Consider the following 57,671-nt stretch of genomic DNA (forward strand, 5'->3'; position numbering starts at 1 on the left):
GCTCATGGGGGAAACCCCCAAGACCGCGCTGGCTCCCCTTATAAAGGGGGGAACCAGAAAAACATATCAAAGTCCCCCAATTTATCGGGGGATTTAGGGGGATCTAGATATGTGTAACTTCACATTAAATTGGTATAAGAAGAACTTCTATCGGAAGGTTAAAAATCAAGATCAATAGTTATTTCTAAAGAATTAAAAGTATTTTTGGTAAGTAACTCTTGAGAAAGATGTTTTCAAGACTATGGTTTGGTGTCCTAGTTAATATGTGCAATTTTATTTGTTCAGTTTTCAAATATCAAATTTATTTTTATATTTAGCTCGATGAAACAATAATAGTAAATTAGCCGAAATAATGAGTAATTAGAAAATAGCCTATTGTTGATAAAACTTTTGAAAATAATCTAGTGGGATTTTGTTCTATGAATTACCTCATTGCAGTTTTACCAGACAAGTCAAAAGCAGAAGCAGCTTATTCTGCCTTAACAAATGATGGTTTATCTCCAAACCAAGTAGATATCTTGGGCAATGGTTATAAAAGTGCTGATGATTACAAGCTGATTGACCCGAATCAACAAGCTCGAAAAGGAGCAAAGCGATTATTATACTGGTTAGTACCTTTTGGGTTTATCGCTGGTTATGCCTTTAATTATCTAACTGGTATTGAAATCTTTGCGCTAGGTGATATTGGCAGCCATATTATTGGCGGAATTTTAGGAGCAGCTTCTGGTGTTTTAGGGGCTTATCTAGTAGGTGGTGGAGTTGGTCTTACCGTAGGTAGTGGTGATGCTTTGCCATATCGCAATCGTTTAAATGCAGGCAAGTATTTAATAGTGGTTAAAGGAACAGAGGAGCTAACCCGACGTGCTACGGGTATCTTACGCTCTTTTGAGCCGGAAAATATTCAAGGTTATGCAGAGCCAACTAGTGCTTAAAATGAATTGCTTTTGGCAATATACGCCGAAAATTAATTGTTAACTCAAAGTCTAGAGGAGTTAACAAATTGTTTGGCGGCGATCGCTTTAATTATTCAATGGACATAAGTTCTGGAAACACTACTCAGAAAACTGCATAAAAACACTCAACTGGATCTATTAAGTCAGTGAAGGGTTTTAAACCCATAATCTGGAATACTGTTGCTTGCCTTTGTAGTTAAGTATCTACAGAAGTACAGGCTCCCTAGTAGTTCAGCTGAAAGTATATATTAAAAGGAAAAAGGCTTGATATGCAAAAGCAAATTTTGGGTTTAGCGATCGCATTACCAACGATATTATTCACTGCATTACCTACTTTGGCAAATCCTGTACAACTTATTACACCTAAAGTTGGTAATTTACAACCAGTTCTGGTAAAAGGGGAGTTTCAAACTCCTGTAATTGAGAATCAACTCAGGAACCCAGGAGATGGCCAATCACCGGGGCCAACCGGTGGGAACTCGCCAGTAAAAGGCCCTGGGCCCAGACCTCCTCGCAGAGATACATTGTTGCAACTGGGTACAGGTTTACAAAATACGATCAATTCTAGCTCCGTAAATCTGAACATAGCCAACCCCGTTCTTGGTCGCTAATATTCGGGTTAGTTTTGAGGTAATCCTTTAGCAAATAACAACTGCGAATCAGTAGATTGTCTAAATCTTGGGTTTGCAGTTCTGTGCTTTGAAGACGCCAAAGTTTAGCAGTACCATCAAAACTGGCAGAAGCCAAAAATTTTCCATCAGGGCTAAAACTGAGGCTCAATACTGCATCAGTATGTCCTGGAAGAGTTTTGAGTTCTCTGCCTTCACGGTTCCAAAGTTTAATGCTTCCATCACCGCTCGCTGAGGCGAGTATTTTACCATCAGGACTAAAGCTGACGCTGTAGATGGCATCAGTATGTCCTGTAAGAGTTTGTAGTAAAGTTCCATTGCTGACTTGCCAGAGTTTGATAGTTTTATCAGCACTAGCCGAGGCGAGTACTTGACCGTCAGGACTAAAACTGATGGCGTTGACAGCATTAGTATGTCCTGGCAAACTATACAGTAACTTGCCATCCTTAACTCTCCAAAGCAAAACTTTGTTATCTCTACCAGCTGAGGCCAGTACTTGACCATCAGGGCTGAAACGAACGCTCAAAACTTCAGCCGTGTGTCCTTGGAGAGTTTTAATTAAAGCTTTTTTTTGAATATTCCAAAGTTTAATGGTCATATCAGCACTGGCGCTCGCCAGAATTTGACTATTCGGGCTAAAGCTGAGACTATTGACTTCGCGTTGATGACCTTGGAGGGTTTTAATCATATAGCCGTCACGAGTCCGCCAAAGTTTAATGTAATGGTCAAGACTTGCTGAGGCTAATGTCTTGCCGTCAGGGCTGAAGGCTAAACTGTAGACTTCATCGCTGTGTCCATAAATTGAAGTACTATGACCTTCCAGAGTTTGGCGCAAAGTTCCGTCACGAGTCTGCCAAAGCTCGATCGTAGTGTCTTGACCTGCGGTGGCTAGAGTTTGTCCATCGGGGCTAAAACTCACACTATAGAGTTGACCTTGAGATCCTGTCAGAGTTTTGAATAGAGGATTATCTCGCTGCCAAAGTCTAACAGTTTTATCAGCGCCAGCCGAAACTAAGGTCTGGTCATCTGGGCTAAAACTGGCGCTGTAGACTGCAATGCTATGTCCTAGTAAAGTTTGGCGTAAAGAGCCGTCTTGAGAACTCCAAAGTTTGATTGTGCTATCAGCGCTGGTGGAAGCTAGGGTTTGACCATCATGGCTGAAGTTGACGCTGAGAACTGCTGCATTGTGCGCTGGAATAATTTTTAGCAGTGTGCCATCTCTGCGCCAGAGTCTCACGGTTTTATCAACACTAGCTGAAGCTATTTGACCATCGGGGCTAAAAGCGACACTGGAAACTCCGGCGCTATGCCCAAGTAGGGTTTTTTGCAACAATCCATCGCTAACCCTCCAAAGTTTAACAGTCTTATCTGCACTAGCGATCGCCAAAATTTCCCCATCAGGGCTAAAACTGACACTATTAACAAAATCCCTATATCCGCTAAAAGTTCTGAGCAAATGACCATTGCTAACTTGCCAAATTTTAGCAGTGCGATCGGCGCTACCAGTGGCGATCGTCTTACCGTTGCCAGACCAAGATAAACTCAGAACTTCCGCAGTATGACCTTTTAGTGTTCTAATTAAACCACCGTCACTAGTTCTCCAAAGCTTGACGGTGCGATCGAAACTAGCAGTTGCGAGCGTTTGACCATCTGGGCTGAAACTGACACTCCGCACTATATCAGTATGCCCTGTTAATGTTCGTAGCTTTGTGCCATCCCGTCCCCAAATTATGGCCGTTTTGTCGTTGCTAGCCGATACAATTGTTTCGCCGTCAGGACTGAAACTCACGCTCGATACTTCAGCGCTATGCCCTTCCAAGCGGTTGCGCTCTTGGGTTCCAGAAATTACTTGTTGTAAAACATTGAGAGTCTGAGTTTGCAAATTGGCTGGTGCTACAAGAGTGTTTTTTAGCTGTTTACCTGCTTTGACGCTGGCGATTAATGCTTCTAACTGCTGATGTGATAAAAGATTAGCTTGAGATGAGGCATTTAAGGCTTCAATTTCTCGCAATTGGGCTGCTTGGGATTTCCAATAGGCTAAAGAGCCAAAACAGACAGCCGCTAATCCCAAAACACTGAGTGCAACTACAGCCCTTTGGGCTTGCTTGAGTCTTCTTTTCTCTTGTTGTTGCTGTTGTTTTCTTTGTACTAAACAAGCTTCAATAAACCGTTGCACATCAGCAGAAAGCTCGTCGGTATATTTAATATATATATCTTCTGCCTCGGCTAGCCGCACTCCTTGTAATAAGAAATCAGCTTGCTGACTGCGTTGCAGCCACAATTGCGAAGCTTGCTCAATTTGCCTTTGTTTTCGCAAGCGATCGCGATTTTCTTCTAACCACCAGCGTAAAGTTGACCAATGACGGATGAGGATTTCATGGGCGACTTCTACTGTGATGGGAGAAGGGGAGTAGGGGAGTAAGGGAGCAGGGGAGGCAAGGGGAGCAGGGGGAGTAGGGGGAGAAATTTTTTCTTGTTCTCCTTGTCTACCTTGTCCACCTTGTCCACCTTGTCCTTTTGTTAGTTCTTCTTCTTCTAAATTCATCACCACTAACTTAGCAGCAGTTAAGGCGTTGAGGGTTTTTTCTACCAATGCGGCTGGATATTTTTTGACTATTAACTCTGATTTATGTACCCGCCTACGAGTATCTTCTGTACCCTCACCTAGTTGTGTCAAAGATAAAAAAATCCATTTAGCACACTCTCGCATTTGGGAATCTAAACTTTCGTAAACAGCCTGAGACGATCGCTCTAATGCTCCTTGAATTCCGCCTAGTTGCTCTTGATAAGTTTGTAAAGTCAACTCACCAGCAACTCGATGTTCCCATAATTGCTCTAAAACAAATTCCAGTAACGGTAAATCTCCTGGCGAGTGATTTAGCTCCCGCAACAATACTTCAACCAGTTCTGCTTCTACTTTTAACCCGACTTGTTGAGCCGGGTTGAGAATCACCCGTCGATAATCATCCAAACTTAGCTTCGGTGGAACTAACACGCTCAAATCCTGCAAAGCTTTAGCTAGTGCTGGTACTTCCAAACAGGAGGCAATAAAGTCTGCGCGTAAAGTAATAATTAATTTGAAGCGATCGCCAGCATATTGCACCGCTCCCAGCAATAATTCTAAAAATAGCTCTCTGTCTGGAGTTGGAGCTAGAGTAAAGATTTCCTCAAACTGATCTACCACTAGCACCACAACTCGATGGGGTTGATTGCGTATCCAGTAAACAAATCCCTCTACCCCTTGGTGAAATATTCCTTCTAACAAAAGATGAGGGGATTGGGGACTGGGGACTGGGGACTGGGGACTGGGGATTGGGGACTGGGGACTGGGGATTGGGTAAGAATAATTCTTTTGCTCTTTTACTCCCCCTGCCCCCCCTGCTCCCCCTGCTCCCCCTGCCCCTCTGCTCCCCTGCCCCCTACCCCCTCCCCCAAGCCGCCGCGCTAAAGCTTCAAGCGGATTTGCCCCTGGACGAATGCTTCCAATCCACCATTGTTCGCTGCTGGGTATTTGTTTACCCAATCGCAGTTGGGGGATTACACCAGCTTGCACAATTGAAGATTTGCCACTTCCAGAAGCACCGATGACGGCTAGAAAAGAGCGATCGCGTAGTTGATGAATTAACTGCTGAGTTAAAGCTTCTCTACCGTAAAAATATTGACTATCTTCTTCCAAAAAAGCATTTAGCCCCATGTATGGGCATACCCCCAAATCCAATCCTGTGGTTGTTTCTGGTGTGTTCGTGTAAGTTTTTGCTTGGAGAATTTCTATAATGCCTTGTGTGCCTGATAGCCAGATGGAAAGAGTCACACCGCTACCTGCCAAAGATAATTGTAATTGAGCGATCGCTCCGGCGGCTGAGAGTCCATCTGTATGCGTTGCCGCCATCAAAGTATCAAGAAATTTTTGGGCAAAGCGTTCTGGTTCTTCAGTAGGTGAGGCGTAAGCGATTAAACATTGTCCTTGGTGGGAGTCAATTTGCAAATCTTCTACCCAATCTTGCAAGGATGTATTAGCTACAGGACAATCGAGGATAATAATTTGTTGAGCTGTACAAAGGCGTAGCTGTTGTTTTAACCAGGAACGCTTGATGCAGATATTTTCTCCCAGCAATAACCATTCACCTGCGTCGGTTTCTTCAATTCGTCCCCGCAGATAAAGCAGAATCACTTCTGATGCTGGTTGTTGTAAATGACGAGCGATCGCTTCTTTAATGCGATCGGCAGATACTTTTGTTGCTGGCAAATACTCTAGTGCAAAATCTCCAGCACTTCCGAGAAATTTGCTAATATCTAATGTTGTTTTGCTGACTGATAATCCCTCTACTACTATTCCTATCCGGCGATGCACTCCAAGAGTTGCCTGAGTTAATCTTTTCCCTACAATTAGTTCCCCAACTCCCTCAACAATTCGTTTAGGAGTTTGCAATGGATATTCTCGAAAAAGCTGAGTTTCTCCTTTAGTTTTTTTCTGCTGATTAATCAGCCGCAATTGTTGATTACTTTTATCTATATATTGGAGAGTTTGATGATACACGTATCGATACAAATTATCCACATAAATTAAGCCTTGACTATCTGCTGCCTCACCTTGCAATCCTTTCATTAAATAATAAGTAAATACCCCATGTCCCAATTCGGGAAACTCCCAAGATTGCTGGTTAGCATCACAGGAAAGCAAAGCATAAAAACCTTTACTTTTAGCAGCACGCTGCTGTAATACTTCAACCATTTTTGGTGTAGCATTCAGCAATGATTCTATTGTTGTACCTCTGAGTGTCATCCGGCCACTATGACAAGCATCTAGCCAAACAAGCTGATTTTGCGCTCCGCTATTACCCAACAATAGCAAAAGTTCTTGCAAAGCTAAAGCTGTGTTTTGGAGATTGGATTTTTGAGTATCTGCTAAACACAAAAATGCTTGCTGCGTGTTTGGTTCTACAATTCCATGTCCAGAAAAATAAAATAGAATAGTATCAATAGGTTGAGCCGCAGTGGTAATTTGCCAAAGACTAGCACGGATGTTTTCTAAAGACGGTGGTTGCGGTGCAAAATCATGGTGTATTGTTACCTCTGTTTTAGTAAATTGTGCAGAAGCATCTACTAATGCTTCTGCTAAACCCTGACAATCTACTGTTGAATAACTAAGGCTGGGTAGTCCGTCATCTTGATATTGATTGACTCCCACCAACATTAGCCATAGCTTAGGAGTTGCAGTTTGTTTGACTGAAGTTGAGCGACTAGCGATCCCAATTGGTGGCATTATAGTAGTCCTAAATGCGTTGTCAACAAGGTAGATACTGTTGTAACTTAGGAAAATCAAATTGTTGATGATTATTCAATAAGTTAAATAACCGCTTAAAAACAGTAAAACATTTGCAAATATGCTAAATTTTTCTCAAAACTCCTTCATCTCTAATGGTCTGTAACTTGTACTTTAGAGTAAAATTAGCATAGACTTACAACTCAGATAAGATTAATATACAGAACTAATAATAACTGAATCGCAGTCCCAAGCCGATAAATTTTCTATACAAACACTTGTCATAGTTGGGGGATTGTATTACCAGTAAAGTAACCATTGACCATCGCAAAACAATCCATGACCTTGCAGAGTTATTCTTTCATCGTCAGGATAAATAAAAGTAGTTGGTGCAATCTGATGAAGTGTGTGTCCACTGTGCAAGACAATTTCACCAACTTTGTAATCATGAAAAGTTTTGGTTCTAAATCGTTTAAGAATTTCTACATCGCTTGCGATCGCTTGACTATAATCATTTATATAGTTGAAATCCCAAACATTCAACCCACCCCCACTTTTAGGCAGTTTAATTGGTAAAGTAAAGGATATTGTGTTTATAGTATCGAGTTTACCTTCATCCCATTTGAGGTTTCGGTATTGCAAATCGAAGTGTGTGGTAGCATTTGGTCTAGTGATAAGATTAGCATCTTGCCAAATATGAAAACCGGGCAGTGCTGCACCTGGTTTATACACTACAGGGTTTATAAGCGTCTGCTCTAAATATTCTTTGATTAACTTATAAAGCCAACCTAAGTGTTCTTCTAGAAGTAGATTATATTCACGAGCTATAGTATAATAATCTCTAAAAACATTAGGTTGCTTTAAAAAATCTAAGTAACTAGCTGTACCTAAAGTATAGAAAAACTTTGGAGAGTTCCCTCGTTTTATCCAAAATTCTCTTAAACTATGAATTACAGAACAAATATCATTACATTGTTCGACTGTCACAATTTGTTCTGAGAAAATTTCATTCCTCGAATCTGTATACGAATAAATACTATTTTCTGTAATATCTTCTGTCAGCAAAGCTAATAGCGAATCTGTTATTTTACCATCTGCCCGAATATCATATCCATCGTATCCTGGCATTGGATTAACTTCTAAACACCAGTACTCTAGAGAGTTAGTAACTTTAAAATCCCAACCTGCAAACTTTAACCCCAACGCAGCAGTTGCATTAATAATTTTTTGGTGTAAAGCTTCTGGTAACTCCCACTCGATATATTCAGCTTCTTCATGAAAATGGCGATAGTCTACCTGCGGACATTTTATCAATTCTGCGTGAACTCTATTACCCACTACATGGGCGCGAACATCAGCACCGTGTATATATCTTTGTAAATGAACTGGACCTGCGTCTGGGTGGAAATCGAGAAACTCCTCTGATTTTACCAGTCTACTATCAGCACGAACACCCGATGTTGTCTTAACAATTGTTAATCCGGCGTTAGCAAACTCAGCTAAAATTTCTGGATTGGAACTGGTAATGCTATCAGCAACTTGAAAACCTAAAGATTGCAGATGAAATTCATGAAGCGGCTTTGAGAAATTATTTGCGCCAGCACCAGGACGATTAATTACGTTACCGGGAATATATTCTAGCCAACAGCAAAGTGCAGCAAGAAGGCTTTTCCATCGCATCGCATCTTGTACATCTGATTGTACGGTTGAAAGGTCAATCAAGCGACAATAATAAGAACCATGAGGATTTAATAAATACTTTTCGTTAGCACAACTTATCCAGCTTTGATTATCATCTGGTAATGCTAGCCTCCAATCTCCATTTTGAATTACTTCGCGTAAATTAATTACTTGGACTTCAACACCACGAGATTCAGCATAGTTAACAAAATGACAAAAAGTACGATCTGAATCGAGACCAATTGCATAAATCATGAGAAAATAGTCTCCAAAAGTGCGGGAGCAAAATCTGACCAAACAAACTGTATTTCTTCCAGCGATGGATAAGGGTTAATACGAGCAATATTGGCACTCTTTAGGTTGCTATCAATACTCCAAGTTACAGTGCCAAATACTAAATCTAAATTTCTCAATAGCGAAATACTTTTTTCTTTTAGCTGCAAATGTTCTAGAGATGTATTCGTGCAACGCCATGCTTTATCTTCTAAAACAACAACAATTTCATATTCAAGGTTAGCCGAAACCCAACTTGCGCGAAATGGCCCCACCCCTTCAGGGATTTCTGGATATGCAGCAGTATTATAAGTAGTTAAATCTTGGAGATACCATTGTTTATCAACTAATGCTTGTGGTGATGCTGGAACTTGCGAAGAGAATACTTCTAGATTGCTAGTATAACCAGCCCTTAATTTAGTCAAGTTAGAAGAATATGATAAATTACCCCAAAGACTATTTGCAGTTGGACGATTAATTACTGGTGATTTAGATAATGTCATCGCTGCCCATAAAGTAGCAAGACACTCATCATAAATAAAAGAATCATCAAAACTAGCGCGAATCGGCATCTGTGGCGGAATTCGTAAAATAACTGGGATTTCTGGTGTAATAGATAATTTTTCAGAAGTAACACTGATAGAAAACATTCTTGCAGCATTGCAAACATCTAAAACTTCACTCGTATAACCTTTTTTTCTAACCAATTCGTTAACTGCTTGACAAAAAATGTCATCACTCGAACCAATAATTAATAAATCCATAATATTTAGTCCATAATTTTTCTGATCGAAGGCTTAGATTCCCGGCTTTTTGAAGAAGTCGGGAATCTTTTTTTCAAAATCTCTATTCTTTAGAAGATTGGCTTGTTAACTTTAATTAAAGTTTGAGGACGTACATTTTGGAGTACAGGAATTTTCAGTTGATCTGCTGGTAAAATAACTGGATTAATTCTATCTATAAGAGCACCACCACAGTTACCACTTTCGCAAGTCTCTTTACTATCCTTACCTTTATCGCTAGAATCTTTGCCTTTATCGCTCGATTCTTTTGTTTTACCACCGTCAGTTTCTAAGATAATATTCAACGGTCGTTGGTTCAAATTATGAAGAGTATCACGACGGGCAGCATTGGTAATAAAAGGCTTATTAGATACGTTACCATGAGAATTTACTTGTGGGATAGATTCAGCTTTAGCTACAGTACTAAGAATTGAACTAGCAATTGCTAAACCCATTACTAAGGCTAAACGTGTAGAAGTTGAACTTGTAATTTTCATTTTGATTATCCTTTAAGTTTGTTTCTTGGTTTTGTTGTTTTGAATGGTTTGAAAAAATCAGATTAAGGTTTTCAGTGTTTACCTTTCACTTATTCAATAGGTTTGCTTGGATATTTTTATGCAGTCTTGGCAAAATTGTTGAGAATTATTTTTTGAGAATAATTCAATTTGGAATACAAATAGAAAAACCCCGCAGAGGCGAGGTTTAATGCTGGGATAAATTTTACAGTAGTTTTTTTGTATGAAGTACAAAGCTATGGGTTTTGAGGCAAGAAATAAAAACTCTTTCTATCTGATTTTCAGTCCTGCTTTGTGTACCTTACCCTACGGGTTCAGCAGTCGCTCATGGGGAGAACCCTCTTCTCTACGAGACGCTCCGCGAAGGCGCTAGCCTTTCCCTTTGGGAAAAGACCGCGCTGCTTCACTTACTTGCTAACTTCTCTTTTGTTGTTATAGTAATAATTGATACTGATTTTTAGTGATTATTTATCTCACTCTTGTTTGCTTTTGAAAGTATTCACGAGAATAGTAATTCTGCCTGCCGCTATTATCTAAAAACTGCGTGTAGCCTTGTAACAGTAATTCTTGACGAGCAGATCCCAAGGTTAGGAAGGAATTTGCGAACCCTTTATTATAGTTGGCTGTTGCATATTTATGATTAGTATCTTGGACATTAATACCATAGGTAACTAATGGTGCAGTTCCCCAATCACAATCACTAGGATGACATTTGCCAAACACCTGAATATTTAATTTATTGCTACCACCGGAGGTAATTACTAAACGAGTAATATTAGAAGTATTGCCATCTTTATTTACCCAAGTACCAATAAAGTCAGCAGGTACAGCTAAAGCAGGATTGATTAAAGCAGTAGTTAAGATGCTACTAGCGGCAATAATACTCAAAGAACGTTTCAACATTTTAGACTCCATTATTCGTAATTGTTTTTGTAACTTATTGATAAGTAGACACGATTACTAATTGGCTAAGTATAAAATATTTCATTAAAGTCGAAATATAATCCTCACACCTTGTAGTAAAGTTTGTGTAGGCGTCCTTTAACGCTTTCAGTCTTTCTATAGGTTGGGTGACAATTTTTTATGCATCCTCGACAAAGCATCATTGAAATTTTTTCAACTTTTGTGCAATTTGACGCCGATCGCTTCAGGCGTTGGGCGACGGAATCAAAACTACGTCGCAGTATGCAAAGTTGTCTCAACCGCACGCTTCAAGAAACTTCGGAACATTTTTGGGTTTTATATTGGTATAAAATTTGGCTAATATCGGAAACGAAGCTACTGGCTAAAGAGCATCTGGTAGCTTACTTGCAAGAATCCTGTTATTGGGCATCTCAAAAAACAGTTAACAGTTCTGCGAGTACTCAGTACAAGCTATCAGACTGTTTTCAGATTGCGATCGCTCAAGTTGATAAAGTCCTCAAAGGATTTAATCCAGATCGAGGCTTTATTTTAAAAAACTACGCTAGCGCCCTCTTCAGCACTGCTATTCGGGAAAATTTACGCCAAAATCGTGAAATTGATATTTGTACTGATTGGGGATTATTACGAAAAATCACTAAAAAATTTTTGGTGGAGTCTTTACAAAATGCAGGTTTATTGCTGAAAGATATTAACGATTACGTCCTCGCTTGGAACTGTTTCAAAAGTATATATATTCCAATCCAAAAAGGTACTTCTCGCCAAATTCCTCAACCAGACAACGAGATTTGGGAGGCGATCGCTAAAGCTTATAATTCACAAAGTAGTCAGCAAGTCAATTTCCAAACCTTAGAAAAGTGGCTTTTAACTGCTGCTAAAGCCGCACGCCGCTATCGTTATTTTCCCATTGACTCTCTCAATATCCCTAAAGGGGGCGATGATTCGTGGGAGTGGCTTGATAATATTCCCGGAACACAACAAGAATCTCTAATTAATGAAATTCTGGCTCAAGAAGAAGAACAAACAAGAAACTTTCAACAAACTGAGATTAACAAAGTTTTAGTGGCTGCGATCGCTCAACTCGAACCGAAAGTACAAGAAATTTTGCAACTTTATTATGCTAAAGAACTAACTCAAGACAAAATTGCCAAACAATTACAAATACAGCAATATACTGTCTCACGGCGACTAAAAAAAGCCCAAGAAACTTTGTTACGCTTTTTAGCTAATTGGAGTAAAGATAGTTTGCATATTTCCCTTACTTCAGACCTACTCAAGAATATAAACATACTAATGGAGGAATGGTTGAAAAATTACTATGGTGGATAACTGGGGAGTGGGGGAGAAATCAATTCAAAATTCAAAATTCAAAATTCAAAAATCAAAAACTTCTGCCTCCTGCCCAATACTTCCTGCCCAATGCCCAACCTCAACCCCAATCCCCAACCCCTATGACTACTGACACCACTGTATTTACTTTCGCTAACCCAACAGATATGGTTTTGGAAATCCCTACAACTACCCAAAACCAAGCGGATTTACACAGCCCAGCTTTTTCTAATGCTAATTCTCGCTATCAAGCTTATATTAATCAACTTTGCTTGGGTGCTATCTTACTATGGTTGCAAGAAGACTGGACACCACAGACAAAGGTTTGGCCAAGTACTACTGCTTTACCGAGTTTTTGGGAACTAGTTAATGGAATTGCACTCACGCTTGATACAACAAGATTAGTCTTAGTTCCTAGTGAAGCAATTGATTTGAGTGAATTGCGAGTCCCCCAAGAATGGGTGGATATTCCTAATTGGGTAGGTGATTATTATTTAGCTGTGCAAGTCGAACCAGATGAAGGCTATGTCAGGGTTTGGGGTTATTGTAGCCATGAAAAACTGAAAACTCAAGGCAGTTATGATGCCAGCGATCGCACTTATTCCCTCGATGCTACTGATATAATCAACGACATCAGCGTTTTAGCTCTGGCGCGTCAATTGTGCCCAGAAGAACCCACCCGTAGCGCTATTGAAGAGATTCCCAGCTTATCGCCACAACAAGCACAAAATTTAATTGCCCGTCTGGGAAACCCAGAAATACTTACACCCCGCCAAGAAATCCCTTTTCAACTGTGGGGTGGATTAATTCAACATGGCGGTTGGCGACAAAATTTATATCAACGACGCTTAGGATTACCGGAACAATGGTCAGTTCTCCAATGGTTGCAAAGCGGTGTTTCTCAAGTTGCTGAGGCTGTCGGTTGGGGAAGCTTTGATTTACAACTCAGTGCTGCTGGGGCGCGGGGTGTGGAAGACCCGCAACTAAGTACTATTCTCTCTCGTCGGTTGACGATCGCAGGTCAAATTTACGAACTTGTGATTATACCACAAGGTGAGCCAGATGCAACTATTTGGCGTTTTGAATTACGTAACGCCGCGATCGGTGCAGCTATTCCCGGTGGTTTTAAACTCCGATTACTTACCGAAGATTTACAGTCTTTTCCCAATAATGAAGATGTAGCTGCAACGGCTGTAGAACAACTCTACGTAGAAGTTGCCTTAGAAGCAGGAGAAAGCATAGTCTGGGAAATAGAACCTTTTCCAGACAATTATAATTGGGAAATACTCAAGTTTTAAAGATCGGAGCGATTCGAGCGCAACCGATCGCTCTATTAGACGGGGCGAACTTAATCCCATTCTCTCAGAATTTGTATAAAAACTGGTACAGATGGGCCCATATATACAATTACTTTCAAACCAACCATCAAACTGGACGACAGCCAGATAAAATACTGTGCATATTTACTACTTGTCCAATAACTGCGATCGCAGGCGCACCAAATCCAGTTTTCTCTACCTGTGTGACTATTGTTTCCAATGTCCCAATTAATTCTTCTTGTTCTGGGCGCGTACCCCAGCGTACCAAAGCAATCGGCGTTTCTAAATTCAACCCAGCTGCAATTAATTCTTCCACAATATAAGGCAGATTGTGAATTCCCATATAAATTACAATGGTTTCGGAACCGCGAGCGATCGCACTCCAATTTACTTGCGGTCTATACTTACCCGCCGCTTCATGACCAGTTACAAATGTGACTGACGAACTATAAAGCCGATGCGTCAAAGGAATACCTGAGTATGCTGCTGCTGCAATTCCCGAAGTGATACCTGGCACAACTTCCGTTGATATTCCAGCTTTGACTAATTCTTCCATCTCTTCGCCACCGCGACCAAAAATAAACGGATCGCCACCCTTTAGCCGCACTACAATTGCATTATCCTGCGCTTTATCAATCAGCAATTGAGTTGTTTCTGACTGGAACAACGAATGTCTCCCCGCACGTTTACCAGCATTAATTTGCTCGGCTTGGGGATTAATCATTGCTAAAATTGCCGGACTCACTAAGGCATCATAGATGACTACATCTGCACATTCCAATAAACCTTTCGCCTTCAGGGTAATTAATCCTGGATCTCCTGGGCCTGCACCTACTAAATAAACCTTTCCCAAATACTTGTTCTCCTGTTTTTCTGTGCGGTTCATCTCTGTGTTAAATCCCAAATTAGCTCGGCTAATTCTGCACTTGCTCCCAATGGTTTGGCCAGTTGGAAATTCACCGCAGAAAATTGTAATTTTAGTTCCTCTATTGAGGTGGCGATCGCATCGGTTATTCCACCAGGGAATAAAAAGTATGGCAGAATTGCAATTTCCCGATAACCAGCATCCACCAATTCTTTCACCCGTGATTCTATACTAGGAGGCCCAGCCCAATAAGCAGTCACGGCTCCCAAACTCGCCGCCATTGCTTCCACAGTTTCTTGCGAACCTGGGCGACGACTACTATGAGCTAAGAGAATCCATGCTTCTGCTTTTATAGCAGCTATTTGTTTTGCCAGCAATTTCTCTAAATTGGGGTGAGAGCCTAAATATGGTTGCAACTCAACGATCGTATCTTGACCAGCAGCCTGTTGTGCGAGTGCTACTTCGGCAGGAATGTCTGTCATCACATGTACTCCCGGCAGCAGAAATAGCGGTATAATTTTGAGGCGATTTTCATTTTGAGACTGTGGGCAATCGCCAAAAGCGCTTTTAGCAAATTGTTGAATCTGCTCGTGTAAAGGCTGAGGATTCATTTCTAAAGCAGCGATACCAACCAAATGTTCGCTTGACAATTTCTGACATATCAGCCTAGCTAGTTGCTGCATAGCAATTTCTGGGCGTGGGTCGCGGCTTCCGTGAGATAGTAGTAGATAGGCAGATGACATCGGTAAATTGAATTCTTAGTTACTATTCTTATTTAAGATTAAGCTGGGGATAATTTAAGTACTCTGGTAATTATTGAAACTATTATTAATTACTAAATAGAAATATTCTTAATCACTTTTATATTCTCCCCTACTCCTTATCTTATTGTTCTTCGGCAGTGTAAGTATAAAATTGATCGAAAGCTCCTACCGTTTCAAATTTGTACGAAGGTATCCAAGAGTTTATTTTTAAATCTGTACGGTAAATGCTAAAAATCACGAAATCTTGCCTTTCTGTAGTCTTGGCAATAATTTTTTGGATTTGTGGGTTAGCCGAGTCAACTAACTCATCGCAATTAAAACGGATTAAATTTTCAAGAATATTCGTAGTTTTTTTACATACATCGGTTTTTAAGTATTTTGTCAGCCGTTGAACTGCATATTCTTCATATTCAACTTGACTGGGATTGGTTTTCGCCATTGTCACACCCAAGGCGGCGAGTCCTACTGCTGCTCCAGTATACGCAATGATGGTCAATGGTTTCATGTTTGCCAAGTAAAATTCGTTGTAATCGTCAGACTCCAGAGACTCTAAATCAACTAAGTCCGTTCCTTGAAGAAAAACTCTTGATCGCTTGCCAAATTATTGCTATAATTCAAATTGTTGAATGGCGAGCGTAGCCAAGTGGTTAAGGCAGTGGTTTGTGGTACCACCATTCGTGGGTTCGAGTCCCATCGTTCGCCCTAGATAATTTCATATTCATAGCTATACTCCTTTTAAAGGTGTGTTGTATGGTGCGAACAATCACAAGCATCACTTTACCAACAATCTGTCATCTCATAAGTTTATAGACTTGCAAGGATTGCAAGCCTACCATAATTCATGAGATTATCTTATTGAATAAGTTTATGTATATAAGCAAAATTACTTGCTAAATTAAAATTAGGTATGCAATGCCTTATATCCTTTTGGGCTGATGCGATCGAGGCAAGTAATATCACTTTTAATTATCTTATTCATTTACCATATAGTAAGTGCCTCGATTTCATCGTAATTCTGCTTCTGCAAGCCTCTGTCCTCTTAAACCCAAGCTCTGGACTGTTGAAGCTATAAATTTAGGCTTTGCAGCATCCTTTAATTGGACTGCTGTTTGTTTTAATAGCTTTTTAAGCCAAGAAGTTAATACCGCTCAAAAGAAGGGATGCTGAATTTTCAAACCTTGTTTGAATCAATACCAGGATTGTATATTGTCTACTCACTTGACTTAGTGATTGTCGCCGGAAGTGATGCTTATTTTCGGGCAACCAAAACCAAACGAGAAGAGGTCGTAGGTCGCCATTTATTTGAGGTTTTTCCAGACAATCCTGACGATCCAAATGCTACTGGAGTTCGGAATTTACGTGCCTCGTTAGAAAACGTACTCAAGCATCGCCAGCCTCAGACAATGGCAGTGCAGAAGTATGACATTCGCCGCCCGGAATCAGAAGGCGGTGGCTTTGAGGAGCGGTACTGGATACCAACCAACTCGCCAGTCTTTGATGAAAACGGTGAAATGACGCACATTATTCATCGAGCCGAAGATGTCACCGAATTTGTGCGGGTGCAGCAGCAGCGAAACGAACAGCGTCAGTTGAATAAATCACTCCAGACTCGCACCGACCAAATGGAGATGGAAATTTATGCTAGATCGCAGGAGTTACGAGAGGTCAACGAACAACTGCAAGCGGCGAATGAGGCATTGTCAGAACTCGATCGCGCCAAAACCGTTTTTTTTAGCAATATCTCCCATGAATTTCGCACGCCTTTAACACTGATGTTGAGTCCGCTCGAAGACTTGTTACTCGACACTCAAACCCCATTAGTGCCCCAACAGCGCGATCGCCTTGAACTCGTGCAGCGCAACGGACTCCGGTTGCTAAAATTAGTCAACACGCTGCTTGATTTTTCGCGGCTGGAAGCAGGGCGAATGCAAGCAGCATATCAACCGATTGACTTAGCCGCATTCACAACAGAGCTAGCTAGTATGTTTGGCTCGCTCATGGAACAGGCTGGTCTGGAGTTCGCGATCGACTGTCCGACCTTGCCAGAGGCAATCTATATCGATCGCCAAATGTGGGAGAAAATTGTATTTAATTTATTATCGAATGCCTTTAAGTTTACGTTGACGGGAACGATCGCCGTTCGATTGCAGCCAAATCATAATACTGTTAATTTAATCGTTGAAGATACTGGAAGTGGCATTCCAGAAGCTGAAATTTCGCGTCTGTTTGAACGGTTTTATCAAGTCAAAGGGTTACAGGGACGAAGTTTTGAAGGCTCTGGAATTGGCTTATCGCTCGTGCAAGAACTGGTGAAGTTGCATGGCGGTACTATCAGCGTTACCAGCGTCTTAGGAGAGGGTAGCCGATTTACAGTTTCGATTCTAACTGGGTGCGCGCATTTACCACAAGAACAGTTAAATGCTCCTGGGACTGTGGCATCAAACACACTCAGCGCCACGCCATACCTTGAAGAAGCTTCGCGCTGGCTTTTAGAAGAAGCAGGGGGGCAGAGGAGCAGGGGGGCAGGGGGGCAGGGGGGCAGAGGAGATACAGAGAAAGAAGGTAGTTTTGATCGAGTGTTTTTCCCCTCTGCTTGTGCCCGTATCCTCTTAGCAGATGACAACGCCGACATGCGCGATTATGTACGGCGATTGTTGAGTCAACGGTATGAGGTTGAGACAGTCGCTGATGGAATGGCGGCTCTGGCTGCAATCCAGGCACAGCAACCGGATTTGATTCTCAGTGATGTGATGATGCCGGGGCTGGATGGGTATGAGTTGCTGCATCAACTGCGGGCTAACCCCCAAACCAGAGAATTGCCCGTGATTTTGCTGTCAGCGCGGGCGGGTGAAGAGGCTCGTGTAGAAGGGCTGGCAGCGGGAGCCGATGATTATTTAATCAAACCGTTTTCGGCTCGCGAACTACTGGCTCGTGTTGAGTCAACTTTAAAACTGATCGATATCCGCAAACAAGCGGCTCAGACACTGCAAGCCAGCGAACAGCAGCTTAAACTTGCTCTGGAGACGAGCAAACTCGGCTCTTGGCAACTTGATATTAAGACCAATGTTCTGTCTACTTCTGACCAGTGCAAAGTCAACTATGGTTTGCCGATTAATGCTGATTTCTCCCACAAAGTTTTAATGGAGCGGATTCATCCAGAGGATCGGACTTGGGTGCAAGCGGCAATTCTAGACTCGATTACCAACAGCAGCAATTATGAGGTGGAATATCGCACTGTTTGGGATGATGGCAGCACGCACTGGGCGCTGGTTCGGGGGCATATAATTGACGACGAGGCGGGAAATCCGGAACGCATGATCGGGATTTCCATCGATATTAGCGATCGCAAACAAGCCGAAGCTGACTTACGGGAAACCCACGTGCAATTGGAGTCCGCTTTAGCAGCAGGAGCCATTTACACATGGCGGTGGCAGATTCCTGAGAATCTGGTCATTGTGAATGCAGCCTTTGCTCGCTTGTTTGGCGTTGACCCTGTGGAAGCAACAACAGGTTTGCCGATTGAACTGTTTGTACAAGCAATGCACGAAGAAGACCGCCCACAAACGGTCACTGCAATTAATCAGGCGATCGCAACCGGGGAAGAATATGTTAGTGAGTACCGCGTTTATACGGCAAGAGGCGAGGAGCGCTGGCTTGCCGCACGCGGCCGAGTTGAATATGCTGCTGATGGCAGACCGATTGCTTTTCCTGGAGCATTAGCAGACATCACCGAACGCAAACAAGCCGAAGACGCTTGGCGACAGATTTCTGCCGAACTCGAACGACAACTGCGAAAATTCGACGCGATCGCCTCTTCCGTAACTGATTTTATTTACACATTCGATTTGTCTGGACGGTTCACTTACGTCAATCAGCCGTTGCTTGACCTCTTACAGAAAACTTCGGCCCAAGCCCTCGGCAAAAACTTTTTTGACCTGGATTATCCAACCGATTTAGCAACCAGACTCCAAAGACAGATTCAACAAGTCATCGAGACGCGCCAACCGCTCAAAGATGAAACACCGTATACAAGTGCATTCGGCACGCGTGCCTATGAATACATTTTTGTCCCACTTTTAGACGTAAATGGGATGGTAGAAGCGGTGGCAGGTGTGACGCGAGATATTACCGATCGCAAGCAAATCGAAGCGACTGTGAAAGCAAGCAACGAACGGCTGAAGCTGCTTTCAGAAGTTGCCAACGATCTGTTGCTCAACGAAGATCCCAAGGTATTTTTAGCGAGTTTGTTTGAAAAGGTTTCGACTTATTTGGGACTGGAAGTTTATTTTAATTACTTGTTTCAAGAAGACCAGCAACGCCTTGAACTTAATACCTATGGCGGGATCTCAGAAGACATTGCTTTATCCGCTAAATTTTTGGAGTTAGGGCAGGGTGTATGTGGTTATGCGGTGCAACATCGCCAGCCAGCTATCGTTGAAAATGCCCTCTCAACCACCGATCGACTTCCTATTCCAGTTAAGTCAAACGGCATTAGAGCTTATGCTAGTCATCCGTTAATCGTGGGCGAACGCGTCTTAGGCACCCTGGGACTAGGAACTCGTCAACGCGATCGCTTTACGCCAGACGAACTCGACCTCATGCAAACAGTAGCCAATCAACTAGCTGTTGCCTTAGAGCGATCGCGTCTAATTACAGAGCTACAGGCACGAGCCGAAGCGTTAGATCGAAGTAATCGGATTAAAGATGAGTTCTTGGCAGTTCTTTCCCATGAACTGAGAACGCCGATGAATCCAATTCTGGGATGGTCAAAACTGTTGCAGCAAGGAAAGCTAGATGCCCAAAAAACGAATGCTGCGATCGCCACGATTGAGCGCAACGCCCAGCTTCAGGTGCAACTCATTGATGACTTGCTGGACATTTCCCGGATTTTGCGCGGCAAAATGAGCTTATCAACCTCACCCATTGACCTCAATGCAGTTATTTGGGCCGCGCTGGAAACAGTTCGGCTAGCCGCTGAAGCCAAGTCAATCCAAATTCAGACCATCGTCTCGCCCGTTCTGGGCGTGGTAGTCGGGGATGCAGGGCGATTGCAGCAAGTCGTGTGGAATCTGCTGTCGAATGCCGTTAAGTTTACACATAATGGCGGACGAGTCACGATTGCCCTATCTCAAGCTGAAGATCGCGCCCAAATTCAAATCACCGATGCTGGAAAAGGAATTAGTGACGACTTTTTGCCCTACGTGTTTGAGCATTTCCGGCAAGAAGATAGTGCAACCACCCGCAAATTCGGCGGACTAGGGTTGGGATTGGCAATTGTGCGCCAAATTGTGGAAATGCACGGTGGAACCGTAACAGCAGACAGTCTAGGTGTTGGGCTAGGAGCGACATTTACGGTTAAAATTCCACTTGCACCTCAGTTAACTCAAGCACCAACTTTAGAGCGATCGCCCGTTCAGGAGGGTGATTTGAACGGCATTCAGATTTTAGTCGTCGATGATGAAACGGACTCGCGAGACTTCATCGCTTTTGTTTTAGAACAAGATGGGGCGATCGTCACTGCTGTTGGATCTGGGACTGAGGCGCTGCAAGCGATCGCTCAATCCATTCCCAACATCATCATCAGTGACATTGGGATGCCAGAGATGGATGGCTATATGCTGATGCGACAAATTCGTACCCTTGGGCTTGAGCAAGGAAAACAAATTCCCGCTATTGCTTTAACAGCTTATGTCGGAGAACTCGATCGGCAGCAAGCGATCGCCGCCGGATTTCAACGTCATATCGCCAAACCCATCGATCCAGAAACTTTGGTGGCGATCGTCGTCGAAATGCAGACTTACAATAGAATTCAGAGTTCAGAATTCAAAATTTAAAATAGTTCAAGAATCACAAGAACATTTGATGAATAAATATACTAATTATTCTAAATTATTCTAGATTTTTTTGACAAAGAGATAATAGCAGCACAATTACTTATAGCACAAGCCTTCGTGGTTAGGACATTAACAGATGATAAAACTTAGACATAACAAGACTTTTCACCCAATCCCCAGTCACCAGTCCCCAGTCCCTTGCTATATTCTCAAAATTAGCACAATATCGCCAATACTCAAAGTTGCAGAATAAATTATTTATACGCACTATAAAAATGAATATTAGCACTCTGAAATAATTAAAAAATATTGATTTAAAAGTCTTATAAAGTTTGATAATTAGGTCGGCGTAAATAATTATCGTTGGGATAAAGCAGAGGGCAGGGAGCAAGGAGCAAGAAAAAAAAGGGTTTGAGCCTTATTTATTTTTCTTCACACAGTTTGGTTTTCTTGTGCCAACTTACTTAGTTAAATCTTTTCCTTCTAGATGTACCGTTCGTCAAAATATACGCAAATAAATGATATAGTAAAGATTACATTAAGCAATTGAGGACGCGATCGTTTGTGCCCCAAGTATTATTATGGAGTTATTTAGTAACCTCTATCAAAAGAAATAAAAATTGTATTCCTTTAGTGAGATCCAAAAATACTGAGTCATAGATACTTTAGGTAAAGAAGAACACGCTTTAAGTGTCTGCTAAAAAGTTGATACTTGTATGTACACAGGTAAATATAGTTTATCTGTGTTGTTTCGTGTTTATATATGTCTGACAAAAGGTAGAGGCTTATTTGTCTTGCCTAGAAAGTTAACAATGCAAACATCGTCATTTAGTGGAGTTGCTATGTCTGAATTGCTTCAAGCAGTCTTAGATAGTGAAGAAAAAAGTGATTTACGTTCCTTTATTAGTGAATTACGCCAACAAGAAAAGAAGTACTTGCTACGGAACGACATACTGAATGTATATAGTGAGTATTGCTCCAATTCTCAGAAACCTGAGACTTTTTACACTTCTTCTGAGTTAGGAAAACTCATTTACTATACTCAGGAAATAATTCAAGAGGACTCAAACTTCTGTTTCATCATCCGTTCTAAGATTGCCAGCCAAGAAGTTTATTGGTTGACATCAGACTTAAGCATTCAGCCGATGACGGTGCAGGATTTGTTGGATCTGCGCGATCGCTTAGTAAACAAATATCATCCCAACGAAGGCGACCTGCTAGAATTGGACTTCGGCCCGTTTTATGACTACACCCCAGTCATCCGCGACCCCAAAAATATTGGTAAAGGAGTACAATTTCTCAACCGCTATCTATCCAGCAAAATATTTCAAGACTCCAAACAATTGCTCGACAGCTTATTGAATTTCTTGCGCCTGCACCACTACAACGGTGTGCAACTGCTACTCAACGATCGCATTCAATCACAGCAGCAACTTTCCGAGCAAGTTAAGAAAGCGATCGGTTTTGTTAATAATCGCCCCGAAGATGAACCCTACGAACAATTCCGCTTCCAATTGCAGTCAATGGGTTTTGAGCCGGGTTGGGGTAACACCGCAGCGCGAGTGCGGGAAACTTTAAGTATTCTCGATGAATTGATTGATTCTGCCGATCCTCAGACCCTAGAAGCATTCATTTCTCGTGTCCCGATGATTTTTAGAATCGTCTTGGTATCAGCTCACGGTTGGTTTGGGCAAGAGGGAGTTTTAGGGCGCCCCGATACCGGCGGTCAGGTAGTTTACGTCCTTGACCAGGCAAAGAGCCTAGAGAAGCAGCTACAAGAAGATGTCCTGCTTGCAGGTTTAGAGAAATTGAATGTCGAGCCAAAGGTAATTATTCTCACCCGCTTGATTCCCAATAGTGATGGCACCCTTTGTAATCAACGGCTAGAAAAAGTTCACGGTAGCGAAAATGCCTGGATTTTGCGAGTGCCCTTACGGGAATTTAATCCTAACATGACTCAAAACTGGATTTCCCGGTTTGAGTTTTGGCCTTATCTAGAAACTTTTGCCATTGATTCAGAAAAAGAACTACGGGCAGAATTTCACGGCACGCCTGACTTAATAGTTGGGAACTATACTGATGGGAATTTAATAGCATTCTTACTGGCGCGACGGTTGAAAGTTACCCAATGCAATGTTGCCCATGCTTTGGAGAAATCTAAATACTTGTTCAGTAACCTATACTGGCAAGAATTAGAGGATAAATATCATTTTTCATTGCAATTCACAGCAGACTTGATTGCCATGAATGCTGCCAATTTTGTGATCAGTAGCACCTACCAAGAAATTGTGGGGACACCGGATAGTGTGGGACAGTACGAGTCTTATAAGTGCTTCACCATGCCGGAGTTATATCATGTTACCAATGGCATTGAATTATTTAGTCCCAAATTTAATGTCGTACCGCCGGGAGTAAACGAAAATAATTACTTCCCCTACACCCGAAATAAAGACCGCGTGGAGAGCGATCGCCAACGCCTTGCAGAAATGCTTTTTACTCTGGAAGATCCCACGCAAATCTTTGGCAAACTCGACGATCCTAACAAGCGCCCTCTCTTCTCAATGGCGCGTCTTGACCACATCAAAAACCTCACAGGTTTGGCTGAATGTTATGGTCAAAGTCAAGAATTACAAGAGCATTGCAACTTAATTTTAGTCGCGGGTAAGTTACGCGTCGAAGAATCAGATGATAACGAAGAACGCAGCGAAATTATCAAACTCTACCAAATAATTGACCAGTACAATCTCCACGGGAAAATTCGTTGGTTGGGTGTGCGCCTCTCCAAAACTGATTCTGGTGAAATTTATCGAGTCATTGCCGATCGTCAGGGGATTTTTGTCCAACCAGCTTTATTTGAAGCTTTTGGTTTAACAATTTTAGAGGCGATGGTTTCAGGATTGCCAACTCTTGCCACACAGTTTGGCGGGCCATTAGAGATTATTCAAGATAAGGTGAATGGCTTTTTGATTAACCCAACGAATTTAGAAGAGACAGCCACCAAAATTGTGGACTTCATCACTAAATGCGAACAAAATCCTAACTATTGGAGTGAAATTTCTCAGCGAGGAATTGACCGAGTTTACAGCACCTATACTTGGAAAATTCACACTAGCAAGCTGTTATCATTAGCACGGATTTATGGCTTCTGGAACTTTACCTCTATGGAAAATCGGGAAGATTTATTGCGCTATATTGAGGCTTTGTTCTATTTAATTTACAAGCCAAGAGCGCAACAGCTATTAGAACAGCATCAGTACCGATAATAAGTTAGAAGGGATAAGCTGTTCTATATTTAACTCAATACGATTGGGTTAAGAATTTTTGAGATGTAGAGACATTGCAATGCAACGTCTCTACAAAGGATTTCGGGCTTAACTAAACCGTATAGTAAGAATATCTTATCTAAATTACTCTGGACAAAAATCTTTATTTATGTGTTAACGGAATAAGAAGAATTTACCTTTTGATTAGTGTTCCAGATCCGAAACCGATAGCTACGAGGGGCTACGCCTATGTATAAAATATTGTCGACAAGCAATATTTAATCCGAATATATGATAAATTTTTGATGAAATGTGCTGACCCTAGCTAGATGAGCTAAATCACAATTATTATTAAGGTCTATTTGTGAAATAAGCAGCCCAAAAGCTTAAAAATCAGGAGACCATTGCATGAGATATCTGACCAGTGACAGCCAACTATCAAGGATTGTTTTGAAGGGCTTTAAGTCTATTGCTGAATGTGACCTTAAGCTTTTGAAACTAAACGTACTTATTGGATGTAATGGTGCAGGTAAATCTAACTTCATAGGCTTCTTTCGCATGGTTCAGCAGATGCTTGAGAAGAATCTGCAAGTTTTGGTAAGCCGCCAGGGTGGCCCTGATGCGATCTTGCATTTTGGACGTAAAACAACTGAGCAATTAGAGATTGAGCTTTATTTTGGAAACAACGGGTACTTCGCAACGCTTGAACCAACTCAAGACAACCGTCTGATGTTTACCAAAGAGTCTTTTTGGTGGAACATGAGCGGTGAGCGTGAACTCGGTAGTGGTCATTTTGAGAGTAAGGCTTTACGGGGCACCAAGACAAGAATTGACCAGTACATATTGCCCACCATGCGGCAGTGGCGGGTTTATCATTTCCATGACACAAGCGACAGCGCTTATGTGAAGCAACCACACGGGATTAATGATAATGTTTACTTGCGTTCTGACGCACGCAATCTTGCAGCTTTTTTATATTTGTTAAGTGAAAATTATTCGGAATCTTATCGACGAATTGTCAAAACAATTCGACTTGTTGCTCCTTTCTTTGGTGATTTCTATCTACGCCCTTCTCCACAAAACAATGAGGCGATCGAGTTGGAATGGGTCGAGCAAGGTCAGGATATTCCGTTTAAAGCTCATCTTCTTTCGGATGGAACACTTCGTTTTATCTGCCTGGCCACTGTCTTTTTGCAACCTACTTCCCTTCAACCCGAAACGATTTTGGTTGATGAACCTGAGCTAGGTCTTCACCCGTATGCAATTACTGTTCTTGCATCGTTAATGCGTTCCGCCGCAAGAGAAAAACAAGTTATTGTTTCAACTCAGTCCGTTGAACTACTCAATGAATTTAGAGCGGAAGATGTAATTGTTGTAGATCGCGATCGTGGTAAATCATCACTCCGAAGATTGAATGAGGATGATTTATACGAGTGGCTTGAAGACTACAGCTTAGGAGAACTGTGGAAGAAGAACATCCTTGGCGGGAGACCTTCACGATGATCCGAATACACGTTTTTGTAGAAGGACAGACGGAAGAAACTTTTGTAAAAGAAATACTCTGTGAACATTTTCAGCGAAAAGACATATACCTCAACCCCATTCTTGTGCGAACTAGCTCAACAAATAAGGGCGGTGTAGTGAGCTATGCAAAAATTAAGCCGCAATTGAATCGTAAATGCCTTGAAGATGATTCGGCGTTCGTCACTACGATGTTTGATTTATATCGATTGCCAAATGATTTTCCAGGAAGCAGTTCTCTGCCTAGTACGAATGACCCATTTCAGAAAGCTGAATATCTTGAGCAGCAAATGAGCGCAGACATTAAACACCAAAATTTTCTGCCTAATCTACTGGTTCATGAGTTTGAGGGACTCCTGTACAGCAATCCACAAGCTTTTCTCGCATGGTTTGACCAAAGTATAGTAGATAGTCTACAGGCAGACCGTAACTTATTTATTTCACCTGAACATATTAATGAAGGCCCGACAACAGCCCCATCCAAACGAATTATTAGATGTTGCCTTGGATATGAAAAGCCATTACATGGCTCCTTGATTGCAATGGATATTGGGTTGGATACAATACGTCAGCAATGCCAGCATTTCAATCAATGGTTAACACGTCTTGAAAATATCAGCGGCAGTAACGGTTGAAGAGAATATATTGCCCTCAAAAGACAGTAAAAATGTTACTTGTGTAATCCACATTTTAGAAAGTTTTCAGCATTATTGCTAATTTACAAAAGTGATTTTTTCTCAGATTTTCATAAATGAATCAGGAATTATGAATAATACGAAGTTTCATAACTCCTAACTCCTCACTAAATTGTCAACGCACTCCAAGTTCGTTGACCAACTACTCCATCTACACCTAAATTTTGCTGGTTTTGAAAGGCTTTGACAGCAGTCTCTGTTAGTGCGCCAAAAATCCCATCTACTCTCACAGCATAACCGTTAGACACTAATAACTGTTGTAAGGCTCTGACAGCAATACCAGAACTACCGAAATAAAGAGTCGGTAGGGGTTGGCTACTAAACTTCTGAAACCGTCCTGTAGCCTTTGTACGGATTTTACCTCCATACTGAAAAGATTTCTTAGGTTTACCGAAGTTAGAAGAAATTAGTCCCAGATTCTTTTTGCTAATTTTCTGAAGTATGTGTTCTTTTTCTAGTTTTAGCGTTGAGAGAGAAGCCTGAGAAATCTCATCTGTCTGCATAAATTCAGGTGGCGTAACTTTAGCAGCTATCTCTAACTGACTCTGTTTTGACTGGTTTACGTCATTTTCCATCTGAAATAATTGCTGCTGTGGCAAATTGGTTCCAGATGCTTGTCTTATTGTTAACACGCCCGTCATCATCAGGCCAATTTCATTCATTTTAGTTTATTTTACTTGAATAAACAGCGTGTAGGCGTAGGCCGCCCTTAGATATTGCTTAATACTCTCAGTTGTAGATATTGAAAAACTTTTTACCTTTTTTCATCTCGCCACAAAGCAATACCGCCTAATAAACCAGTGATATTGGGGATGAGTTTGACATTTAACGGCAGCTGTAAATTCACTCTCACCGCTTCACCACCACCAATGTAAAGGTAGTCATAATTAAACAGATGTTGCAAGGATGCGATCGCTTTTTCTAAACGCCTATTCCATCTTTTCTCACCAATTTTTTCTAACTCTGCACGCCCCAACTGCTGCTCAAAAGTTTCTCCTTTGCGAAACGGATGATGTCCCATTTCCATATTTGGTACCAGCTTCCCATCGACAAATAAAGCCGAACCAAACCCTGTACCCAGAGTAATCACCAATTCGACACCTTTACCAGCGATCGCACCAAATCCCTGCATGTCTGCATCATTAATCACCCGTACAGGCTTGTTTAAGTGTTTTAATAATGCTTTTTCCAAATCAAATCCGATCCAATCTGGATGTAAGTTTACCGCTGTTTCCGTGACTCCACACCGCACCACACCAGGAAAACCGACCGAAACGCGATGAAATTCGCCTTGAGCCGCTGCTAACACCACAATTGCATTAATTACAACCTCTGGTGTCGCAGGTTGAGGTGTATCTAAACGCGCTCTTTCCGTTACAGGATGCCCCGTAATATCCAAAACCATAGCCTTAACACCACTACCGCCAATATCAACCGATAGGGTACGAATCGATCCATTTTCTTCAACCATTGAGTTACATCCTTGTTAATGCTTGTTATTTCGTTATTAATTATGCTCTGCTGCATTTGATAATATCTTGGATGTTTGGAGAGTCTTTATATTGGTGGAGAGAAGGCAGATGCAGTAAATTTTCCCCCTCTGCCCCCTGCCCCTCTGCCTCTTTACCCTATGCCCAAAGTTAAAAATCCCATACATTCGATGCCGGACAGCATCTAGATTTGTTAATCTAAGAATAATGGAAATAGTACTAGCGTAGCTGCTTAAAATCTATCGGGCAGCAAATTTCTATTAAAAGTAATATTAAGAGAAAGAATTATGACGGCGTTTGAACCTCAAAGCATCCGCTCGTATAGCCAAGAAGATGTCCAACAAATTCTGCACTTAGCGATCGCTCGTCAAGCAGATGATAAAGACACAGAATTTTCTTATGAGCATATATTAGAAATTGCTGCTGAGTTAGAAATTTCACCTGAGTCTTTAAAATTAGCAGAGCGCGATTGGGTATTACAACAGGGCCAAGTTCAACAGCGAAAAGCTTTTGACGCTTACCGCATTAGAAGATTTCAGAAGCGTTTAAGCAAATATGCAATTTTCAATGGCTTTTTTATACTGCTTGATTTAATTACTGGTGGCGGAATTTCTTGGTCGCTGTACATTTTACTATTCTGCGGATTGCCTGTAGCACTTGATGTCTGGAATACCTTTCAAATCAAAGGCGAAGAGTATGAAATGGCATTCCAAAAATGGAGCCGCAACCATCAGATTAAGAAAACCATCAGCACAGTTTTGAATAAGTGGTTTAAGGTATTACAGGCTTAATCAAAACTTTCCCTAACGCTAACTCATCTTTACTAGACCTCTTGCAAAAATCCTTGAATCACCCCTCCCCAACCTTTCCCGTATGTGTTGGGGAGGGAGGAAGATTTCAAGTTTCTCCCCAATGCATCGGGGGGATTAAGGGGGGTAATTCGACTTGTGTGTACACTGTAACCAGAAACGGGGAGAGTATTTTGCGACCTAACTTAACTAGATACTGAATTAGCCGCCTCGGAAACCTTCTCAGGGGGTGGAAAGCCACCCATGCGAATCTCAGAAGTGAAGGAAGTGATGCTAAATCCACCAAAACTCTTGAGGACATTTACCCGCATTCGCAAATTGGGGCTAGCAAACCACAGGCGTTCCTCTGAGAATATGTTTTCATCCTCTGTAGTTAAGATCAAAGCATTATCACTGTCAAATTTATAGCGTCCGGGAACTGGAGTTTTAGTGGCATCAACTATTTCTCGGAGTAACCCGCCTTGGGTAGGATTATCCGCATCAGGTACCGAAACTAACACAGTTGAACCACTATGTTTTGTTTGATCCTTGTCCATTGTGCCGTTCCAGGTAATTTTGGTAGCACAGGAAGCAGAACTAGGATTAATCTTGTAACTTTCACACAGCTTAACTGCTTCTGGATGATCTAATGGCAGCGTCTCAATGATGATATCTGACTTGCTATGTTCCGATTGGTTAAAAGCCAAATGTTGACTAGTACGATGAGAAAACCATTTACCAGTACTTAACTGAAAAAACTCTTCAATATTCATGAATGAAATTACCCTGCATCAAAATGCTAAAATTCCCACTTAATTATTATTAAAAGGTAGCAGGAAGCTTTAATGTTAAGCTTGATTGCCTATTTCCTCAAGCTTCTTGAGGCCAATTCTGGCTGCCTCAGCAACGTTGAAATGATTGTCTTTTTCCAAGTATTTTAAAGCTGAGACACTCTTGGGAGTGGGAAGATTTCCCAAGGCTTCTGCCAAACGCTGCCTCACTAACCAATCATCTGATTGGGCGAAGCGCAGGATCTTATCTACAGACTCGATGTCTTGAATTTCTCCCAGTGCAGAGATTGCAGCTTGTTGCAACACGACTTCTTTGCTATCCAATGCCTGAATCAGAATTTGATGGGCACGGGGGTCTTTAATATTACCTAGAGAAACAGCTGCACTAAAACGTACTAGCCAATCAGTATCTTCATAAAATGCCCGTGAAAGCACCTCAAAGGCTCTGGCATCACCCAAATATCCTAAAGCACCAGCGGCATCAGCGCGTATACCATAATCAGGGTCATTTTCGAGAATTTTTACCAAAATAGAATAACATTCTGGTGTTGGCTTGATTCCCAGAGCAAATATTGCCATCGATCGCAGTTGCAAAGATTCATCGTCTAGTACCTTTTTAATCAAAGGCACTGCATCCTCAGCCGCAACATGACGCAAATTAGCAAGGGCTACCATGCGATCGCGTAAATTCGGACTTTCTAGCTGAGTAGAAATTTCTTGTAAGCTTAGAGCTGCCATTTAGTTCAAAGCGTTTTCTTTACTTATCTTAATTTACCCGATCTGTTCATCAGGCTGTCGCCCTACTGAAGTAGGAGTTTGGCGACTTTACAAAATGGCTCAATTATGAATGAAAAAGCGATCGCGCTTACACCAGTTGAACAATCGAGTTATTACTGCAACTCCTGGAACATTTGTGAATGACTACTAGTATTTTTACTCGCCACTCAGCACTTTCAAGCTAGAAGGTAGAAGGGAACACATATTTAAAAACATGGGAGACATTGCAGTTTTGGCTGATATAGCACAAGCCTTGGTGGTTAGGACATTAACAGATGATAAAACTTAGACACAACAAGACTTTTCACCCAATCCCCAGTCACCAGTCCCCAGTTCCTTGCTATAAATATCTCTGGATCTACCCTCTTGCGGTAAAGTTGCATAAGAATGTGCATCTAAAGCCAGGAGGAAAGAGTTGTGAAAGCAGTCTTGATGACAGCAGCTGGCAATCCCGAAGTTCTACAAGTGCAGGATGTGCCAAACCCTGCTGTTCCTGTCGGGAATACTGAACTTTTAGTGCGTTTGGTGGCGGCTGGCATTAACCCCATTGACACTAAACTTCGGAGTCGAGGCAGTTTCTACCCCGATCGCACGCCGACAATTTTAGGATGTGATGGTGCAGGTATTGTTGAAGCAGTGGGTGCTGGCGTTCAGCGTTTTCGCGCAGGTGATGAAGTATATTTTTGCTATGGTGGCTTGGGCGCACACCAAGGAAATTACGCTGAATATACCGTTGTCGATGAGCGGTTTGTGGCACGTAAACCCGCCTCTATCTCCTTTGCCGAAGCAGCAGCAGCGCCTTTAGTATTAATCACCGCCTGGGAAGCTTTATATGAACGGGGACGATTAGAACCTGGGGAACGGGTTTTGATTCATGCTGGTGCTGGTGGTGTCGGCCATGTAGCAATTCAATTGGCGAAACTCAAAGGTGCTACTGTTTCCACCACAGTCAGTTCTGAAGAAAAAGCTAATTTCGTCAAAGAACTTGGTGCGGATAATGTAATTTTTTACAAACAAACAGACTTTGTGCAAGCGGTATTAGATTGGACTGATGGCGAAGGCGTAGACTTGGCTTTTGATACCGTAGGTGGCGAAACCTTTCACAAAACCTTCCCCGCAGTGCGAGTCTATGGCGATATTGTCACAATTCTCGAACCAAATGCCAATACTGTTTGGAAAACTGCTAGAACTCGCAACCTCCGCATTGGTTTAGAATTCATGTTGGCACCAGCCTTGCTAGGATTACAAGATAGTCTCCACCATCATGCAGAAATTCTCGAACAATCAGCCACCTGGATCGATGAAGGCAAATTAAAAATCCATGTGAGTCACAAATTTCCCTTAAAAGAAGCAGCTAAAGCCCACCAACTGATTGAAAACGGGTCTGTGGCAGGTAAAATTGTTCTGCTGATTAGTGACGAACGATCGAAACAATTTGCATAATTTATCTTTTAAACGCAAAGGCACGCAGAGGTTAAACGCAAAGGTACACAGAGGAGTTTCTTGGCGTACCTCTGCGCTTCCCTTAGCGTTCCTTTGCGTTTTACTCTTCCTCCCCTTACCAGCTTCGGCAGCACAAACACAACCAGAACGCACACCCTTAACCCTAGAATTGTTGCAAGAACGACTACGCACACCGACACTCCGCGAAGGGAATTTAACCGTAGATTTGCAAAAAATGGCGATCGATTTACGCCCAGAAAATGCCAGCTTTCGTGATGCTTTTTACCAACTGCTGCGAAAAGAACTCGGTACAAAACCTTTGGGTTTAGACCTCAGCTATGCTTTGATTCTGGGGGATTTTGTCGGCAGCGATTTGGGTTTAAGAACACCATTATATGCAAAAGCCATTGCACCCATTTTCACCGCTACCGAACAAGAAAAACTAGAACGTTTGCGCTTTGTTTGTCTAGAGTCACTCGCGATGTCTACGACGGGCTACGCCTACGCTTTACCCAATTCTAAAGATTGTCGATCGCTTCTGGGAACAGAGTCAACCCCAGCTAGTGAAATCGCCGTCTTTCGTGGTGTCTTAACACTGATGCAAACTCGCTTCAACGGCGAAGTGAAGTTCTCCAATACTTTTTTTCTTCAGTCTGTTGATGCCCAAGGTGCAACTTTTCTCCAACCTACTGACTGGACTCAAACCAGATTTGCTCGTCCTGTTAGTTTTACCAGTGCTAACTTCCAGCAACCAAGCAATTTTCAGGGCAGTATATTTTTTGAAAAAGCTAACTTTAAAAAAATTAAATTTCGGGAACTGGCTGATTTTCAAGGTAGTATCTTTGAGACAACTGCCAACTTTAACCAAGCAATTTTTAAACAGTTGGCTAAATTTAGTAGTGTCCAATGGCAAGGAAATGCTGATTTTTCGGAAGTGGATTTTGCCAGTCAAGCCCAATTTACTAAAGCAGGTTTTAATCAGTTTATTCTTTTAACAGAAGCGACTTTTGAGCAAGGTGTAAGCTTCCGAGAAGCGAAGTTTAACCTATTGATAAATCTGCAAGGTGCGAACATTCTTAACCTTGCAGATTTTAGTGATACCAAGTTTGCTAAAGAGGCTTGTTTAAGCGTACCTGGTTTAACTTTTAACTCTAACCAAGCGAAAATTTTAGGTAATCCCGGTGAGATTGGTCAGATGTTCTGCATCCCAACATTGCAAGGTAATCAAAACGTCTTGCGGAATTTGGGGCAAAATTTTCGTCAGCAACAGCAAGTTGCCGATGCTAATAAACTAGAATACACAAAACAACGATTGCGATTAATCGACTTTGGGCATCGTTTGACGGCTACAAATATTAATAGTGCAACTGTTGCAAGTTTGATGAATTTGGGTTTTTCTGCAACTCAAGCCCAAGCGATCGCCCAGCGTCGTCTGGTAAAATCCTTTCGTAACAGTAGTGAGTTACTCACCATTGCAGACATCGATTTAGAAAAATATACCCAACTAAGCGTAGACGTGCAACGGCTTGTCGCTAGACATCGCTTAATTGTTGGCGAAACCCTTTCTATTGTTGGGTGGTTATTGCTAGCTTGGAGTTGGTTGGCGTTGAGTGTATTGTTATTGTTGAGTGGCTATGGGACAAATTTTTGGTTAGTTTTTGGCGTGGGAGGATTAGCGATCGCTTATTTCGGGCTACTATTTTGGCTAGTGGATCGCTATCGTCGGCTGCATCCGGTACCAATTATTCCCACATTTTACGAAACCATTTCGATATTAGTCAGTTTTAGCGTTTTAGAATTCTTCAGCTTACTAGCGATTTTTCGCAATGCCGAACAACCTTGGCTGACGTTGGGATGTCTTTTCATTATTCTTGTTCCCGTCCCAATGGCTTTATCGATCCGACTTTACCAACAAGGTCGTTATCATGACTTAATGGACGTTTCTTACTTCACAGAAGACGGCACATTTCGCCAGTTACGATTATTGATTGGACGTTTGCCAGTGATACCAAGGAATGAGACATTTCGAGAACGATATATGCCTCTATTGGGCGATCGCCGTTGGAACTGGCTCAACTATTATGATTTTAGTCTCAACAATCTAGTTAAATTAGGATTTAACGACATTCGCCTGCGAGACGAACACCTACCTGGCATCATCTCTGCACTTGCTTGGTATCAATGGAGTTTGGGTGTCATTTACATCACACTAGTTTTGTGGACACTTTCCCGCACAATTCCGGGATTGAATTTGCTGATTTATCTGAAGTAATTCCTGTACTGAACTTTTTTTCGCTACACTTTGTAGTGGTGCTAAGAGGATGTTTTCAAAGTTCTTTGGACGGTAACAAAACGTTTTATACCACACTCAATCCCCCGATAAATTGGGTATTACATCGACTAAAAGTAATAGAAGCCCGGTTAAACGCAAATTAATTAAATATCTAAAAATTTGGTAAATTTATCAAAAGATTGTTCATTGCTAGATAATGTTTAACCAAGTTTAATTTTTGTTATAGGTAAGTAGGCGGGAAAATTCATAACTACGTTATTGCGAGTTAAACGTTCGTGCAGCCTCTCGTAGAGAAGCGATCGCAAAGATTTTATTTTAGTTTAAGTCTGTTTATTTCTACCTAATTACAAACATGTCTATCAGTTAATTTTTTTAATTATTGTTTAAAACTATCTACAATTTTGATAAAAATATCAAAACATTTTTCATTGTGCTTCTAATTTAAATCATATAAATTGTAAGTGTCAATAGGTAGCATTAATTAAAAATTGATTATCTCAACTTAACAAAGATAATCTAGTAATTTCATAGCTACTAACTAGTTTTGCTAACAATCAAGACAACAAAATAGTCATGAACTAGACAAAAATTAAGTCTATTTTATGTTGTGATACTAGCAAAATTTTTATCAAAACAATAATGAGGATTAATTCTAATGGCAGACAATTCAAGTAATAGTGGTAGCAGTAACTCCTCTACTAGTGGGAACGATGCGATTGGACAATTTGGACAATCACCCTTCGGTCGCTTGAAAGAAGTTGTTCCTGAGAAAGACCTCCCCAAAATATTCAGTGGTGTTGGTAATGGAGAAAGTGGCGGTAGCTCATTTGGTGGCGCTGCTGCTGGTGGCGCTGGTGGCAGTCAGCCTGATTTAGCCTATGGTGGTAATCCTTTCGCTGGTGACAACTTCTGGAATATCTTTGCAGGCGGTGTCAACCCATCTGCAGGCGGTGGTAGACCATCTACAGGCGGTGCAAACCCATCCGCAGGCGGGGGGAACCAAAGTAGTGGCAGCGACCCTTTGACTGGTGCTGGTGGCAGTAGTAACTCATCCGCAGGCGGTGCAAACCCATCCACAGGCGGGGGGAACCAAAGTAGTGGCAGCGACCCTTTGACTGGTGCTGGTAGCCAGACTTATGGTATTAGCACAAGTGAAATACCGAACGGGTTTGATTTGAGGGTTACTATTGACAAGCTAGTTGCCTCAAAGCTTGATAAGGAACTGGGCGATGGAGAAATCCCATCATTTGGTGGTAGTGGAGGAACCCCATCATTTGGTGGTAGTGGAGGAACCCCATCATTTGGTGGTAGTGGAGGAATCCCATCATTTGGTGGTGTTAGTGGAGGAGGAATTCCATCATTTGGTGGTAGTGGAGAAATCCCATCATTTGGTGGTGGTAGTGGAGAAATCCCATCATTTGGTGGTAGTGGAGGAGGAATCCCATCATTTGGTGGTGTTAGTGGAGGAGGAATTCCATCATTTGGTGGTCAATGAATCTCGTTCGCTTAATAGAATCCTTGCAAAAATGAGCAGATAAATAGAGGGAATAATAATGAGTTCTTTCAGTACATAGTATGCTAGTACAGTTTGGCGCAAATAAACATATCATTCGATAAAGCTCAAAAGCGTGTATTATCGGTGATGTGCCTTCTGCCTTATTGTACTAGTTTGCTATTTTACGTCCTGGAACTCTTTACAGCTAAGGATTTAAGCAATATTTTCTGTTAGTTTGACAGGAAAATGATTAAAGCCTTTATTTTAGAGATATTTTGGGTTTAGCAAATTCATAATTCTTATAAGAAGTACTGAAGTCTCCATAACTTTTTAACTAAAAATAGGAAAATTAGTGCCAATGGAAGAGTCTGCTGTCAATCCCTTTAATGGTGGAGTTAATCCCTTAAGTGCAGGTGTCCCTAACAGCGTTGGTTCCTTTGCTACCAATAGCAGTTTGTCTCCTGAAGGTAGCCCGTTGACGGGTAGCAATCTGTTATTAGGTAACGGTAACAATTCCATTCCAGGTGGCGGTATTAACCCGTTTGCAGGCGATGCTGGCAGTGGGCTTCAGCAATTAATCTTCAATCGATTAAAGTCAATTTTAGGTGATAACTTTTTCAAAGGTATTGACAACACATTGGCAGGAGGTAGTAATCCTTTTGCAAACAGTGGTTATCCGATTCCAAGTGGCGCTACTAACCCATTTGCAGGCGGTAATGCGATTCCAAGTGGCGCTACTAACCCATTTGCAGAAGGAAATAACCCATTTGCAGGTGATAGTAACCCATTTGCAGGCGGTGGTAATCCATTTGCAGGCGGTAGTAACCCATTTGCAGGTGGTAGTAACCCATTTGCAAGTGGTAGTAACCCATTTGCAGGCGGTGGTAATGCGATTCCAGGTGGTGGTAATGCGATCGCAAGTGCGGGAAGTCTGCTTCAACAATCACCTTTCGATCCGTTGAAAGAAGTCCTTAGTAACAATATACCCTTTAGTAACGGTGGAAATACATCTAATTCAGGTAGCCAAACCTTTAATCAGAGCAACGCACCGGTTGGGAATGGTAATAAGGACTCTGGTAGTAATAACGCAACTATTGGTAATTTTAACTCGGATAATGGCAGTAACAGCGCAACCATTGGCAATGGTAACTGGAACTTTAATAATGACAACACAACCATCGGCAATGGCAACTGGCTATTTGGAAAGAGTAACACAACTCTTGGTAATGGCAACTGGTATTGGGACGATGGCAGTAATAATTCAACATTAGGTAATGGTAATTGGCACTTTGGCAGTGACAACGCAACCATTGGAAACGGTAATTGGGACTTTGGTAAAGATAATACAATTATTGGTAATGGGAACTGGGTTTTTACCAATGGAAATGAAATTATTGGTAATGGCAATTGGTTAACAAAGACTGACAATACAACGATTGGAAACGTCAATAATCTCAGCAGTTTAAAGTTATCCCCACTTGGGATAAAAACTGATGTTAACAATCTGATTGACTCTCTGATAGGTAAAATAGGTCAAAATTTTCTTGGGTTCACAGGAGATTTTGATAAATCGAGTAGCCAAACGTTCAACCGCCTGATCTCTTCTAAAAGTGTTGGTAATGACACCAATATATCTAGTGATATTGAGCAACTTTTGGCATCACTCAGCCCAATTCAAGGAAATTTTACCAATTATCAGCCTGTGCAAAACCCTCAGCCTGTCTCAGAACCTACTTCTTCAGTGCCATTGTTAGTAATGGGACTGGTGTGTTTGCTGTTGTCACTGTTCAAAAAACAACAACACTGTTAATGTAAATTCAATCTTTCTCACTAATTGCGATCGCAGGCACACACGATGAGGTGAGATAATTATTAGAGGTTGTTTGAAAAGTGGTTGGCTGTGATTTTAGGCACTAATCGATCCCCCCTAGCCCCCCTTAAAAAGGGGGGAACCGGAATCAAAGTCCCCCTTTTTAAGGGGGATTTAGGGGGATCTAGAACGTTTTGTTACCGAGAATAAAACTTTTCAAACATCCTCTAAGAGCATCCCACTTTTTTGTATGTCATTGCGAGTGAAGCGAAGCAATCGCAAAATCTCCAACTAAGAACTAGTCCATGCAATTGCTTGTCTGGGACACGCTGCGCGATCGCCATGACAGTTATTCTCTCAGTACAAAATAAAACTGGGATATACCTCTTTCTGTTTTTGTACCAGGTTGACTTACAGCAGTAATTAGCGAGAATTGATGCTGTCTGCGCCAAGCTATGCTCATGGAGACGGTTTGCGATATCTACGACGCTCACTGAGCTTGTCCTGAGCGTAGCCGAAGTGACGCACTATAAAGCAACTCATAAGTTCATTACAACAATTGTTGCAATGATTTAAACCTTTCTTATACATGAACAAGTAATTGTTGCAAAGCATGAAACCTTTGCAGCAATTGCTTATACCTTTCTTGGAAATACTTAAACCTTTCTTATACATAAACAAGTAATTGTTGCAAAGTATGAAGTCTTTGCAGCAACTGCTTATACCTTTCTTGGAAATACTTAAACCTTTCTTATACATGAACAAGTAATTGTTGCAAACGCTTCAATTTTGGCAACTAGTGTTCAAGGTTAAGCGAGTTACGAGTGTTGATACCAAGAAAAGGGGAGACAAAGCATAGCTTTGGCTCTTTGGGGTGCAATGATTGTAGGAATCATAACTAATTTCCGAACTTCCGCGCGGAGTTTTATGAGTCCTATAGCTGTATTTGCTAAATTTGATGGGCGATCGCTTAAAATTTAAAAGTTGGTGATTGTTATCTGCTCAAAAGAATGCCTCACTCAAGTTTTCAGCGTGCAAATACTCTTAAAGCGGCTTTTTTGGCTTGTAATGTTGAGCCGCTTGAACCAGCAGAAATGGAACGGTATTATGTCGATCTGTCGCTGGTGCGGAAAACTTCGGCTATTGATAATGTCAGTACAATTTTGGATTTTCAAGAAGCAGGTGATTTTACAACAATTTTATTTACCGGACATCGCGGTTGTGGAAAAAGTACGGAGTTAAAAAAAATTCAGAGTCTTTGGGAAAACAATTATCGGGTTATTTATTTGGAAGCAAACGAAGAGACAGATATTAATGATACCCGGTATACAGATTTATATTTGATTGTAATTAAACAAGTTGAATTTGAATTACGAAAATTAGGTTTGACTTTTAATCAAGATTTATTAAAAAGTTTTGAATCATGGTTTAAAGACATTACTCAAGAAAACGAGCAAAGTGTCGAAAAATCAGTCAACGTTGAGGCAGAAGCAACTCTCAGCCCTACAGCGCCATTTCTTGCCAAACTAATGGTGAAATTGCTGGCACAAATTAAAGGCTCGGACAAGCAAAAGACAACTATTCGGCAAACTCTAGAAAAAGATTTATCTCGCCTCAAATCTGATACTAATCTGTTATTAATCGACGCTTACACAAAATTGCGACAAAAATTTCCTGAGTGTAAAGGTTTATTAATTATCTTCGATAATTTGGATCGGGTTCCTCCTGTGGTAGCAGAACATTTGTTCTTTGATTATGCGGCTCAGATGCAGGAATTAAATTGTACAATTATTTATACAGTACCAATTTCAATTCTTTGTTCGCCGAAAAATCCCCTAAATCAATTTGATGGTAATCCTCATATTGTGCCGATGATTAATATCTATGAATTTGAACGGCATAAATGCGATTTAGATTATAATCAGACGGGCTTAGATGCGATGGCAAGTGTAATTGAAAAGCGGGTTGATATTGATGCAATTTTCGAGAGCCGTAATCAATTATTAGAACTAGCAAAAGCAAGTGGTGGACATGTGCGCCAGTTAATGCAAATGATGCGCTCTGCATGTCAAACAGCGAGTACCCGAAAACACGCAAAGATTATCTCCGAAGATATAGAATATGCAGTTAAACAGCAACAATTTAGTTTTGAGCGGTTTATTCCTGAAGAACATTACGCTCATTTGGCTCAGGTTTGCTTAACTAAAAATGTCAGCAAAGATGAAATTGGACAATTAATGTTATTTAATACTTCCGTATTGGAATATAACGGTGATAAACGGTGGAATTATCCAAATCCAGTGGTGAAGCGAAATGAGTTCTTCCAACAAGCTCTCCAATCAGCACAAAAACAGTGAACTTCAAGCGGAAATAGGTAAATTTATTGCCTATAATAAAGATGAATTTGCTGAATTGGTGACATTTGTCGATTTTGCAGAAAAATTTACGTTAGGTTTTATTGAAATTAACTTTACACCTGATATAGATTTATTAATTGCTGGATTGGAACAGAATCCTCAATGTGAAGAAATCCAATTTGTGGTTTTAGATTTTCCTGAGAATAATTTGCGATTTCTGCGGGATGAATTGGTGGAGCAATTAGCCAAAATTACTAAAGAAACAAATAAAAAACTTGTTTTATTAATTCGGAATTTAGAAAAATCAATTGGTGTCTTTGGTGATTATCCACCAGTTCTACAGGATTTAAACTTCGTCCGCGATTCTTATCGTCAAACCGTACCCCATCCGCTTTTATTTATCTTGCCAGATTATGCGATTTCGCGGTTAGCAAAATTTGCACCTGATTTTTGGGCTTGGAAATCAGGTTTATTTCGCTTTAAAACTACAGAATTGAGTAGAGAGAGGGCAATTGCCAATACTCTGAATGCAGACATAAATATAGAACGCTTACCAACACCAGAACAACAAGAACGTATCGATTTATTACATGGCTTGTTGATGGAATATAACCCAACTGGAGAAATACCCAGCCCAGAACATCTCCGCAATTGCAGTAATATTTTAAATGAATTGGGCAAAGCATATTTAAGTCAGCGCAAACCAATCCAAGCTAGAGAGTATTTAGAAAAAGCTGGGAAAATTGCCAAGCAATTTCCTGATTATTCCTTACAAATCGAAGTCATTAATCGGTTAGGTGAAAGCTATCAGCAGCAACGACAGTTTGAAAGTGCAAACAGCTATCATCAACAAGCTTTAGATATTGCCAAAGAGCAGAAAAATCGTCCCGCTGTCGCCAATTCCTTGTTTTATTTAGGTAATGTCTCTCTGAATATGCGACAGTTCCACCAGGCATGGGATTATTATCAACAAGCCCTGGAAATAGATATCGAATTTGGCGATCGCTATTCCAGTGCTAGCACTTACCACCAGTTGGGATATGTTGCCCAAGAGTTGCGCAAATATGACCAGGCACGGGATTATTATCAACAAGCTCTGGAAATCGCAATTGAATTTGGCGATCGCTATAACTCTGCTAGGACTTACCACCAGTTGGGAAGCGTTGCCCAAGACTTGCGAGAATACGACCAGGCACGGGATTATTATCAACAAGCCCTGGAAATATATATCGAATTTGGCGATCGCTATTCGAGTGCTAGCACTTACCACAATTTGGGAATCGTTGCCGAAGAGTTGCGCCAATACGACCAGGCACGGGATTATTATCAACAAGCCCTGGAAATCAAAATCGAATTTGGCGATCGCTATTCGAGTGCTAGCACTTACCACAATTTGGGAATCGTTGCCCAACAGTTGCGGGAATACGACCAGGCACGGGATTATTGTCAACAAGCCCTGGAAATCAAAATCGAATTTGGCGATCGCTATTCGAGTGCTAGCACTTACCACCAGTTGGGAATCGTTGCCCAAGACTTGCGCCAATACGATCAGGCACGGGATTATTATCAACAAGCCCTGGAAATATATATCGAATTTGGCGATCGCTATTCGAGTGCTAGCACTTACCACAATTTGGGAATCGTTGCCCAAGAGTTGCGGGAATACGACCAGGCACGGGATTATTATCAACAAGCTCTGGAAATCGCAATTGAATTTGGCGATCGCTATAACTCTGCTAGGATTTACCACCAGTTGGGAAGGGTTGCCGAAGAGTTGCGCCAATACGACCAGGCACGGGATTATTATCAACAAGCCCTGGAAATATATATCGAATTTGGCGATCGCTATTCCAGTGCTAGCACTTACTATCAGCTTGGGAAAGTAGCAGAAGAATTAGGAGAGTTAGAGAAAGCAAAAGCCAATTACCTACAAGATTTGGTAATTACAACTGAGTTTAATGACGAGCATGGTTTGGGTATTTCGTTGCGTAATCTTGCCCGTTTTTATCAAACTACCCAGGATGAGGATTTATTGAGGGAGGTAGCGAAGATATCAGGGACAACAGTGGAGGAATTGAAGGAGACAATAATCAATAGTGAGGAGTAATCGATCGCATTTTGGGTTTTGTGGGGAAGGGCGTTAGCGAAGCTGTCCGCAGGAATCGCGTTTGCTTGATTGGTTTGGGAGAGCGATCCTTCTCCAGTTATCCTTAAAAGTTACAATGAGTATGATGTCAGCAAGTCCAGCTTCAACCTGTCAAGCAATCATTCCCTTTTCGACGTTATCCGCATCAGTGCGAACCTCGCGAATGCGTTCCTCGTCGAGATTTTCCGGTAGAAATCCACCTGCTTGCATTTTCCATAATCTATAGTAAGCGCCGCCGAGTGCCAGCAGTTTTGCGTGGGAACCATCTTCGATAATTCGACCTTTGTCGAACACCAAAATCCGATCTAGATGGACGATGGTAGATAATCGATGAGCTACCACAATCACCGTTTTGCCATTCATTGCTAAGTCGAGGGTATCTTGGATCGCTTTTTCGGTAATTGAATCGAGGCTAGAGGTGGCTTCATCTAAAATCAGAATCGGCGCATCTTTGAGAATTACGCGCGCGATAACAATGCGCTGTCTTTGCCCCCCAGACAACTTAACGCCACGTTCGCCTACCAGAGAATTGTAACCATCCTTGCTTTGGACGATGAAATCGTGAGCATGAGCCTTTCGCGAAGCTTCCATCACTTCCTCATCGGTTGCATCCAAGCGTCCGTAACGAATATTTTCTAGCAAAGTGCGATGGAACAGAGACGGATCTTGGGGAATTAAGCTGATTTGAGCGTGTAAGGCATCTTGAGTCATATCTCGAATATCGACCCCATCAATGATAATCTGTCCAAATTGTGGGTCGAATAAACGCAAAATCAGATTGACAAAGGTGGATTTTCCAGAGCCGGACAAGCCCACCAATCCGACACGCTGTCCCGCTTGGATGGTGACAGAAAGGTTGTTGAAAACTTTCTTCTCTTCTGTGTAGTTGAAATTCACCCGCCGAAACTCAATCTTACCTTGGGTGATTGGGTGGGCGATCGCTTTTTCGCGATCGATTAACTCGTGGGGTTGAATAATAGTTAAAACACCATTGGCGACATTCCCAACATGTTCAAAAAATTCTAGAAAGCGGCGGCTCAAATTCCGGGCTTCACTGATAATCAATAGCGACAGGCTGGTTGCAACAACGAAGTCAGCAGCAGCGATCTTTCCTTGACTCCAGAGAGAGAGCGAGTAATATAAAATGCTAATTTTTAGAATAGCTGCTGAGATGAACTGAAACCAGCGAATTCGCTCCGAGTACCAGTTGGATTCTCTCACGTGTTTGAGTTCGCGCCTTAATTGCTCATTTAAATAGCGTCGTTCAAAACCAAAGCGAGCAAACAGTCGGCTACTAGTGAGATTTGTGACTGTATCTACAATGATGCCAGTTGTCTCACTTCTGGCGGCTGCGGCTTTCCGGGAATAAAATCGGCAGCGAGTAGCCAGCCAAAACGAAATACTGATGAAAAGAACTGCCCATATTCCCACAAGTGCAGCCAGTGGAGGATAGGCGCGATACAGTATTGTCGTGGCAACGGAATACACAACAATTACTGGCATAAATTCAGTAATCATCATTTGCATCGTCTGGGTAACACCCAGAGAAGTTTCGCTAATCCGATGTGCCAATGCCCCAGAAAAACTGCTGCTCAGATAGCGATGTGAATGGTGCTGTAAATAGGCATATAGCGATCGCACAATGTGCTGTCGGTGGATGGGATGGAGAATCGTTTGCAAGAGTCCAGCCGAGCGCCCAAATACCACTTCACCGACACTCAAGCCGATGAACAACATCAAGGGTTGCTTCATGGCATCAAAAATGGGCTTGCTGTCGCTTGTCGATCGCGTCACGCCCCGGATGATCTCGCCAATAGCATAAGGCAACATAATCCCGCAAGTTGCGTGTATAATCTCCAAGATAACTGCTAGCACATACCACCAGCGAAACTGGTTAACGAAATAGCAAATGAACCTGAATGGAGTTGATGGCAAATCTGGTGCATCAGGGGCACGTTGAAAGGATTTAGATTGTCTAGCTTTTTTTGTCATTTGTTATTCGTTGCGTCCCTAGTTTCTAACGAAGAGAATCTCCTCTTCGGTATTCGGCGGTTATGTCGTCTAACTTTTGTTTCAAATTGTCGTCAAGTTTTACTTCTACCGCCTTGAGGTTGTCAGCAAGTTGTTCTGGACGGCTAGCGCCAACGATCGGGGCAGTGATAATCGGATTAGATAAAACCCAAGCCACTGCTAAGGTGGTGAGGGACAATCCGGCGAGTTCCGCTACCGTGCGTAAATCTTCAACAGTATTAAATTCGCGATCGCGCCAGTAGCGTTCTTGATAACGTTCTGCGGCAGCACCTAACGTAAAACGCGTACCTGATGTGGGGCCTTGAGTAAAATTGTGTTTACCCGTAAGTAGACCACCCGCCAAAGGATTGTAAGAAATTACACCCAATCCTTCTTCTTTCGCCAGGGGTAATAGTTCTCGCTCAATTTCGCGGAATAACAGGTTGTAACGGGGCTGAATTGAGACGAACTTGGTTAGATTGCGCGTCTCAGCACGACCCAAAGCGCGAGCAAGTCGGTAGGCTAAGAAGTTAGAAACCCCGATGTAGCGCACCTTACCAGCACTAACCACTGCATCCAGCGCTTCCAAAGTTTCATCAAGGGGAGTTGAAGCATCATCGGAGTGCAACTGATACAGGTCGATATAATCAGTTTCCAACCGTCGCAGGGAAGCATCGATCGCATCTAAAATATGTTTTCGGGAAGCCCCCCGATCCCAAGGTGCAGGGCCAACTCGACCAACGCACTTGGTAGCCAAAATAAAATGTTCGCGTTTGCCTTTGAGCCAGCGCCCAACGATTTCTTCGGTGCGTCCCGCAGTAGCTAGTCCGCCGCCAAGGGGATAAACGTCGGCTGTATCCAAAAAGTTGATTCCGCCATCGGCGGCGGTGTCGAGGATTTGCCTAGAAGTTTCTTCGTCGGTTTGTAAACCAAAGGTCATGGTACCGAGACAAAGACGCGAAACGGTCAATCCAGTTTTACCAAGATTAGTAGTTGGTAAGGTCATAGAGATATTGTTAATTGAGAAAGTGTGAAAATTTTTAAATAGAATGCGACGTGCGCTTCGCTAACGCCAAACTAAAACCCTATGCGATATATATCAACTCAGCCATAATTAGCCAATAAGATAACGATGTCGGTATTTTTAAGGTGTGAACCAATTTAACCAACCTTCCCAGTTTTGGACGATCGCAGCAAATTGTGCATAACCATCAGCTTTTGGGTGAGCGCCGTCATTGGCTTTTGCTTCTGCTAGCCAAATGGGTGACTTCAGCAAACGAGAAAACACATCAAGATATGGAATATCTAGTTCATTACAAACCAATGCGAATTCCTGTGAGAGATTTGCAAGAATTTGATTTCTTTTTTCTTGATCGACATCACCACAGGGTGGCGGACTAACCATCAAAATCGGATAGAGTTGCTTTGCTTGGCTTAAGATACTGCGAGCATTTGCGATCGACTCTGAAATTTCGATTCCTTGCTGTTTACCCGCCCATCCTGAATCGTTTGCCCCAAAAGAAAACACTACTCGACCATCAGATTCTTTTGGGAGACGATAGGAGACTTCCGAGTACCAACGTTGTTTGAGATACCGACTTGTCTCTGCCCGCACCCCCAAGTTGTAATGGGTGATAGCGTATCCTCTTGACTCAGCATTGCGGCACACTCTACCTGTCCAACCCTGAAACTCTGGATCGCCTGTGCCATTGACAAAGGATTCACCAATAAAACAAATTCTGATTTCTTTGCGAGAATCTGACATAATTCAACTAAATTTTGCCGAAAAAATTCGGTTTTGGCTTGAGAAGCATTATGTCCATGATTCTAGTAGTTCGCTTTCGTGACGCAAGTCGGGAAAAGGGTAAGGGTTAAAGCTGTTTTATTCCTTCCCCTTTAACCTTTAACCTTTCCCCAGCCTTCATCCGCATTTTTGGGTTGGCAAACTACTAGAAGATATTAATATATTGTTATGTTAGGCAGGCAGAACGCTGCCTACCTCAGAGAATATTGCAAGTTAGTTTTTGAACATTTCACCTCAAGCGACTACAGAAATTTCACGACGGTTCTGGGAAATTAGCCACTGTTGTAACTTCGGATCGCCGTATACTTCATCTGCAATAAAATGATCGCCATCGGGCAATATTGTCAAATCGACTTTCCCCCCGACTTTGCGTAAACGCTCAACAAAATGCTCCGTATCCTCAATCGGCAGATTTTTGTCCTGTCCACCTTGAAATATCTGAACGGGAATGTTTTTGAGTGCAGCTAGTTCGCTTTCTGTTAATGTTTTTGGTACACGTCCAGACACAGGTACCAAACCTGCGAAGCGATCGGGATGTAAAGCAGCGATATGCCAGATACCCGCCGAGCCTAAGCTGAACCCAGCCAATATCACCCGCCCTGGATCGACGGGTTGGGAAACAATCAGTTCATCAAGCAAAGCAAGCACATCGTCTGCTCGATCTACCCAAGTCTGTTCGGGCAGAATTTGGGGTGCAGCGAAGACATAAGGTAACGAGTCGGATGAATCTACGAAACGAGGTAGACCCCATTTCAGTAGCACATTCAAATCCGTGCCGCGATCGCGTCCTCCATGCAGAAAAAGTACTAAGGGTGCAGGTTTGTTGGCATTGTTAGAAACAGGCGAGAACAGATAAGGCAAGGAACCATTGTTAGTGTTATGAGAGCGTTGTTCAACAGGCATTGTTATGACTCCTAATTTAATTTGGGCATGGGCCATGGGGCATGAGGCATTGGTAAAAGACAAGGAAGAGGGGGGAGATAAAGAAGAAACTTGTTTAATAATTCTCCCTTGTCCCCCTTGTCCCCCTTGTCCTCTTCATCTCCCCCACTCCCCAATCTCACCTTTTACGCCACTACTAGGCTCTTGTCCACTTGTTGAAATTCGCTCTTACCTACCTTAGATTCGATCGCTGTACCTTTGAAGAAATCGGGGTTAGCTTGGGTGTAAAACTTGTAGGGATTAGCGAATACATAGGACTTGAAGTCGGCTTCGGTCAGGACGCCTTCTTGTACCAAATCCCAGCTTTCAGCTAAGGGGGAGGTGAGGTCTGGTACATCCCAGTGACCAACATCGGAGGAATAGATGGCGTTGATTTTGACTCCCAAGGGATTAGCTTTGTCATTGAATGCTGTAGCGATCGTGCGATCGTCTGACTCGGAACCAAAGAAGAAACTGTTCACCCAGCGATCGCGGATGTCTTCAATTGTTTCAATACCTGCGGCGGCAAAATCGTCCAATTCGCTACCAATCGGCGCTCGGCTATGACGGCTGAATGAAGCTCCCAGTACAGTCTTGGTCAATTCATCCTTATCGAGGGAATACCCTTGAGTAACTTCTGCACCGTAGCGCTCAAATATTTCAAACAACTCATCAGAATTCGTCAACGCTGGATTGTAGTTTTCCAGTGCCTTGATATTGCGCTTCAAGAACCGATCTACCAAATGGATGTAGACACGCGCACCCCAATCTGCGCCGCCTTCCAGCATTGCTACACGCAACTGCGGAAAACGCTTGGTAACACCGCCGAAGAACAGCGCCTTCGCAAATGCTTCCGAACCATCGGCGAAGTGACCGATATGGTTGTTCATGTAGTTACTGATGGAGGAGCGGCCAGTCCAACCCTGACTGCCGTAATGGGTGGTGACGGGTACGCCAAGTTCCACGACCTTTGCCCAGAAAGGATCGTAGTCGTATTCACTATCTAGTCCGTAAAAGTCGATATAAGAAGCATACTTGGCGATTTCGGGGAATTTATCAGCTGGATATTTATCAGCGATCGCTTTGATTGGCCGTTTCACACCGCCAGTAATATTAATCACTTTTAAACCCAGTGTTTTCACTGTAAATTCTAGCTCCTCAATGCCTTCTTGGGGAGTAGTTAAGGGAATACCAGCTACCGGTGTCAAGCGATCGCTATATTTCCGGTAAATATCAGCATGATAGTGATTAACCGCCCGTTGCAGTGCTTGACGATTCTCTGCACTCGCTCCAACTGGTGCCAAAACATTGTTAGGAAACAGCACCGAATAGTCCGATCCCTGTTCTGCCTGACGCTCATAGAGCAGTCCGGGAAGGGTGTAGGTAGCGAGATCCAATGTGTTTTTAGTAACTCTAGCCCACCAAGGCGATCGGATTGTGCGGTTGTATTGACGTTCTTCAGGAGTTTGTTGATACCAATCTTTACCGTTGCTCTTGGAGTTGAGGCGCGAGGCTTCCGTCTTGCGTAACTCATCTACAAGTTTCACACCGCCGTACTTAGCGATGTAATCCTCAAAAGCTGGCGTGAAATCATTGGTGTGAACATCGGTGTCGATTACTGGATAATCAAGGGTTGCTCTGATTGCGGCGGAACGTGAGGTCTTCAATCGGCTATATTCAGTCATGTTTTTTCCTTCCCTACAACAAAAATTACAGGTTTTTTCAGCATCCAATGCTGCTATTGACAAATACATTTCTTGTAGAGACGGCGATTTATCGCGTCTCTCCACAATCTCCACAATCGCGTCTCTCCACAATTGTCTGTAGGTGGCGATCTACAGAAAGTGCAATTTAAAAGGTATGGCATAAGCATCCGTGAAAAATTCATTTACACTACAGCACTATCAACACAGTGCAGATATGAAAAATCATTTACGCCAACACCAATCTTTCATCTAGTTGTTTAGCAGCAAAACGATTAGCCGGACGACGCAATCCCAGGTTTTCGCGCAAAGTACTGCCTTCGTATTCAGTACGGAACAGTCCGCGTTTCTGGAGAACGGGAACGACTAAGTTAACGAATTCATCCAATCCTGTGGGAAGGATTGGCGGCATGATATTAAAGCCATCGGCTGCACCGTTGTTGAACCATTCTTCTAGTTGGTCGGCAATGGTTTCGGGAGTCCCGAGTATGGTGCGATGACCTCGTGCAGTAGCAAGAGAAAGATACAACTGACGCAGCGTGAGAGTCCCACGAGTAGCCAAATCTCTAACTAGTTTGAGACGACTTTTGTTAGTGTTGGTGTCGCTGGGTAGTTCGGGAGCCACATCATCTAAAGAATATTTCGACAAATCCACACCCTTGTAATAGTTCTTTAAAATTCCCCAGGCCACATCGGGATGGATTAACGATTGCAAGAATTCGTACTTCTCTTGAGCTTCTGATTCAGTCCGGCCAATGATTGGGAAAGCACCAGGCATGATTTTAAGATCGTCTGGCGATCGCCCATATTGTGCTAGCCTACCTTTGATATCAGCATAAAATTCCTGGGCATCAGCTAGGGTTTGATTGGCGGTAAAAATCGCCTCGGCAGTGCGTGCAGCTAAGTCTCGTCCCGATTCCGAGGCTCCAGCCTGAACAATCACCGGATAACCTTGGGGCGGACGACCAACGTTTAAAGGGCCTTTTACAGAAAAATATTTGCCCTTGTGGTTCAATGTATGCAGTTTATCCGGGTCGAAATATACACCAGACTCTTTGTCACGGATGAAAGCATCGTCTTCCCAACTATCCCATAGACCTTTCACCACTTCCACAAACTCTTCGGCGCGTTCATAACGCTGGCTGTGTTCTGGGTGATGCTCAAGCCCGAAATTACGTGCAGCATTCTCATTGCCTGTAGTGACTACATTCCATCCGGCCCGGCCTTTACTCAAATAGTCCAATGAGGCAAACTTACGTGCCAAGGTGTAGGGTTCTTCATAAGTGGTCGAAGCGGTGGAAATGAAGCCGATTTTTTGAGTTACAGACGACAAGGCCGAGAAGAGGGTGACAGGCTCAAAATGGGCAATTTTACCATTGCGATGCTGAGTTTCTGGAGCGCCGCCCCAGACTCCTGGACTATCTGCCAAGAAAACTGCATCGAATAAGCCGCGTTCGGCGGTTTGGGTAATTTCTTTGTAATGCTCAAAATTCAGTCCCGCATCTGCTTGTGAATCGGGGTGTCGCCAAGCAGAGACATGGTGTCCGGTGGCTTGAATGAATGCACCTAAACGAATTTTGCGTGTTGTACTCATATATTTTTCTTTGCTTATAGTGCGTTAGCGGAGCGTCTCGTGGAGAAAGCTTAGGCTCGGTATGGCTGATTTGCGCTACGCCAGTTATGATTACTACTGCTACAAAAGGGAGGCATTCACCTCTTGCTAGACACTCAATGTCGTCATGCAAAGCTTTTCTAGTAACTTGCCGTTCAGTTACCTACTAATTGCTCAAAAATCAAATAACCGAACTGTAAGTCAGGTTAATACCACAGCAGAATTAGGAATTCTGCTGCTTGGCGCTCTAATCACCATAAATTTATCTAGTAATTTTACTTACCAGATAGAGCCTACACAATAAATACAAAAAAAGATGTGCTGGAAATCACAATAACACGAAAAACTAATTATTAGTTTTTCAAACATTAAGTATTGCAAATTAATTATTTACTGAGTATATAGTTATTTAACGTGAGTTCGACGAGTGCTATTTTGACCTCTCCCCCAGCCCCTCTCCTAATGGTTTAGCAAACCACACTTTAAGTTGTCACCAATAGCTGGAGGCTGGGAACAAGGTAAGACATTGCCATGAAAATTAGCTGCTAGTGGAAGCGCTTGCCCTTTCTTTTACAACTTCAGCTTTTTTGTCATCAATGGGAAGTTGCACAAAATAGACTAGACCTCTTGCAAAAGTTCTTTTTGCACTCTTGTGGGAAAAGGAAAATAACAAACCTTTCCCCCTTTTCCCGACAAATGCCAAGAAGTTTAAGGAGCATGGTGAAGAACGTAATTACTGACACTGCCATTTGTTAGTCCAATCTTTTCTCAACAAAGAGTAACTTTTAACTGATTACTCCTGAAAGTGGGTGCAGTATTGTTAAATGAAAACTATGTCTGGTTTCAGTTTTAAGATACCGTTCTTGCAAAGGTTGCCACTGCTGCCACGACTGGTAACGATTTTCAGTTAATAAATTAGCAAGGGTGGGCAACTTAGTGTGAATTTCTGATTTATATACATCTCCAAGCCAGTCAGTTAAAACGGCACTATCTTGCATCGTACCCAAAATTTCTTGGATATTTTTTACTTCTGTAATATAAGCTTCGTAAGATTCGCCATATAAGTCAGTAAATAACTCCATTTGATAGCGTATACGTTTAGCTTCTTTTCGCAAACTATGAATATTTTCACCTTCTGTTGTCAATTGTTTTTCTATCTTTTTTGATTTCCAGTTTTTCTGGATCTTCACTTCTGATTCTACAATTTCAGTACCAACTAGCCAACCTGGATGCAATAAGAAGTTACTCACTTCTGGTAAAAGTAAGTCTGGTAGTACTTGCTGAATGGCAATAGATGCCAAAGGTTGATAAGTAGGTTTCTCTAACCACTTATCCAATGCATCTTTTAAAGACTTGTAAGATTCATCGCTTAATGTTTTCTGCACGCTCGATTCTACATCTTCACGCTGTTTCGCCAAAGCTGTAAAAGCTGTTTGCAGAGATTCCTGTTCCTTGCGGGGTAAGTTTGGTTTATAATTGTTTTCCAAACTTTCTTTAAGTACGTCTAAATCTCGCAGATTACCAAGACGACGAGCTATTTTACCAATATTTTTATCGCTGACTGGTTTCGACAAATCCACTGCTAGCCCAAACCGAGTTACCGCTGTCCGTAGGCGGCGCATTCCCACTCGCATCTGGTGCAGCGCTTCTGGATCTTCATCTTTCTTCACTGATTTTTCCCACTTCAAGGTTTTCTTAAAGTGTTTTTCAATCGCTTGGTAGGCGTAGTCACCGAGAGTTTTTACTGTACTTTGTGTAGCTAATTTCATAATTTATCTGAATTATTACCTGACGAAGTTATTGCATAATAACAAGATTATTTGATAAGTTACATATACTTTTGAGATTTTTTTAGGTATGAGAATTCTTAGCTATGCTTATAACTATTGATAGTTGCATTTTATTTTATAAATATGCAATATCTATCAAAGGGTTACAATCATTTCATCACCTTCAGTTGATATAAGCTATAGTTTTGAGAATTAGATTTTTTGCACATCAAGTTATATATTATAATAGCATGGCTAGTATATTTGTAAATATCAATATAATTTAAAATGTCAAACTTACATTTGTTAAATCAAGTTTTATTGACTTTTGTAGATTCTTTTAAAGAGCATAGAGAAGATTTATCAGCACTGCTACTAACACATCAGAAGTATTTATGGTTAGGGTCAGATGAAACTTCAACTATTGAGCGTCTTTCTTTGATTGATACTGATAAATTTACAGAACATCTACAATTTCGTGTAGCAGAATTTATCGATTTACCTGCACCAGAAGAGGAAGAAATTGATATAGAAGGACTGGCTTACGCGGATAATTACTTATGGTTTGTTGGTTCTCACAGCTACAAACGTAAAAAATCCAAACCCGAAAATACAGATGCCAAAAACTTTAAAAGGCTAGCAAAAATTGAATCAGAACCTAACCGTTACATTTTAGGACGAATTCCTCTGATAGACGGTAAGCTATTCTCATCTTGCCCACATCCCGAAAAGCCAGATGTGCAATTGACTGCCAGTAAATTAGAGGTGACGAATCAGGGTAATTTGCTGATGACAGCTTTAGCAGATGATGCCCATTTAGGCTTGTTTATTCAAGCAGCAATTCCCGGAAAGGATAATGGCTTTGATATTGAAGGAATAGGCATTTATCAAAACCGCATCTTTCTGGGTTTGCGCGGGCCTGTATTGCGAGGTTGGGCTGTGGTGCTGGAAATAGAGTTAGAAGATTCTACACCTGGATTGATGAAACTAAAGCAAATTGGAGAATTGCAGGAGTTATATAAAAAGCATTTTATCTGGTTGAATGGTTTGGGAATTCGAGATTTGTATGTAGACGATCGAGATTTGTTGATTTTAGCTGGGCCAACGATGGATTTAGATGGCCCCGTGCAAGTTTATCGCTGGGTAAATGGTGTGAATATGCGAGAAAGTGTCTTCAGCAATCCCGATTTTGTGCAAGATATTCCTTATGGGAATCGGGAAGAACACGCTGAGGGAATGACGCTGTTTCAGGATGTAGCTGGTATACCTTCGCTATTGGTAGTTTATGATTCTCCAGCAAAAAGTAGGCTGGTGGGTGATGATAGTGTAATGGCGGATGTGTTTAAGTTGGCCTGATTTCAATCTTGGTTTTGGGATTTTAGATTGTTAAATGTTAGTAGAAATTGCTTGTACGGGACAGGTGGGGATACACTGTTCGCAGACGATACAGCGCGATCGCGTGAATGTCAACTTGTATGTCTCTGGCTGGAGGGTGAGGGCTTCGGTAGGACAAACCCCAGTACACAAGCCACAGTGGACACACACATCCTCGTCGATCGCAATTTCGCCTAACGTCGAAGAAACATTAACATTACGCGATCGCATCCACTCGATCGCCGCATCTAATTGATCGATGTCTCCCGATAATTCCACTACCAATTTGCCAATTTGATTTGGGGCAACTTGGGCGCGGATAATATTCGCAGCGACGTTGAACTCTTTAGCCAGTACATAAGTGACTGGCATTTGCACGGCGCGTTTCGGGAAGGTGAGGGTTACTCGTTTTTTCACAGGTTTAGCAGAGGGTTTTTTCTGTTGTAGCGTATTGACAGTTTTATCGAAACAATCGGGTCTAAAATCTCGCCTTTTAAGGCAAAAGTTTGGCAAGCGGGGTATAAATCCCCGTTACAAAAACGGCCTTCTGCCTCCTGCCTCCTGCCTTCGTTAAAATTAATCAATATTGATATTTGTTAATGATTGGGAACCGCAAATATAGACCTTTTGGAAGATGTTTTAAAAATCAGTATTGATACTATATTAAACTTGCCATTTAAATTTATTACTTGTTATCTGTTATATCCATTTTAACTTGGAAAGCTTTTAACATGAAAATTTTAGTTGTCGAAGATGACGAGTTAAGTGCATATTCACTCACCTGCGTTTTAACTAACCAAAACTACGCGGTTGAAGTTGCCACTGATGGTGATACTGCTTGGAATTATATTCAAACTTACGATTATGATTTAATCCTTCTAGATGTAATGTTGCCCAAACTGGATGGCATTAGTCTTTGTCGTCAAATTCGGTCTAGTGGTCTGCAAATGCCAATATTATTATTGACAGGGTGCGATAGTAGTCATGAGAAAGCGATCGGACTAGATGCAGGCGCAGATGACTACGTAGTTAAACCCTTTGACGCAGAAGAGTTAATTGCTCGTGTTCGGGCACTGTTGCGTCGCAGAGGTGTAACCTCGCAACCTGTACTGGAGTATGGTGGGTTGCGGCTAGACCCTAGTAGCTGTGAAGTGATGTATGCTGAAAAGCTGCTAGCACTTACTCCCAAAGAGTATGCTCTTTTAGAACTATTTTTGCGAAATACTCGTCGGGTGTTTAGCAGCAGCATGATTTTAGAACATCTGTGGTGTTATGAAGACACTCCACAAGAAGAAGCTGTTCGCACCCATATCAAAGGGTTACGACACAAACTCAAAGCTGTAGGAGCGCCCAGTGATTTGGTTGAAACCGTTTACGGTATTGGCTATCGGCTGAAATCACTGGCAGAGGGGCAGAGGAGCAGGGGGGCAGAGGAGCAGGGGAGCAGAGGGGCAGAGGAGCAGGGGGGCAGAGGGGAATTAGATTGTGAAAAATCCTTGGTTCCTAATCTCAAATCACAACAGCAAACATTAATGGCAGTTGCGGAAATTTGGCAACGATTTCAAAAGCGGGTAGACGAGCAGGTGAGGGTGCTGGAGGAAGCGATCGCAACTTTAAACCAAAATAGTTTAAATCCCGATTTGCGATCGCTTGCAGTCAAAGAGGCGCATACCTTGGCGGGATCTTTAGGCACTTTTGGCTTGCCTCTTGGCTCAAAATTAGCACGCAATATCGAACTTTTACTGAGTTCTGGTCAAACTCTGAGTCAATCTGAAATTAGCAACCTCGAAAGTTGGGTAAAGTTATTGCGTCAGGAAATTGACGGAAACGACGTAGCAATATCTGCATCACCAACCCCACAGGTTTTAGAAACAGTCACACAACCACTGCAAAATGACCTCGATGCAAAAACTAAAATATTGGTTGTGGATGACGATCCGCAAATTCAGGCATTTTTACAAACCTTACTTAGTCCTTGGGGACTAAAAGCGATCGCTCTTGAAGATCCGCGTCAGTTCTGGGAAATCTTGGAAATAGTTACGCCAGATATGCTGATTCTGGATGTGGAATTACCTTATATAAATGGTATAGAACTTTGCCAATTAGTACGCAACGATTCGCGCTGGTGTGAGTTACCCATTCTATTCCTAACTGTGCATAGCGATGCCGAGATGGTAAATCAAGTGTTTAGCGTTGGTGCTGATGACTTTGTAAGTAAGCCTATTGTTGGGCCAGAACTAGTAACCCGGATCGTCAATCGCTTAGAACGGATGAAATTGCGGCAGCGCGTCGTCCAGGGAGGCAGGGAGGCAGGGGGGCAGAGGGGCAGAGGGGCAGAGGAGCAGAGGGGCAGGGGGGCAGGGGAAGCAGGGGGAGCAGGGGAAGATAGGGTAGTGAATTCTTCTTTGCCTCGCTCATCTCTTAATTTACAAGCCATCAACGAACTGGAATTGCGAGTAGCAGAGCGCACTGCTGAGTTAATTCGGGTGAATCAACAGTTGCAGTCACAACTTGATGAACGTCAACGGACACAAGGAGAATTACGGTTCTCTCAAGCTCGATTTGCACGAATTTTAGATATTGCTGATGATGCAATTATTTCCATTAACGGGTTCCAAAGCATCACTTTGTTTAATCAAGGAGCAGAGAAGATTTTTGGCTACTCGGCTCAGGAAGTGATTGGACAAGGACTTGATTTACTCTTACCGCAGCGCTTTTTTCAAGCCCATCGTCAACATGTGGTTGACTTTGGTCAATCTCCCAATGTTGCCCGTCGGATGGGAGAACGGCGTGAAATCTACGGACGCCGCAAGGATGGTACTGAATTTCCAGCAGAGGCTTCTATCTCCAAAATAGAGATGGCTGAAGAAATATTTTATACGGTTATTTTACGAGATATCACAGAGCGCAAACTAATTGAACGCATGAAAGATGAATTTGTTTCTGTTGTTAGTCATGAACTCCGTACACCTTTAACTTCGATTCACGGCTCTCTAGGAATGCTAGCCAGTGGTTTGCTAACAACAAACTCAGAGCAGGGAAAACGCCTATTGCAAATTGCCACTGATAGCAGCGAACGCCTAGTACGTTTAATCAACGACATCTTAGACATTGAGCGCATCGAGTCGGGTAAGGCGAAGATGGAACCAGAAATCTGCAATATTGTTGACTTGATCGTTCAAGCAGTAAATGTCATGCAGCCTCTGGCTGACAAAGCAGGAGTGAAAGTATCTGTTTCTGCTATATCTGGCCAAGTATTGGCAGATGCCGATCGCATTGTCCAAACATTGACCAATCTATTGAGTAACGCCATTAAATTCTCGTCTGCTGGATCTACGGTTTGGTTGGGGGCGCAACCACAAGAAAATGAAGTTTTGTTGACAGTCAAAGATACCGGCCGCGGTATCCCAACAGACAAACTTGAAAGTATCTTTGAGCGCTTTCAACAAGTTGACTCTTCAGACTCACGTAACCATGATGGTACTGGTTTAGGTTTGGCAATTTGCAAGAGTATTATGCAACAACACGGCGGACGCATCTGGGCTGAAAGTGCATTAGGTGAAGGTAGCACTTGTTACGTCACTCTGCCATTATTTAGGGCTTTCCAAAATCCTGATTTAGAAGACTCTTCCAACATTCCCTTAGTTCATAGTAGTTACGAGCCAACTACAAATAGCCAACTAAGTCCAGATGCAGAATTTTTGAGCAACGGGCGTGTAACTACCAAGGAATTTGAACAACGGGTGATGAAATTACTTCAGAGCATTACCCCGAACCAACAAGAGGATAGCAGCGATGACAACAAAGCAAATTCTAGTGGTTGATAACGAGCAGTATATTCAAGAAGTTGCCAAGATTTGCTTGGAAACAGTCGCAGGCTGGAAAGTAGTGACTGCGAGTTCTGGTCAAGAAGGCATAATTAAAGCTGAGACTTACCAACCAGATGCAATTTTATTAGATGTGATGATGCCAGAGATGGATGGCATCACTACCTTTGAAAAGTTACAAGCCAATCCATTAACCAAAGCGATTCCAGTAATTTTGTTAACTGCTAAAATCCAAGCTTCCGATCGCCGTCGCTATAATCAGATGGGAATGATTAGCGCGATCGCCAAACCATTCAATCCTTTAGAATTAGCTGCTGAAGTAGCCGTAGCCTTGGGCTGGAGCCTAGAAAAGTAGAACAAAATCCATAGTAAATTAATTTATAAAAAATAGACGTAGGCAAAAGTCAATACAGTTAAGATCGGGCCAAAACACTTGTAGAGACGGCGATTTATCGCGTCTTTAAAACCCAAAATTTTTGCCATTAGCCCTTAACCCAAACGTATTGAGGGAAAAGTGATTTAAAAATTTTTTAGGTGTTAAAGAACACAACGAATAAAAATATATTCAATTGTTGTTGAAATATATAATATAAACAAACAACTTATACCAATTTTTTATAAAGCTGCATAGAATTCGATCCCCCCTAACCCCCCT

General features: G+C 42.1%; 38 protein-coding genes and 1 tRNA gene. 19 read left to right on the forward strand and 20 right to left on the reverse strand.

The annotated features are described in order from the left end of the window. The first annotated feature begins 419 nt into the window (after positions 1 to 419). Positions 420 to 932, forward strand: coding sequence for a hypothetical protein (locus RMY32_RS03520; RefSeq protein WP_322711414.1), 513 nt, complete (start codon positions 420 to 422; stop codon positions 930 to 932). 290 nt (positions 933 to 1,222) lie between these two features. Next, the gene (locus RMY32_RS03525; RefSeq protein ID WP_322711415.1) at positions 1,223 to 1,564 is read left to right on the forward strand and encodes a hypothetical protein; all 342 of its coding nucleotides are present in this window, start codon (positions 1,223 to 1,225) and stop codon (positions 1,562 to 1,564) included. On the opposite strand, the gene RMY32_RS03530 is transcribed toward RMY32_RS03525, so the two are convergent. The 5 genes from RMY32_RS03530 to RMY32_RS03550 form a co-directional block, all read right to left on the reverse strand. Beyond that, a complete protein-coding gene (locus RMY32_RS03530) occupies positions 1,518 to 6,845 on the reverse strand; it encodes a caspase family protein (protein ID WP_322711416.1) in 5,328 nt (1,775 codons plus the stop codon). The two genes, RMY32_RS03525 and RMY32_RS03530, sit on opposite strands and share 47 nt — an antisense overlap. 300 nt (positions 6,846 to 7,145) lie before the next feature. Continuing rightward, the gene (locus RMY32_RS03535; protein WP_322711417.1) at positions 7,146 to 8,780 is read right to left on the reverse strand and encodes a hypothetical protein; all 1,635 of its coding nucleotides are present in this window, start codon (positions 8,778 to 8,780) and stop codon (positions 7,146 to 7,148) included. After that, positions 8,777 to 9,562 carry a hypothetical protein gene (locus RMY32_RS03540; protein WP_322711419.1) on the reverse strand — a complete coding sequence of 262 codons (786 nt, stop codon included), beginning with the start codon at positions 9,560 to 9,562 and terminating at the stop codon, positions 8,777 to 8,779. The genes RMY32_RS03535 and RMY32_RS03540 overlap by 4 nt, the downstream gene beginning before the upstream one ends. 89 nt (positions 9,563 to 9,651) lie before the next feature. Further along, positions 9,652 to 10,077 (reverse strand): hypothetical protein, encoded by a 426-nt coding sequence (locus RMY32_RS03545; protein ID WP_322711420.1) that lies wholly within the window; start codon positions 10,075 to 10,077, stop codon positions 9,652 to 9,654. A 486-nt stretch (positions 10,078 to 10,563) separates the two neighbouring features. Beyond that, positions 10,564 to 10,998 (reverse strand): hypothetical protein, encoded by a 435-nt coding sequence (locus tag RMY32_RS03550; protein WP_322711421.1) that lies wholly within the window; start codon positions 10,996 to 10,998, stop codon positions 10,564 to 10,566. Positions 10,999 to 11,178: 180 nt separating this feature from the next. Between RMY32_RS03550 and RMY32_RS03555 the strand changes: the two genes are divergently transcribed. Together RMY32_RS03555 and RMY32_RS03560 are read left to right on the forward strand one after the other, a co-directional pair. Next, positions 11,179 to 12,345, forward strand: coding sequence for a sigma-70 family RNA polymerase sigma factor (locus tag RMY32_RS03555; RefSeq protein ID WP_322711422.1), 1,167 nt, complete (start codon positions 11,179 to 11,181; stop codon positions 12,343 to 12,345). A gap of 122 nt (positions 12,346 to 12,467) precedes the next feature. After that, positions 12,468 to 13,643, forward strand: coding sequence for a DUF1822 family protein (locus RMY32_RS03560; RefSeq protein WP_322711423.1), 1,176 nt, complete (start codon positions 12,468 to 12,470; stop codon positions 13,641 to 13,643). 127 nt (positions 13,644 to 13,770) lie between these two features. Here the strand turns inward: RMY32_RS03560 and cobA are convergent, their stop codons facing one another. From cobA to RMY32_RS03575, 3 genes are all read right to left on the reverse strand, one after another. After that, positions 13,771 to 14,550 carry a uroporphyrinogen-III C-methyltransferase gene (gene cobA, locus RMY32_RS03565; protein WP_322711424.1) on the reverse strand — a complete coding sequence of 260 codons (780 nt, stop codon included), beginning with the start codon at positions 14,548 to 14,550 and terminating at the stop codon, positions 13,771 to 13,773. Next, complete coding sequence (locus tag RMY32_RS03570) at positions 14,547 to 15,272, reverse strand: sirohydrochlorin chelatase (protein WP_322711425.1); 726 nt, start codon at positions 15,270 to 15,272, stop codon at positions 14,547 to 14,549. Before RMY32_RS03570 ends, cobA begins: the two co-directional genes overlap by 4 nt. 142 nt (positions 15,273 to 15,414) lie before the next feature. Then, positions 15,415 to 15,798: a DUF4359 domain-containing protein gene (locus tag RMY32_RS03575; RefSeq protein WP_322711426.1), complete on the reverse strand. Its 384-nt coding sequence runs from the start codon at positions 15,796 to 15,798 to the stop codon at positions 15,415 to 15,417. A 124-nt stretch (positions 15,799 to 15,922) separates the two neighbouring features. Between RMY32_RS03575 and RMY32_RS03580 the strand changes: the two genes are divergently transcribed. The 5 genes from RMY32_RS03580 to RMY32_RS03600 all read left to right on the forward strand — a co-directional run bounded on the left by RMY32_RS03580 (position 15,923) and on the right by RMY32_RS03600 (position 26,546). After that, positions 15,923 to 15,995: transfer RNA gene (locus RMY32_RS03580), tRNA-His, on the forward strand. 458 nt (positions 15,996 to 16,453) lie between these two features. Further along, positions 16,454 to 21,127 (forward strand): ATP-binding protein, encoded by a 4,674-nt coding sequence (locus RMY32_RS03585; protein WP_322711427.1) that lies wholly within the window; start codon positions 16,454 to 16,456, stop codon positions 21,125 to 21,127. A gap of 842 nt (positions 21,128 to 21,969) precedes the next feature. Beyond that, a complete protein-coding gene (locus RMY32_RS03590) occupies positions 21,970 to 24,390 on the forward strand; it encodes a sucrose synthase (protein ID WP_322711428.1) in 2,421 nt (806 codons plus the stop codon). 408 nt (positions 24,391 to 24,798) lie between these two features. Then, complete coding sequence (locus RMY32_RS03595; protein ID WP_322711429.1) at positions 24,799 to 25,893, forward strand: AAA family ATPase; 1,095 nt, start codon at positions 24,799 to 24,801, stop codon at positions 25,891 to 25,893. Continuing rightward, the gene (locus RMY32_RS03600; protein WP_322684399.1) at positions 25,890 to 26,546 is read left to right on the forward strand and encodes a DUF4276 family protein; all 657 of its coding nucleotides are present in this window, start codon (positions 25,890 to 25,892) and stop codon (positions 26,544 to 26,546) included. The genes RMY32_RS03595 and RMY32_RS03600 overlap by 4 nt, the downstream gene beginning before the upstream one ends. Before the next feature lie 167 nt (positions 26,547 to 26,713). Here the strand turns inward: RMY32_RS03600 and RMY32_RS03605 are convergent, their stop codons facing one another. Continuing rightward, positions 26,714 to 27,268, reverse strand: coding sequence for a peptidoglycan-binding domain-containing protein (locus RMY32_RS03605; RefSeq protein WP_322674768.1), 555 nt, complete (start codon positions 27,266 to 27,268; stop codon positions 26,714 to 26,716). A 92-nt stretch (positions 27,269 to 27,360) separates the two neighbouring features. Next, positions 27,361 to 28,077, reverse strand: a complete 717-nt coding sequence (locus RMY32_RS03610; protein WP_322711431.1) for an ROK family protein — start codon at positions 28,075 to 28,077, stop codon at positions 27,361 to 27,363. A gap of 306 nt (positions 28,078 to 28,383) precedes the next feature. Between RMY32_RS03610 and RMY32_RS03615 the strand changes: the two genes are divergently transcribed. After that, a complete protein-coding gene (locus tag RMY32_RS03615) occupies positions 28,384 to 28,887 on the forward strand; it encodes a 2TM domain-containing protein (RefSeq protein ID WP_104905232.1) in 504 nt (167 codons plus the stop codon). A gap of 203 nt (positions 28,888 to 29,090) precedes the next feature. Here RMY32_RS03615 and RMY32_RS03620 read toward each other — a convergent pair whose 3' ends face one another. Both RMY32_RS03620 and RMY32_RS03625 read right to left on the reverse strand, forming a co-directional pair. Then, positions 29,091 to 29,657: a phycobiliprotein lyase gene (locus RMY32_RS03620; protein ID WP_322711432.1), complete on the reverse strand. Its 567-nt coding sequence runs from the start codon at positions 29,655 to 29,657 to the stop codon at positions 29,091 to 29,093. A 75-nt stretch (positions 29,658 to 29,732) separates the two neighbouring features. Further along, positions 29,733 to 30,413 (reverse strand): HEAT repeat domain-containing protein, encoded by a 681-nt coding sequence (locus RMY32_RS03625; protein ID WP_104905234.1) that lies wholly within the window; start codon positions 30,411 to 30,413, stop codon positions 29,733 to 29,735. Between the two features lie 456 nt (positions 30,414 to 30,869). Here RMY32_RS03625 and RMY32_RS03630 point away from each other — a divergent pair, with 456 nt between their 5' ends. The 6 genes from RMY32_RS03630 to RMY32_RS03655 all read left to right on the forward strand — a co-directional run bounded on the left by RMY32_RS03630 (position 30,870) and on the right by RMY32_RS03655 (position 41,957). Then, positions 30,870 to 31,895 (forward strand): zinc-dependent alcohol dehydrogenase family protein, encoded by a 1,026-nt coding sequence (locus RMY32_RS03630; protein ID WP_322711433.1) that lies wholly within the window; start codon positions 30,870 to 30,872, stop codon positions 31,893 to 31,895. After that, entirely contained in the window at positions 31,888 to 34,167 is a 2,280-nt protein-coding gene (locus tag RMY32_RS03635) for a pentapeptide repeat-containing protein (protein ID WP_322711434.1), read from the forward strand. Before RMY32_RS03630 ends, RMY32_RS03635 begins: the two co-directional genes overlap by 8 nt. A gap of 676 nt (positions 34,168 to 34,843) precedes the next feature. Beyond that, a complete protein-coding gene (locus RMY32_RS03640; protein ID WP_322711435.1) occupies positions 34,844 to 35,683 on the forward strand; it encodes a hypothetical protein in 840 nt (279 codons plus the stop codon). 358 nt (positions 35,684 to 36,041) lie between these two features. Further along, a complete protein-coding gene (locus RMY32_RS03645; RefSeq protein ID WP_409882189.1) occupies positions 36,042 to 37,493 on the forward strand; it encodes a hypothetical protein in 1,452 nt (483 codons plus the stop codon). A 1,010-nt stretch (positions 37,494 to 38,503) separates the two neighbouring features. Beyond that, entirely contained in the window at positions 38,504 to 39,850 is a 1,347-nt protein-coding gene (locus RMY32_RS03650) for a P-loop NTPase fold protein (protein ID WP_322711438.1), read from the forward strand. Next, positions 39,807 to 41,957, forward strand: a complete 2,151-nt coding sequence (locus RMY32_RS03655; RefSeq protein WP_322711439.1) for a tetratricopeptide repeat protein — start codon at positions 39,807 to 39,809, stop codon at positions 41,955 to 41,957. The genes RMY32_RS03650 and RMY32_RS03655 overlap by 44 nt, the downstream gene beginning before the upstream one ends. 150 nt (positions 41,958 to 42,107) lie before the next feature. Here the strand turns inward: RMY32_RS03655 and RMY32_RS03660 are convergent, their stop codons facing one another. The 7 genes from RMY32_RS03660 to RMY32_RS03690 form a co-directional block, all read right to left on the reverse strand. Next, on the reverse strand, positions 42,108 to 43,988 hold the full coding sequence (locus tag RMY32_RS03660) for an ABC transporter ATP-binding protein (RefSeq protein ID WP_322711440.1): 1,881 nt from the start codon (positions 43,986 to 43,988) through the stop codon (positions 42,108 to 42,110). A gap of 25 nt (positions 43,989 to 44,013) precedes the next feature. Then, a complete protein-coding gene (locus RMY32_RS03665; protein WP_322711441.1) occupies positions 44,014 to 45,012 on the reverse strand; it encodes an aldo/keto reductase in 999 nt (332 codons plus the stop codon). 138 nt (positions 45,013 to 45,150) lie between these two features. Continuing rightward, positions 45,151 to 45,771, reverse strand: a complete 621-nt coding sequence (locus RMY32_RS03670) for a GDSL-type esterase/lipase family protein (RefSeq protein WP_322711442.1) — start codon at positions 45,769 to 45,771, stop codon at positions 45,151 to 45,153. Between the two features lie 273 nt (positions 45,772 to 46,044). Continuing rightward, entirely contained in the window at positions 46,045 to 46,713 is a 669-nt protein-coding gene (locus RMY32_RS03675) for a dienelactone hydrolase family protein (protein WP_322711443.1), read from the reverse strand. 164 nt (positions 46,714 to 46,877) lie between these two features. Next, the gene (locus RMY32_RS03680; protein ID WP_322711444.1) at positions 46,878 to 48,416 is read right to left on the reverse strand and encodes an amidohydrolase family protein; all 1,539 of its coding nucleotides are present in this window, start codon (positions 48,414 to 48,416) and stop codon (positions 46,878 to 46,880) included. A gap of 247 nt (positions 48,417 to 48,663) precedes the next feature. Beyond that, positions 48,664 to 50,028, reverse strand: coding sequence for an LLM class flavin-dependent oxidoreductase (locus RMY32_RS03685; protein WP_322711445.1), 1,365 nt, complete (start codon positions 50,026 to 50,028; stop codon positions 48,664 to 48,666). Positions 50,029 to 50,831: 803 nt separating this feature from the next. After that, entirely contained in the window at positions 50,832 to 51,815 is a 984-nt protein-coding gene (locus tag RMY32_RS03690; protein WP_322711447.1) for a CHAD domain-containing protein, read from the reverse strand. A gap of 288 nt (positions 51,816 to 52,103) precedes the next feature. On the opposite strand from RMY32_RS03690, the gene RMY32_RS03695 reads away from it, so the two are divergent. Further along, positions 52,104 to 53,171 carry a DUF3616 domain-containing protein gene (locus tag RMY32_RS03695; protein ID WP_322711448.1) on the forward strand — a complete coding sequence of 356 codons (1,068 nt, stop codon included), beginning with the start codon at positions 52,104 to 52,106 and terminating at the stop codon, positions 53,169 to 53,171. 30 nt (positions 53,172 to 53,201) lie between these two features. On the opposite strand, the gene RMY32_RS03700 is transcribed toward RMY32_RS03695, so the two are convergent. Further along, the gene (locus RMY32_RS03700) at positions 53,202 to 53,606 is read right to left on the reverse strand and encodes an NIL domain-containing protein (RefSeq protein WP_094347724.1); all 405 of its coding nucleotides are present in this window, start codon (positions 53,604 to 53,606) and stop codon (positions 53,202 to 53,204) included. Positions 53,607 to 53,920: 314 nt separating this feature from the next. On the opposite strand from RMY32_RS03700, the gene RMY32_RS03705 reads away from it, so the two are divergent. Both RMY32_RS03705 and RMY32_RS03710 read left to right on the forward strand, forming a co-directional pair. Continuing rightward, complete coding sequence (locus RMY32_RS03705) at positions 53,921 to 57,013, forward strand: response regulator (RefSeq protein ID WP_322711449.1); 3,093 nt, start codon at positions 53,921 to 53,923, stop codon at positions 57,011 to 57,013. Next, the gene (locus tag RMY32_RS03710) at positions 56,985 to 57,371 is read left to right on the forward strand and encodes a response regulator (protein WP_322693377.1); all 387 of its coding nucleotides are present in this window, start codon (positions 56,985 to 56,987) and stop codon (positions 57,369 to 57,371) included. Before RMY32_RS03705 ends, RMY32_RS03710 begins: the two co-directional genes overlap by 29 nt. The last annotated feature ends 300 nt before the right edge of the window (positions 57,372 to 57,671 follow it).

This window comes from Nostoc sp. ChiSLP03a (assembly GCF_034531215.2).
Classification (GTDB): Bacteria; Cyanobacteriota; Cyanobacteriia; order Cyanobacteriales; family Nostocaceae; genus Nostoc.

What these genes read in the sequence shown, in the direction of transcription:
- RMY32_RS03520 (WP_322711414.1), top strand. Translation starts at nt 420, where the DNA reads ATGAATTACCTCATTGCAGTTTTACCAGACAAGTCAAAAGCAGAAGCA.
- RMY32_RS03525 (WP_322711415.1), top strand. Translation starts at nt 1,223, where the DNA reads ATGCAAAAGCAAATTTTGGGTTTAGCGATCGCATTACCAACGATATTA.
- RMY32_RS03530 (WP_322711416.1), bottom strand. Translation starts at nt 6,845, where the DNA reads ATGCCACCAATTGGGATCGCTAGTCGCTCAACTTCAGTCAAACAAACT.
- RMY32_RS03535 (WP_322711417.1), bottom strand. Translation starts at nt 8,780, where the DNA reads ATGATTTATGCAATTGGTCTCGATTCAGATCGTACTTTTTGTCATTTT.
- RMY32_RS03540 (WP_322711419.1), bottom strand. Translation starts at nt 9,562, where the DNA reads ATGGATTTATTAATTATTGGTTCGAGTGATGACATTTTTTGTCAAGCA.
- RMY32_RS03545 (WP_322711420.1), bottom strand. Translation starts at nt 10,077, where the DNA reads ATGAAAATTACAAGTTCAACTTCTACACGTTTAGCCTTAGTAATGGGT.
- RMY32_RS03550 (WP_322711421.1), bottom strand. Translation starts at nt 10,998, where the DNA reads ATGTTGAAACGTTCTTTGAGTATTATTGCCGCTAGTAGCATCTTAACT.
- RMY32_RS03555 (WP_322711422.1), top strand. Translation starts at nt 11,179, where the DNA reads ATGCATCCTCGACAAAGCATCATTGAAATTTTTTCAACTTTTGTGCAA.
- RMY32_RS03560 (WP_322711423.1), top strand. Translation starts at nt 12,468, where the DNA reads ATGACTACTGACACCACTGTATTTACTTTCGCTAACCCAACAGATATG.
- cobA (WP_322711424.1), bottom strand. Translation starts at nt 14,550, where the DNA reads ATGAACCGCACAGAAAAACAGGAGAACAAGTATTTGGGAAAGGTTTAT.
- RMY32_RS03570 (WP_322711425.1), bottom strand. Translation starts at nt 15,272, where the DNA reads ATGTCATCTGCCTATCTACTACTATCTCACGGAAGCCGCGACCCACGC.
- RMY32_RS03575 (WP_322711426.1), bottom strand. Translation starts at nt 15,798, where the DNA reads ATGAAACCATTGACCATCATTGCGTATACTGGAGCAGCAGTAGGACTC.
- RMY32_RS03585 (WP_322711427.1), top strand. Translation starts at nt 16,454, where the DNA reads ATGCTGAATTTTCAAACCTTGTTTGAATCAATACCAGGATTGTATATT.
- RMY32_RS03590 (WP_322711428.1), top strand. Translation starts at nt 21,970, where the DNA reads ATGTCTGAATTGCTTCAAGCAGTCTTAGATAGTGAAGAAAAAAGTGAT.
- RMY32_RS03595 (WP_322711429.1), top strand. Translation starts at nt 24,799, where the DNA reads ATGAGATATCTGACCAGTGACAGCCAACTATCAAGGATTGTTTTGAAG.
- RMY32_RS03600 (WP_322684399.1), top strand. Translation starts at nt 25,890, where the DNA reads ATGATCCGAATACACGTTTTTGTAGAAGGACAGACGGAAGAAACTTTT.
- RMY32_RS03605 (WP_322674768.1), bottom strand. Translation starts at nt 27,268, where the DNA reads ATGAATGAAATTGGCCTGATGATGACGGGCGTGTTAACAATAAGACAA.
- RMY32_RS03610 (WP_322711431.1), bottom strand. Translation starts at nt 28,077, where the DNA reads ATGGTTGAAGAAAATGGATCGATTCGTACCCTATCGGTTGATATTGGC.
- RMY32_RS03615 (WP_104905232.1), top strand. Translation starts at nt 28,384, where the DNA reads ATGACGGCGTTTGAACCTCAAAGCATCCGCTCGTATAGCCAAGAAGAT.
- RMY32_RS03620 (WP_322711432.1), bottom strand. Translation starts at nt 29,657, where the DNA reads ATGAATATTGAAGAGTTTTTTCAGTTAAGTACTGGTAAATGGTTTTCT.
- RMY32_RS03625 (WP_104905234.1), bottom strand. Translation starts at nt 30,413, where the DNA reads ATGGCAGCTCTAAGCTTACAAGAAATTTCTACTCAGCTAGAAAGTCCG.
- RMY32_RS03640 (WP_322711435.1), top strand. Translation starts at nt 34,844, where the DNA reads ATGGCAGACAATTCAAGTAATAGTGGTAGCAGTAACTCCTCTACTAGT.
- RMY32_RS03645 (WP_409882189.1), top strand. Translation starts at nt 36,042, where the DNA reads ATGGAAGAGTCTGCTGTCAATCCCTTTAATGGTGGAGTTAATCCCTTA.
- RMY32_RS03650 (WP_322711438.1), top strand. Translation starts at nt 38,504, where the DNA reads ATGCCTCACTCAAGTTTTCAGCGTGCAAATACTCTTAAAGCGGCTTTT.
- RMY32_RS03655 (WP_322711439.1), top strand. Translation starts at nt 39,807, where the DNA reads ATGAGTTCTTCCAACAAGCTCTCCAATCAGCACAAAAACAGTGAACTT.
- RMY32_RS03660 (WP_322711440.1), bottom strand. Translation starts at nt 43,988, where the DNA reads ATGACAAAAAAAGCTAGACAATCTAAATCCTTTCAACGTGCCCCTGAT.
- RMY32_RS03665 (WP_322711441.1), bottom strand. Translation starts at nt 45,012, where the DNA reads ATGACCTTACCAACTACTAATCTTGGTAAAACTGGATTGACCGTTTCG.
- RMY32_RS03670 (WP_322711442.1), bottom strand. Translation starts at nt 45,771, where the DNA reads ATGTCAGATTCTCGCAAAGAAATCAGAATTTGTTTTATTGGTGAATCC.
- RMY32_RS03675 (WP_322711443.1), bottom strand. Translation starts at nt 46,713, where the DNA reads ATGCCTGTTGAACAACGCTCTCATAACACTAACAATGGTTCCTTGCCT.
- RMY32_RS03680 (WP_322711444.1), bottom strand. Translation starts at nt 48,416, where the DNA reads ATGACTGAATATAGCCGATTGAAGACCTCACGTTCCGCCGCAATCAGA.
- RMY32_RS03685 (WP_322711445.1), bottom strand. Translation starts at nt 50,028, where the DNA reads ATGAGTACAACACGCAAAATTCGTTTAGGTGCATTCATTCAAGCCACC.
- RMY32_RS03690 (WP_322711447.1), bottom strand. Translation starts at nt 51,815, where the DNA reads ATGAAATTAGCTACACAAAGTACAGTAAAAACTCTCGGTGACTACGCC.
- RMY32_RS03695 (WP_322711448.1), top strand. Translation starts at nt 52,104, where the DNA reads ATGTCAAACTTACATTTGTTAAATCAAGTTTTATTGACTTTTGTAGAT.
- RMY32_RS03705 (WP_322711449.1), top strand. Translation starts at nt 53,921, where the DNA reads ATGAAAATTTTAGTTGTCGAAGATGACGAGTTAAGTGCATATTCACTC.
- RMY32_RS03710 (WP_322693377.1), top strand. Translation starts at nt 56,985, where the DNA reads ATGACAACAAAGCAAATTCTAGTGGTTGATAACGAGCAGTATATTCAA.